64 protein-coding genes and 4 tRNA genes (1 of these 68 cut by a window edge) are annotated in these 53,557 nt (G+C 56.1%); 37 read left to right on the forward strand and 31 right to left on the reverse strand.

The features are described 5' to 3' along the window. A protein-coding gene (locus AC6I8B_RS06990) for a LysR family transcriptional regulator (RefSeq protein WP_497817651.1) crosses the window boundary here: on the reverse strand, positions 1-322 show its beginning. Its footprint begins 572 nt before the window's first position; only the first 322 of its 894 coding nucleotides appear in the window; the start codon lies at positions 320-322; the stop codon falls past the left edge of the window. A gap of 92 nt (positions 323-414) precedes the next feature. Here AC6I8B_RS06990 and AC6I8B_RS06995 point away from each other — a divergent pair, with 92 nt between their 5' ends. Then, positions 415-1,644, forward strand: a complete 1,230-nt coding sequence (locus AC6I8B_RS06995) for an MFS transporter (RefSeq protein ID WP_497817652.1) — start codon at positions 415-417, stop codon at positions 1,642-1,644. 64 nt (positions 1,645-1,708) lie between these two features. Here the strand turns inward: AC6I8B_RS06995 and AC6I8B_RS07000 are convergent, their stop codons facing one another. Continuing rightward, positions 1,709-2,575, reverse strand: coding sequence for a LysR family transcriptional regulator (locus AC6I8B_RS07000; RefSeq protein WP_497817653.1), 867 nt, complete (start codon positions 2,573-2,575; stop codon positions 1,709-1,711). A gap of 101 nt (positions 2,576-2,676) precedes the next feature. Here AC6I8B_RS07000 and gstA point away from each other — a divergent pair, with 101 nt between their 5' ends. Both gstA and AC6I8B_RS07010 read left to right on the forward strand, forming a co-directional pair. Continuing rightward, complete coding sequence (gstA, locus tag AC6I8B_RS07005; RefSeq protein ID WP_497817654.1) at positions 2,677-3,294, forward strand: glutathione transferase GstA; 618 nt, start codon at positions 2,677-2,679, stop codon at positions 3,292-3,294. Positions 3,295-3,330: 36 nt separating this feature from the next. Beyond that, on the forward strand, positions 3,331-4,293 hold the full coding sequence (locus tag AC6I8B_RS07010; protein ID WP_497817655.1) for a LysR family transcriptional regulator: 963 nt from the start codon (positions 3,331-3,333) through the stop codon (positions 4,291-4,293). Positions 4,294-4,370: 77 nt separating this feature from the next. Here the strand turns inward: AC6I8B_RS07010 and AC6I8B_RS07015 are convergent, their stop codons facing one another. Next, positions 4,371-4,685: a DUF736 domain-containing protein gene (locus AC6I8B_RS07015; protein ID WP_497817656.1), complete on the reverse strand. Its 315-nt coding sequence runs from the start codon at positions 4,683-4,685 to the stop codon at positions 4,371-4,373. A 792-nt stretch (positions 4,686-5,477) separates the two neighbouring features. Between AC6I8B_RS07015 and AC6I8B_RS07020 the strand changes: the two genes are divergently transcribed. Beyond that, complete coding sequence (locus tag AC6I8B_RS07020) at positions 5,478-5,906, forward strand: MerR family transcriptional regulator (protein ID WP_497817657.1); 429 nt, start codon at positions 5,478-5,480, stop codon at positions 5,904-5,906. After that, a complete protein-coding gene (locus AC6I8B_RS07025) occupies positions 5,842-6,240 on the forward strand; it encodes a carboxymuconolactone decarboxylase family protein (protein WP_497817658.1) in 399 nt (132 codons plus the stop codon). Before AC6I8B_RS07020 ends, AC6I8B_RS07025 begins: the two co-directional genes overlap by 65 nt. A gap of 19 nt (positions 6,241-6,259) precedes the next feature. Here AC6I8B_RS07025 and AC6I8B_RS07030 read toward each other — a convergent pair whose 3' ends face one another. Beyond that, the gene (locus AC6I8B_RS07030) at positions 6,260-6,676 is read right to left on the reverse strand and encodes a hypothetical protein (RefSeq protein ID WP_497817659.1); all 417 of its coding nucleotides are present in this window, start codon (positions 6,674-6,676) and stop codon (positions 6,260-6,262) included. A gap of 135 nt (positions 6,677-6,811) precedes the next feature. After that, positions 6,812-8,839 (reverse strand): ParB/RepB/Spo0J family partition protein, encoded by a 2,028-nt coding sequence (locus AC6I8B_RS07035; RefSeq protein ID WP_497817660.1) that lies wholly within the window; start codon positions 8,837-8,839, stop codon positions 6,812-6,814. 591 nt (positions 8,840-9,430) lie between these two features. On the opposite strand from AC6I8B_RS07035, the gene AC6I8B_RS07040 reads away from it, so the two are divergent. From AC6I8B_RS07040 to agp, 6 genes are all read left to right on the forward strand, one after another. Next, the gene (locus AC6I8B_RS07040; protein ID WP_497817661.1) at positions 9,431-10,702 is read left to right on the forward strand and encodes an ATP-binding protein; all 1,272 of its coding nucleotides are present in this window, start codon (positions 9,431-9,433) and stop codon (positions 10,700-10,702) included. After that, a complete protein-coding gene (locus tag AC6I8B_RS07045; RefSeq protein ID WP_497817662.1) occupies positions 10,689-11,471 on the forward strand; it encodes a HamA C-terminal domain-containing protein in 783 nt (260 codons plus the stop codon). The genes AC6I8B_RS07040 and AC6I8B_RS07045 overlap by 14 nt, the downstream gene beginning before the upstream one ends. Continuing rightward, positions 11,458-14,958 (forward strand): DEAD/DEAH box helicase, encoded by a 3,501-nt coding sequence (locus tag AC6I8B_RS07050; protein WP_497817663.1) that lies wholly within the window; start codon positions 11,458-11,460, stop codon positions 14,956-14,958. The genes AC6I8B_RS07045 and AC6I8B_RS07050 overlap by 14 nt, the downstream gene beginning before the upstream one ends. A gap of 38 nt (positions 14,959-14,996) precedes the next feature. After that, the gene (locus AC6I8B_RS07055) at positions 14,997-15,653 is read left to right on the forward strand and encodes a hypothetical protein (RefSeq protein ID WP_497817664.1); all 657 of its coding nucleotides are present in this window, start codon (positions 14,997-14,999) and stop codon (positions 15,651-15,653) included. A 5-nt stretch (positions 15,654-15,658) separates the two neighbouring features. After that, positions 15,659-16,342 (forward strand): PIN domain-containing protein, encoded by a 684-nt coding sequence (locus tag AC6I8B_RS07060; protein ID WP_497817665.1) that lies wholly within the window; start codon positions 15,659-15,661, stop codon positions 16,340-16,342. A gap of 475 nt (positions 16,343-16,817) precedes the next feature. Then, positions 16,818-18,476, forward strand: a complete 1,659-nt coding sequence (gene agp, locus AC6I8B_RS07065; RefSeq protein WP_497817666.1) for a bifunctional glucose-1-phosphatase/inositol phosphatase — start codon at positions 16,818-16,820, stop codon at positions 18,474-18,476. A gap of 65 nt (positions 18,477-18,541) precedes the next feature. On the opposite strand, the gene AC6I8B_RS07070 is transcribed toward agp, so the two are convergent. From AC6I8B_RS07070 to wrbA, 3 genes are read right to left on the reverse strand one after another with little or no spacing between them, the layout of a single operon-like run. After that, positions 18,542-19,915, reverse strand: coding sequence for an NAD-dependent succinate-semialdehyde dehydrogenase (locus AC6I8B_RS07070; protein ID WP_497817667.1), 1,374 nt, complete (start codon positions 19,913-19,915; stop codon positions 18,542-18,544). A 53-nt stretch (positions 19,916-19,968) separates the two neighbouring features. Then, positions 19,969-20,199: a YccJ family protein gene (locus AC6I8B_RS07075; protein WP_010669794.1), complete on the reverse strand. Its 231-nt coding sequence runs from the start codon at positions 20,197-20,199 to the stop codon at positions 19,969-19,971. A 20-nt stretch (positions 20,200-20,219) separates the two neighbouring features. Then, positions 20,220-20,819: an NAD(P)H:quinone oxidoreductase gene (gene wrbA / locus AC6I8B_RS07080; RefSeq protein WP_022625914.1), complete on the reverse strand. Its 600-nt coding sequence runs from the start codon at positions 20,817-20,819 to the stop codon at positions 20,220-20,222. 300 nt (positions 20,820-21,119) lie between these two features. Here wrbA and AC6I8B_RS07085 point away from each other — a divergent pair, with 300 nt between their 5' ends. After that, complete coding sequence (locus tag AC6I8B_RS07085; RefSeq protein ID WP_010246636.1) at positions 21,120-21,293, forward strand: con-10 family general stress protein; 174 nt, start codon at positions 21,120-21,122, stop codon at positions 21,291-21,293. 96 nt (positions 21,294-21,389) lie between these two features. Further along, the gene (locus AC6I8B_RS07090) at positions 21,390-22,304 is read left to right on the forward strand and encodes a DMT family transporter (RefSeq protein WP_010669796.1); all 915 of its coding nucleotides are present in this window, start codon (positions 21,390-21,392) and stop codon (positions 22,302-22,304) included. A 4-nt stretch (positions 22,305-22,308) separates the two neighbouring features. Here the strand turns inward: AC6I8B_RS07090 and rutG are convergent, their stop codons facing one another. The 6 genes from rutG to rutA are packed head-to-tail and all read right to left on the reverse strand — an operon-like array spanning position 22,309 to position 27,248. After that, complete coding sequence (gene rutG, locus AC6I8B_RS07095; RefSeq protein ID WP_010669797.1) at positions 22,309-23,637, reverse strand: pyrimidine utilization transport protein G; 1,329 nt, start codon at positions 23,635-23,637, stop codon at positions 22,309-22,311. A 46-nt stretch (positions 23,638-23,683) separates the two neighbouring features. Then, a complete protein-coding gene (rutF, locus tag AC6I8B_RS07100) occupies positions 23,684-24,199 on the reverse strand; it encodes an NADH-dependent FMN reductase RutF (RefSeq protein WP_029518970.1) in 516 nt (171 codons plus the stop codon). Between the two features lie 19 nt (positions 24,200-24,218). Then, positions 24,219-25,028 carry a pyrimidine utilization protein D gene (rutD, locus tag AC6I8B_RS07105; protein ID WP_157351827.1) on the reverse strand — a complete coding sequence of 270 codons (810 nt, stop codon included), beginning with the start codon at positions 25,026-25,028 and terminating at the stop codon, positions 24,219-24,221. Further along, on the reverse strand, positions 25,028-25,423 hold the full coding sequence (gene rutC, locus AC6I8B_RS07110) for a pyrimidine utilization protein C (RefSeq protein ID WP_010246626.1): 396 nt from the start codon (positions 25,421-25,423) through the stop codon (positions 25,028-25,030). Before rutC ends, rutD begins: the two co-directional genes overlap by 1 nt. Positions 25,424-25,443: 20 nt before the next feature. Next, entirely contained in the window at positions 25,444-26,157 is a 714-nt protein-coding gene (gene rutB / locus AC6I8B_RS07115; protein WP_010246624.1) for a pyrimidine utilization protein B, read from the reverse strand. After that, the gene (gene rutA / locus AC6I8B_RS07120; protein WP_122458926.1) at positions 26,157-27,248 is read right to left on the reverse strand and encodes a pyrimidine utilization protein A; all 1,092 of its coding nucleotides are present in this window, start codon (positions 27,246-27,248) and stop codon (positions 26,157-26,159) included. Before rutA ends, rutB begins: the two co-directional genes overlap by 1 nt. Positions 27,249-27,554: 306 nt before the next feature. On the opposite strand from rutA, the gene rutR reads away from it, so the two are divergent. Both rutR and AC6I8B_RS07130 read left to right on the forward strand, forming a co-directional pair. Further along, entirely contained in the window at positions 27,555-28,190 is a 636-nt protein-coding gene (gene rutR / locus AC6I8B_RS07125; RefSeq protein WP_003849991.1) for an HTH-type transcriptional regulator RutR, read from the forward strand. A 38-nt stretch (positions 28,191-28,228) separates the two neighbouring features. Further along, positions 28,229-29,203 (forward strand): metal-dependent hydrolase, encoded by a 975-nt coding sequence (locus AC6I8B_RS07130; RefSeq protein WP_157351829.1) that lies wholly within the window; start codon positions 28,229-28,231, stop codon positions 29,201-29,203. Positions 29,204-29,249: 46 nt separating this feature from the next. On the opposite strand, the gene cycA is transcribed toward AC6I8B_RS07130, so the two are convergent. After that, positions 29,250-30,644: a D-serine/D-alanine/glycine transporter gene (cycA, locus tag AC6I8B_RS07135; RefSeq protein ID WP_022625909.1), complete on the reverse strand. Its 1,395-nt coding sequence runs from the start codon at positions 30,642-30,644 to the stop codon at positions 29,250-29,252. Positions 30,645-30,930: 286 nt separating this feature from the next. On the opposite strand from cycA, the gene AC6I8B_RS07140 reads away from it, so the two are divergent. From AC6I8B_RS07140 to AC6I8B_RS07150, 3 genes are all read left to right on the forward strand, one after another. Next, complete coding sequence (locus AC6I8B_RS07140; protein WP_069026041.1) at positions 30,931-31,626, forward strand: extensin-like domain-containing protein; 696 nt, start codon at positions 30,931-30,933, stop codon at positions 31,624-31,626. A gap of 1,171 nt (positions 31,627-32,797) precedes the next feature. Further along, positions 32,798-33,520, forward strand: a complete 723-nt coding sequence (locus AC6I8B_RS07145; RefSeq protein WP_022625907.1) for an autoinducer binding domain-containing protein — start codon at positions 32,798-32,800, stop codon at positions 33,518-33,520. Between the two features lie 122 nt (positions 33,521-33,642). Beyond that, positions 33,643-34,254, forward strand: coding sequence for an acyl-homoserine-lactone synthase (locus AC6I8B_RS07150; RefSeq protein WP_029518973.1), 612 nt, complete (start codon positions 33,643-33,645; stop codon positions 34,252-34,254). A gap of 33 nt (positions 34,255-34,287) precedes the next feature. On the opposite strand, the gene AC6I8B_RS07155 is transcribed toward AC6I8B_RS07150, so the two are convergent. Continuing rightward, positions 34,288-34,512: a DUF2594 family protein gene (locus AC6I8B_RS07155; RefSeq protein ID WP_003849983.1), complete on the reverse strand. Its 225-nt coding sequence runs from the start codon at positions 34,510-34,512 to the stop codon at positions 34,288-34,290. Between the two features lie 432 nt (positions 34,513-34,944). Between AC6I8B_RS07155 and uvrY the strand changes: the two genes are divergently transcribed. From uvrY to AC6I8B_RS07185, 6 genes are all read left to right on the forward strand, one after another. Next, positions 34,945-35,604 carry a UvrY/SirA/GacA family response regulator transcription factor gene (gene uvrY / locus AC6I8B_RS07160; protein WP_010246608.1) on the forward strand — a complete coding sequence of 220 codons (660 nt, stop codon included), beginning with the start codon at positions 34,945-34,947 and terminating at the stop codon, positions 35,602-35,604. Further along, positions 35,597-37,429: an excinuclease ABC subunit UvrC gene (gene uvrC / locus AC6I8B_RS07165; RefSeq protein ID WP_022625905.1), complete on the forward strand. Its 1,833-nt coding sequence runs from the start codon at positions 35,597-35,599 to the stop codon at positions 37,427-37,429. Before uvrY ends, uvrC begins: the two co-directional genes overlap by 8 nt. A gap of 69 nt (positions 37,430-37,498) precedes the next feature. Beyond that, positions 37,499-38,047 carry a CDP-diacylglycerol--glycerol-3-phosphate 3-phosphatidyltransferase gene (pgsA, locus tag AC6I8B_RS07170; protein ID WP_010246604.1) on the forward strand — a complete coding sequence of 183 codons (549 nt, stop codon included), beginning with the start codon at positions 37,499-37,501 and terminating at the stop codon, positions 38,045-38,047. A 150-nt stretch (positions 38,048-38,197) separates the two neighbouring features. Beyond that, positions 38,198-38,273 (forward strand) — tRNA-Gly (locus tag AC6I8B_RS07175). A 40-nt stretch (positions 38,274-38,313) separates the two neighbouring features. Beyond that, positions 38,314-38,387, forward strand: a tRNA-Cys gene (locus AC6I8B_RS07180). A gap of 10 nt (positions 38,388-38,397) precedes the next feature. After that, a tRNA-Leu gene (locus AC6I8B_RS07185) sits at positions 38,398-38,484 on the forward strand. 105 nt (positions 38,485-38,589) lie between these two features. Here AC6I8B_RS07185 and AC6I8B_RS07190 read toward each other — a convergent pair. The 12 genes from AC6I8B_RS07190 to AC6I8B_RS07245 form a co-directional block, all read right to left on the reverse strand. Further along, the gene (locus AC6I8B_RS07190; protein ID WP_497817668.1) at positions 38,590-39,612 is read right to left on the reverse strand and encodes a tyrosine-type recombinase/integrase; all 1,023 of its coding nucleotides are present in this window, start codon (positions 39,610-39,612) and stop codon (positions 38,590-38,592) included. Next, on the reverse strand, positions 39,612-39,839 hold the full coding sequence (locus tag AC6I8B_RS07195; protein ID WP_497817669.1) for a DUF4224 domain-containing protein: 228 nt from the start codon (positions 39,837-39,839) through the stop codon (positions 39,612-39,614). Before AC6I8B_RS07195 ends, AC6I8B_RS07190 begins: the two co-directional genes overlap by 1 nt. Before the next feature lie 51 nt (positions 39,840-39,890). After that, positions 39,891-40,238: a hypothetical protein gene (locus tag AC6I8B_RS07200; protein WP_497817670.1), complete on the reverse strand. Its 348-nt coding sequence runs from the start codon at positions 40,236-40,238 to the stop codon at positions 39,891-39,893. Next, positions 40,238-40,528: an antitoxin PHD gene (locus tag AC6I8B_RS07205; protein ID WP_497817671.1), complete on the reverse strand. Its 291-nt coding sequence runs from the start codon at positions 40,526-40,528 to the stop codon at positions 40,238-40,240. Before AC6I8B_RS07205 ends, AC6I8B_RS07200 begins: the two co-directional genes overlap by 1 nt. Next, complete coding sequence (locus AC6I8B_RS07210) at positions 40,528-41,214, reverse strand: hypothetical protein (RefSeq protein WP_497817672.1); 687 nt, start codon at positions 41,212-41,214, stop codon at positions 40,528-40,530. The genes AC6I8B_RS07205 and AC6I8B_RS07210 overlap by 1 nt, the downstream gene beginning before the upstream one ends. Before the next feature lie 2 nt (positions 41,215-41,216). Next, on the reverse strand, positions 41,217-41,945 hold the full coding sequence (locus tag AC6I8B_RS07215) for a DUF2786 domain-containing protein (RefSeq protein WP_497817673.1): 729 nt from the start codon (positions 41,943-41,945) through the stop codon (positions 41,217-41,219). Beyond that, positions 41,942-42,358 (reverse strand): hypothetical protein, encoded by a 417-nt coding sequence (locus tag AC6I8B_RS07220; protein WP_497817674.1) that lies wholly within the window; start codon positions 42,356-42,358, stop codon positions 41,942-41,944. Before AC6I8B_RS07220 ends, AC6I8B_RS07215 begins: the two co-directional genes overlap by 4 nt. Beyond that, on the reverse strand, positions 42,355-42,798 hold the full coding sequence (locus tag AC6I8B_RS07225) for a hypothetical protein (RefSeq protein WP_497817675.1): 444 nt from the start codon (positions 42,796-42,798) through the stop codon (positions 42,355-42,357). The genes AC6I8B_RS07220 and AC6I8B_RS07225 overlap by 4 nt, the downstream gene beginning before the upstream one ends. An 11-nt stretch (positions 42,799-42,809) precedes the next feature. Then, positions 42,810-42,974, reverse strand: coding sequence for a DUF1317 family protein (locus AC6I8B_RS07230; RefSeq protein WP_033771331.1), 165 nt, complete (start codon positions 42,972-42,974; stop codon positions 42,810-42,812). Position 42,975: 1 nt separating this feature from the next. Then, on the reverse strand, positions 42,976-43,770 hold the full coding sequence (locus AC6I8B_RS07235) for a hypothetical protein (RefSeq protein WP_497817676.1): 795 nt from the start codon (positions 43,768-43,770) through the stop codon (positions 42,976-42,978). 418 nt (positions 43,771-44,188) lie between these two features. Further along, complete coding sequence (locus tag AC6I8B_RS07240; protein ID WP_176442671.1) at positions 44,189-44,344, reverse strand: hypothetical protein; 156 nt, start codon at positions 44,342-44,344, stop codon at positions 44,189-44,191. Positions 44,345-44,476: 132 nt separating this feature from the next. Then, positions 44,477-45,085 carry a LexA family protein gene (locus AC6I8B_RS07245; protein WP_497817677.1) on the reverse strand — a complete coding sequence of 203 codons (609 nt, stop codon included), beginning with the start codon at positions 45,083-45,085 and terminating at the stop codon, positions 44,477-44,479. 135 nt (positions 45,086-45,220) lie between these two features. On the opposite strand from AC6I8B_RS07245, the gene AC6I8B_RS07250 reads away from it, so the two are divergent. From AC6I8B_RS07250 to AC6I8B_RS07285, 8 genes are all read left to right on the forward strand, one after another. Further along, positions 45,221-45,430 (forward strand): Cro/CI family transcriptional regulator, encoded by a 210-nt coding sequence (locus AC6I8B_RS07250; RefSeq protein WP_089414382.1) that lies wholly within the window; start codon positions 45,221-45,223, stop codon positions 45,428-45,430. Positions 45,431-45,458: 28 nt separating this feature from the next. Continuing rightward, the gene (locus AC6I8B_RS07255; protein ID WP_497817678.1) at positions 45,459-46,007 is read left to right on the forward strand and encodes a YmfL family putative regulatory protein; all 549 of its coding nucleotides are present in this window, start codon (positions 45,459-45,461) and stop codon (positions 46,005-46,007) included. Between the two features lie 186 nt (positions 46,008-46,193). Then, on the forward strand, positions 46,194-46,388 hold the full coding sequence (locus tag AC6I8B_RS07260) for a DUF4222 domain-containing protein (RefSeq protein ID WP_497817679.1): 195 nt from the start codon (positions 46,194-46,196) through the stop codon (positions 46,386-46,388). After that, positions 46,366-47,259, forward strand: a complete 894-nt coding sequence (locus AC6I8B_RS07265) for a conserved phage C-terminal domain-containing protein (protein ID WP_497817680.1) — start codon at positions 46,366-46,368, stop codon at positions 47,257-47,259. The genes AC6I8B_RS07260 and AC6I8B_RS07265 overlap by 23 nt, the downstream gene beginning before the upstream one ends. 12 nt (positions 47,260-47,271) lie before the next feature. After that, entirely contained in the window at positions 47,272-47,706 is a 435-nt protein-coding gene (locus tag AC6I8B_RS07270; RefSeq protein ID WP_497817681.1) for a PerC family transcriptional regulator, read from the forward strand. Beyond that, positions 47,703-47,825 (forward strand): hypothetical protein, encoded by a 123-nt coding sequence (locus AC6I8B_RS07275; protein ID WP_254920038.1) that lies wholly within the window; start codon positions 47,703-47,705, stop codon positions 47,823-47,825. Before AC6I8B_RS07270 ends, AC6I8B_RS07275 begins: the two co-directional genes overlap by 4 nt. A 216-nt stretch (positions 47,826-48,041) precedes the next feature. Beyond that, the gene (locus AC6I8B_RS07280; RefSeq protein ID WP_497817682.1) at positions 48,042-48,383 is read left to right on the forward strand and encodes a hypothetical protein; all 342 of its coding nucleotides are present in this window, start codon (positions 48,042-48,044) and stop codon (positions 48,381-48,383) included. Then, positions 48,355-48,741: a tail fiber assembly protein gene (locus AC6I8B_RS07285; RefSeq protein ID WP_223563916.1), complete on the forward strand. Its 387-nt coding sequence runs from the start codon at positions 48,355-48,357 to the stop codon at positions 48,739-48,741. The genes AC6I8B_RS07280 and AC6I8B_RS07285 overlap by 29 nt, the downstream gene beginning before the upstream one ends. A gap of 25 nt (positions 48,742-48,766) precedes the next feature. On the opposite strand, the gene AC6I8B_RS07290 is transcribed toward AC6I8B_RS07285, so the two are convergent. Further along, complete coding sequence (locus AC6I8B_RS07290; RefSeq protein WP_497817683.1) at positions 48,767-49,891, reverse strand: acyltransferase family protein; 1,125 nt, start codon at positions 49,889-49,891, stop codon at positions 48,767-48,769. A 629-nt stretch (positions 49,892-50,520) separates the two neighbouring features. On the opposite strand from AC6I8B_RS07290, the gene AC6I8B_RS07295 reads away from it, so the two are divergent. From AC6I8B_RS07295 to AC6I8B_RS07305, 3 genes are all read left to right on the forward strand, one after another. Beyond that, a complete protein-coding gene (locus AC6I8B_RS07295) occupies positions 50,521-50,685 on the forward strand; it encodes a con-10 family general stress protein (RefSeq protein WP_497817684.1) in 165 nt (54 codons plus the stop codon). Positions 50,686-50,867: 182 nt separating this feature from the next. Beyond that, entirely contained in the window at positions 50,868-51,107 is a 240-nt protein-coding gene (locus AC6I8B_RS07300) for a hypothetical protein (RefSeq protein ID WP_497817685.1), read from the forward strand. A gap of 2 nt (positions 51,108-51,109) precedes the next feature. Next, the gene (locus AC6I8B_RS07305) at positions 51,110-51,433 is read left to right on the forward strand and encodes a S24/S26 family peptidase (protein WP_497817686.1); all 324 of its coding nucleotides are present in this window, start codon (positions 51,110-51,112) and stop codon (positions 51,431-51,433) included. Between the two features lie 313 nt (positions 51,434-51,746). On the opposite strand, the gene AC6I8B_RS07310 is transcribed toward AC6I8B_RS07305, so the two are convergent. Then, on the reverse strand, positions 51,747-51,983 hold the full coding sequence (locus AC6I8B_RS07310) for a hypothetical protein (RefSeq protein ID WP_223565690.1): 237 nt from the start codon (positions 51,981-51,983) through the stop codon (positions 51,747-51,749). A 235-nt stretch (positions 51,984-52,218) separates the two neighbouring features. On the opposite strand from AC6I8B_RS07310, the gene AC6I8B_RS07315 reads away from it, so the two are divergent. Together AC6I8B_RS07315 and AC6I8B_RS07320 are read left to right on the forward strand one after the other, a co-directional pair. Continuing rightward, positions 52,219-52,291 (forward strand) — tRNA-OTHER (locus tag AC6I8B_RS07315). Positions 52,292-52,470: 179 nt separating this feature from the next. After that, positions 52,471-53,322: a substrate-binding domain-containing protein gene (locus AC6I8B_RS07320; RefSeq protein WP_157352849.1), complete on the forward strand. Its 852-nt coding sequence runs from the start codon at positions 52,471-52,473 to the stop codon at positions 53,320-53,322. A gap of 31 nt (positions 53,323-53,353) precedes the next feature. On the opposite strand, the gene AC6I8B_RS07325 is transcribed toward AC6I8B_RS07320, so the two are convergent. Continuing rightward, positions 53,354-53,521 carry a hypothetical protein gene (locus AC6I8B_RS07325; protein ID WP_010246480.1) on the reverse strand — a complete coding sequence of 56 codons (168 nt, stop codon included), beginning with the start codon at positions 53,519-53,521 and terminating at the stop codon, positions 53,354-53,356. Between the last annotated feature and the right edge of the window lie 36 nt (positions 53,522-53,557).

Consider the following 53,557-nt stretch of genomic DNA (forward strand, 5'->3'; position numbering starts at 1 on the left):
CGACATAGCGCGGCGCGAACTGCACGGACGCCCCGACCCTGAACAGGCCGAAGATCTCCGACGTTCCGCGCAGCACGTCGCTTCTCGCGTCGTCGATCTCGCCCAATGCAACTTTGATCCGCTCGTAGAAACTGATCCCGACGGCGGTGGCCTGAAGACGGCGGGTAGTTCGACGCACCAGGTCCACCCCCAATTCCGCTTCAAGACTTATGAGTGATCGGCTCACCGTTTGAAGTGAGCAATCCAGCCTTTGCGCAGCAGCGGTCAGGCTACCCGCCTCGATCGTCGCTACGAAAGCTCGGTATTGTTCAATAGTCGCCATTCTACTAAAATTCGTGAGAGTGAATGATGTAAGGCGATCATTATCATCCATTTCGCGTAATATACAATGTCGTCATGCTGAATGGAGGGCGCATGACGATGGGACATGGCGGTACGGGCGAACATCCGGATGATAGGCGGGAGATCGGCACGCGGCTGACGGCGCTTTTTGCCGTTGCGGTCGGCGTTGTTGTCCTAGCCCTTTTTGCCTCGCAGCCACTCGTCGGGATTATCGGACGGCAGCTCGGTCTTTCGCCGGATCTGTCGGGGCTGGCGACCACGCTGACCCTGCTCGGCTATGCCTCGGGCCTGATCCTGCTGGTGCCGCTGACCGACATCATCGAGAACCGCCGACTGATCGTCGCGACCCTCATGGCCAATGTCTGCGCGCTGACAGCTCTGGCCTCCGCTTCGACCGCAACGACGTTCCTCATCGCTTCCTTTCTGGTCGGCGTGTCGATCAGCGCAATCCAGATGCTCGTTCCGGTGGCCGCATCGCTCAGTTCGGAAGCGCGCCGCGGACGGACGGTCGGCAATGTGATGAGCGGCCTGATGCTCGGCATTCTCTTCTCACGTCCGATCGCCAGCCTCGTCACCGAGTGGTTCGGGTGGCGTGCTCTCTACGGATTGCTGGGGTTTGCCGTTGCCGCGTTGGCTGTAGTCCTCGCTCTCTTCATTCCGACGTGCCAGCCATCGCGAAAGACCAGCTATTTGGAGCTGATCGGGTCGCTTGGAGCAATACTGCGGGACGAGCCGATCCTCCGGATTCGTGCGGCCAGTCAAGCCATGTGCATGGCAGCGTTCAGCGTTTTCTGGACCGCGGTCGCGCTGCGCCTTGCGCAAGCGCCTTTCGCGCTGGGGCAGACCGGCATCGCCCTCTTTGCCCTGGCGGGGGCTGCGGGTGCCGTTATCGCACCGGTTTCCGGTCGCGCCGGCGATCGTGGTCTTACCCGCCCCGTGACGACTTTGGCCCATGCGGCTGTGATCGTCGCGATGGTTCTCGCCTATGTCGGTGGCACCACGATGATGGGAAGCGGTCACGCGTCTCTAACGGTCCTCATGATCGCAGCCATCGTTCTCGATCTCGGCGTCATCGCGGATCAAACCTTGGGGCGACGCGCAATCAATCTCATCCGGCCCGAAGCGCGCGGCCGGATGAACGGGCTGTTCACGGGACTCTTTTTCTTGGGCGGTGCGGCGGGTTCGGCTCTCTCAGGTTTTGCGTGGAATAGCTGGGGATGGCAGGGCGTCTGCGCGATCGGGCTGGTCTTCGGCGTCGCGGCTCTCGGCGTCTCGCTGACCAATCGATCGATCCAGCGTTGATGGCCTCGATTGTATCGAGAGTCCTCACCGTGATCGAACAGAGCCGGTAAGGCGACATGCGTCATCAGCGCGCAGATTGCCTGACCGCGTCGAGAAACAGATCGGTAGCGCGAGAGGGTTTGCGCGCCGCTGTCGCTACCAGCCCGAAGCGACGGCAGAGCGGCGGATCGATCCGCGCGATGCGCAGACCTTTCCGTTTCTCGGGCAAGGTCGATTCCGGGACGATACCGACGCCGACGCCTTCGCGGACTAGCGCAATCGCGCTCGTCCAGTCACGCACCTGCATCCGAACATCGATCAATGATAGCTCCGCAGCCTGGGCCAGCGTACCGGCATGGGCATGGCAGCCGCCGGTCGCCAGAACGAACGGCTCGGCAGTGAGTTCTGCGAGCGAGAGCGTATTGCGGCGACTGAGGTGGTGGGCGGCGGGCAAAACTCCGACCCACGCATCTTGCCCGATCGAAACGGAATCGCTCTCCGGGGATGGGTTCAACACGACGCCGAGATCGATGGACCCGGCCTCCAGCCACCTCTCCACCTCTCGGTCATCCGTTTCCAGCAACACCACCTCGATACCGGGATGGAGAGACCGGAAACGCCTCAAAAGGGGCGGCAACACCGTGGAAAATACACTGGGAAAGGCCGCGATGCGCAGCGAGCCGGTTTCCTCGCCCCCTACCTCCATCGCCTCCTGTCGGATCGCCTCCAGATGGGCCAATGCGGCGCGGGCATGGACAAGCGCCCGCTCGCCGAAAGCCGTCAATTCAACCCCATGGCGTTGCCGCACCAACAGTTTGACGCCGAGCGCTTCTTCAAGTGCGGCAAGTGCCTGGCTCATGCCGGACTGGGTGACGCCGATTGCTTCGGCGGCGGCGGTAAAGCTGCCGGCTTCCGCAACGGCGATCAGGGAACGAAGCTGGGTGAGATTCATAGTAGCATATCTAATATCATGTTTCTTTGGCAGTAATTTTACTTCTTTCATGCGCCGGGTCAATCTCCACGGTGACGCCAACCGCCAGAGGAGATTTCCCAATGAAGCTCTATTTCGCCCCCGATACCTGCTCGCTTTCGCCACACATCGTCATGCAAGAGTTAGGACTGACCTACGATCTCGTGCGCGTGAACAACCGCACGAAACGCACCTCGGAGGGCGGGGATTTCCTCGCCGTCAATCCGAAGGGCTATGTGGCCGCACTCCGGCTCGACAGCGGCGAGGTGCTGACCGAGGGCCCTGCACTTGTCCAGTATCTGGCCGACCTGAAACCGGACGCAGGTCTTGCGCCCCCGAACGGCACGCTGGAGCGCACGCGCCTCCAGGAATGGTTGAACTTCATCACCAGCGAAATTCATACGGGGTCGAGTCCGCTGTTCAATGCGGACTTGCCAGTGGCGGTTCGCGATCTTTTCGCATCGCGGCTGTCGAAGCGCTTCGATCTGATCGATGCGACGCTGGCGCAACGCCCTTATTTGTTGGGTGGCAGTTTCAGCATCGCCGATGCTTATCTGTTCACAGTCTTGGGCTGGATGCCGACGCTGAGGATCGATCTCGACGCCTGGACGCACATCACCGCCTATCAGGCATCGATCGGGTCGAGGCCCTCCGTCATCGCCGCGCTGGCCCGCGAAGCGGAAATCCCGCCGGTCGCATGAGCATGTCCGCACGCCGATCAGCGAGGCGGGTGTGACATGCGTCGAACGCACCGCGCTTCGGAGATTTCGGGCGTTGCGAGCGGGCGGATACCGATGGTCTCGCTCATCCATGTCCTCGCCGTAGCCGAGCATCTGAACTTCCACCACGCCGCCAATATGTTGGGCACGACGCAATCGTGCGTCAGCGCCCGGATCAAGGCATTGGAAGAGACGCTGGGCATCCTTCTGTTCGAGCGGCGGCATCGGGGCGTCCGGCTCACCGAGGCCGGGCGCCATTTCGTTGCCGGGGTATCCGCTGGCATCGCGCAACTCGACCATGCCGTCCGCACCGCCGGAGCAACAAGCGAGGGCACGGAAGGACGCCTTGCGATCGGATTGAACAGCCCGATCACTGCCGGCTTCCTCACCGATCTACGCCGCCAATATCGCGTAAGCTATCCGATGATCGAACAATCGGTGCTGGAAGGCCGATCGTCGGAGACGATCGCGATGGTTCGTGAAGGAACGCTGGACGTGGCCTTCATCTTCGGTGCGGTCCAGGCGCCCGACTGCCATTCCCGCCTGCTATGGTGCGAACCCTTCGTCGTCGCGCTTCCCGCCGATCATCCGCTGGCCGAACAGAAGGCCGTGACCTGGCTCGATCTCGCCGACGAGATCTTCCTGATCCGCCACGGCGGCACCGGGCCGCAGGTCTTCGAGCATGTCGTGCGCCGGATCAGCGAACGCGAGCGCTCGCCGCGCATCCATCGCTGCGATGTCGCCCGCGACACGTTGATGGGGCTGGTCGCCGCCGGCGACGGCATCACCCTGACCAGCGGGGCGACGACGCATGTGCTGTTTCCCGGCATCGTGTTCCGACCGATCGCCGATGAGACCGAGCTGGCCCGGTTCAGCGCCGTATGGTCGCCGCACAACCGCAATCCGGCGCTGCTCAACCTGCTCGACCTTGCTTTCGAGATGAGCCGGTCGGCGTCAATTACGGACATCCGTACATCCTGAATGCCGTATTCCCTGAAAGGCGGCGCGCCGGCCTCCCGAAGCCCCGCGCGCGGCAGGGCTTCGGGAGGTGTCCAGCTTCAGTCGCCGTTGCGGCGGGACCAGATGAGATTGTGGGCCTCGCCGCCCTCGTCCTCGACCAGGCTGGCGTAGATCGGGGCCGGGAAGCTCGGATCGTCCAGCTTGACCGAGAGATATTCGCGGCCGGTTTCGCGGGCGGTCTTCTTCCAGGCCGCACCGAATTCCGTGGCGCCGGCGACGATCCGGTAGTCGGGGCCGCGCTCGCTGTCGCCCTCGGTGGGGACGAACTTGGCCTTGACGTTGAGGGTCAGGGTCTTGACCGTGCCGGTGATGTCGCCGTTCGCGGTCTTGGTGAAGGTGCCGATGGTCGCCATTGTCGCTTACTCCGTTTCTCGGGCCGCGCCCATCGCGACCTCGATGCGGGTCGTGCGACCGGGGACGATCAGCCCGCACCTGAAAGGCCGGAATGCAATGGAGGACGGGCGGCGGCGGCTTTTTTGTCTCGCGATGCAAAGCGCGCTCGCGCGCGGCGGAAAAAAGCCGGCGCCGGACGTTGCGGGAGGATGATCGAGGCGAAGCCGGTCTTCGGTCAGACCCATGGCATTCGAGGACGCCGTGGGCGTGGCCCTGCAGGACGGGAAAGATACGGACATGCGACTCCGACACCCTGTCACGGGATGGAACGGGCCACGGGATCACCAGTATTGATGGCCCTGTTACGGGAGGCGGCTGGCCTGTCCCGACCCTATGGAGAACGCTGCGCGGCGGCTCTGCTGGATCGTCCGCGCCACCAGACGGGCCGGCTGGATGGAATGCTCCCGCCCGGCTGCTGTCGAACGGGCTGGACGAACCGCCCCGGCCTGATCTGCGACGCGGTGCTGTCGGCGCACTGAGGTTGGTATAAACTCAACTGGTCCCGCCGCCAGCGCCGTTTCGGCCACGCACCGTCGCACCTGCCATCGGCGAGGCTTCATGCGGCCCGCTGCCGCCGCTGCGTTAGCGATCGAAGCCGAATGGCGGAAACGCGCCCGTGGGCGTGGTTCCGGCGCAGCCAAGAGCGCGGCCCGCAGGGCAACGACCTCATTCTCCGGTCATGAGGAAACATGCTTGACTTAGAGTGCGCTCGAACCCGTAGCTTCCTGTGCGTCGTGACGAAACAGGTGCTCATGAAGATCGGTGAACTGGCGAAGCGTTCGGGACTGTCGGCCTATACCATCCGCCATTACGAGCGGATCGGGCTGCTTCCCTATGCCGACCGGGATCGATCGCACCAACGGGACTATGACGCCTCTATCCTGATCTGGATCGCCTTTCTCGGCCGCTTGAAAACGACCGGGATGCCGATCCGGGACATGCTGCGCTATGCGGCCTTGCGGGAGCAAGGTGTCGGCACGGAAGCCGAACGCCGCGCGCTGCTGGAACAGCATCGGGCGCAGGTTCGTGCCCATGTAGCTGACCTCCAGGATTGCCTGCTCGTCCTCGACACCAAGATCGCCGGATATGCCGGCGAGGATCAGAGGATGAAAGACTATGACGCAACACCGCCAGAACGACGCCGAAAGCCGACTGCAACGCGGACAGCGCGCGCTCGCTGAGATCGACGGCGAAGCCGGAGCGAAGGTGATCGCCGCGCTAGCCGACATCGCACCGGATTTCGCGACCTATCTGTTCGAGTTTCCGTTCGGCGACATCTACAGCCGCCCCGGTCTCGATCTGCGGGCGCGGGAGATTGCAACCATCGCAGCGCTGACGGCGATCGGCAACGCCGCGCCGCAATTGAAGGTGCATATCGAGGCCGGGATGAACGTCGGCCTGTCCCGTGAAGAGATTACCGAGATCATCATGCAGATGGCGGTCTATGCGGGCTTCCCGGCGGCGTTGAACGGGCTGTTCGCCGCCAAGGAGGTCTTCGCTCAGCACGCGGCATAGGAGAAGCGGTCGAAGGGCATCATCCGTCTACGCGCGGCATGGCTGCGATCAGACGCGCCAAGGCGGACAGTCCAGTGATGCCACCGCCGATCGCACAGAAGATGACGCGCCAGACCTCGGACGGCACCGCCTCGCGCGTGATGCCGTGGACCAGCGCATAGCCGGCGATGGCGGCGGGCGCGGCGAAGGCGAGCGCCACGGCGAGGCGCAGGATCGGCGGGCGCACCACCATGAACAATACCAGTAGCAGACCGTAGGCGGCTGCACCCGCCACCAGCCCGACCAGTCCCGCGCCGATCAGGCCAGCGCCGGAGGCGTAGGCCCAACGCGCGACCTCGACGCCGAATATGAAGGGCAGCGCGTAAACAGCCAGCATATAGGCCAGGACACACAGACCGGCGACCAGCGCGACGGCCATCAATAGGAGCAGGATCATCGCACATTCCTCCTGAACCGATGACGGTCGCGTCATCGGCCGGTCGCGCGGGGTCGATCCCCGCGCGACCGCGATTTTTTCTGAATGGGAAAAGACAGGAAGGCCGGGACCGCTCGCGCGATCCCGGCCCGGTCCTCACTCGGCGGCTTCGAGATAGGCGTCCGCTTCCGGCTCGGCTTCGATTCGCGCGGTGCGCAGCACGGCGGGCAGCCAGCCCGTTCCGGCCAGAAGCTGTTCGGCGGCTTGCACCATCTCCGGCTTCTTCAAGCCCGCGATCCGCTCGGCGGCGTCATCGCTGACGCCTTCGCGCACGGCGGCTAGGATATGCGCCTTGGTCACGCGGCCGAGATAGGTCGGGCCGGTCGCGGTCCAGTGCGCCGCCATGTCCAGCGCCACCGCGCTCGCCAGCGTCTCGGTGGTCGCGCGGGCGTTCGGCTTCTGCTCCCACGGTATCCTGACCGCATTGACGGTCAGGGATGCGCAATGCGCGAGCAAGGCCATCAGGCTCGCAGGATCCAGCCCGGCGACGAAGCCCCACAGGTCCGCCACATCACGGGGCATGTCCGACGCCCATCCGGCATGACGATCCGCCAGCACCTTCGCGGCGGGCGTGTCCTCGATCCCGTCCGCGTGAGGGGCGAGATACGCGCTGGTCAGCCGGATTTCGAGGCAAGAGGCTTCGCCGCCGCGATAGAAGGTCTGCGCCGCCAGCACATGGACCACGGCGACTAGCGCCATGTCCGGCTGTTCGCCAAGGGCGAGGCGCAGGCCGAGTGTGCGATGGGCGGTCAGGTCGCGAATGAGTAAGTCCGACAGCGGCTTGCCCGCATCCCCGGCGTCTTCTTCCTCCGTCTGCGTTTCGGCGTCGTCGTCCGTGCCGGTTGCCTCGCCTCCGACGATCTCCCCGTCTTCGGTGACGGCCACACCCTCCACGATGGCGGTTTCGTCCTCTGCCTCCGGGGCCTCGTCCTCGGCGCGGATGAAGCCGCGTTCGATGCGCGCCGTGCCGTCCGACCCGAGGATAACGAACACACCGCCGCGCGCGATCTCGTCGCCGTCATAGGCATGGCGCTTGGCGTCGATCCGCTCGATCTTCGCTTCCAACTCGCCGAACCGCTGATCCGCTTCCTCGGGTAATTCGTCATAGCCGTCATATTCGGCGGTCAGACGGTCGTATTCCTCCTGCGCGGCGTCATAGGCGGCGGCATCGTCCGCCGACAGGTCTACCGGATGCGGATAGGTCCGGCGCATCCCGTGCGCATGGGGAAAGTCGATGTGAACGGCGGTCCACTTCCACCCCTCCGATGCTTGCACCTCGACGGCGATCCCTTCCAGCTTGTCGATCACCAGCCGGTCCAGCAGCGCGGCGTCCTCGAAATAGCCGCCCCGATCCTCGGTGAAGAGGTCGCGGAGGATGGTGCCACCGGCCTCCGCATAAGCCTCCGTTCCGACGAAGATCGCGCGCCGGTCGGAAGCCGCAACGTTCATCTTGGTCAGGTCGCGCCGGATGATCCACGGCTCGCGGTTATAGGACAGGGTGTCGAACACCTGCTCCTGCCGGTCGTGATCCTCGGTGATGGTGAAAGCCATCAACTGGTCCAGCGACAAGCCGCCGTCGCGATAGACCTGCATCAACTTCGGGCTGACCGCGCCGAGGCGCAGCCGCTGCTTCACGACATGGACCGACACCCCGAACCGGGCGGCGATCTCTTCCGCCCCCCATCCACGATTGTCCGCCAGCTCGCGGAACCGCTCGAACTGGTCGGCCGGGTGCATCGCCTCGCGGGTGATGTTCTCGTCGAGCGAGATTTCCGCCGCGTCGTTCTCGGTATCCAGAACGCAACGGACGGCTTCCGTCTTCCTGATCTGCTTGCGCTTTACGCGCAGCATCTGCGCCAGCCTCCGGCCTTCGCCGATGGTCACGAAATAGCTGCCGGTCGGCTCGCCCGCCGCATTCGTCTCCGGCTCCACCACCAGATTTTGCAGCATCCCCTTGGCGGCGATGCTGGCCGCCAGCGCCTCGATATGGGCGTCACTGTGCGGGGTCTTGCGGGCATTGCGGGGCGACTTCTTGAGCTTGTTCAGCGGCACGAACAGCACCGCGCCGTTCTCGGCGGCGGGGGTTTCGGAAACCGTGGCGATCGTATCAACAGTGTCGGTCATGGTCTTGATCCTCATGGGCTTGGGTTGGAGCGCAGCGCTGCGCTGCAACCCTGCCCGTCGGCGAGACCGGGGGGTGCAAGGGGCAAGGGCGACCGGCGGAGGGGGATCACCCGGCCTGCACGGAACGGCGGAGCCGTGGAGGAAGGCTGGGGAGACCGCCCCGGACGAGCGTCAGCGATCCCTTGCGCCGCGCCAGGGGGCAGAGCCCCCAAGCAACCCGCCCGGCATGAGCGTCAGCGGGCGCCGGGCACGAAACTGGATCAGGATGTGCAAAGCCGCAGAGCCTGAAAGCCGTGCAGCCTGATCGCCGTATTGTACCGCGAGTATCTGTCTATAGGGACACCTTCATGACGGGCGCCGTAAGCCTCTCTCTATACTCAGGCCGTCGTGCAATCTCCGCCGGATTATTCTTTCTTGGGGTGTTGCGGGGTGTCCCCGCAGAAGGGGTCGGCTGAGACCCAAGGCTCGGTCGCAGGGGAAGGCTTTCCCCAACCTCTCCCGGATCGCGACCCTTTCATTACCAATATGCGGGCCATTGACTCCCAATTTGCCGGGGCAGATAGTCTCAATCTGCTGAGTCTCGGAGTTGGCATGTACGGACGGTTTGTAGAACGACGGGCGGAAGAAGCCCTTTCGGATACGCCCGTGGTCCTGATCGTGGGGCCGCGCCGGGCCGGTAAGACCACGCTCGTCCGCAAGATGGGCGAGGCTGGCCGAACCTATATCACGCTGGACGATCAAACGGTTCTTGCGGCCGCTCAATCCGATCCGGCCGGTTTCATCCGGGGGCTGGATCAAGCCATCATCGACGAGATCCAGCGCGCCCCTGACCTGCTGTTAGCGATCAAAAAGACAGTCGATGAGGACTATCGGCCGGGACGATTCCTGCTGACGGGGTCGGCGAACGTGCTGACCTTGCCGCGCATCGCCGACAGCCTGGCGGGGCGAATGGAAACCATCCAGATGCTGCCGCTGGCCAAGGCCGAGGTCGAAGGCCGGACACCGAGCTTTTTGGAGCGACTGTTCGAGGGAAAGCTCCAGAGTCAGCGGAATGCGATCGTCGGTGACGATCTGGTCCAACTCGTCCTGCTCGGTGGTTTTCCCGAAGCCATCAGCCGTGACACCGAGCGGCGGCGGCAGGATTGGTTGCGATCCTATCTCACCTCGATCCTGACGCGCGACCTGCGCGACATCGCCGACGTCGAGAAACTGACGGAGCTACCGAAATTCGTGAGGCTGCTGGCCGAACACTCGGGGCAGTTGGTCAACTATTCCCAGTTTGCCGCGGGCATTGGCGTCACCCACAAGACGGGGCAGCGCTATGTCGGGCTGCTCGAACAGGTGTTTCTGGTCGCAACCGTGCAGCCCTGGTTCACCAATGCCCTGAAGCGCATCGCCAAGACGCCCAAGCTGCACTTCCTCGATTCCGGCTTGCTGGCGACCGTGCGCGGTCTGACTTTCGACAGAGTGAAGGCCGATCGCGGCACATTCGGCGCGCTTCTCGAAAGTTTCGTTTTTTCGGAAACTCTGAAGCTGATGAGCGCTTCGGACCTGCGGCTGACTCCGCATCATTTCCGGGATCGCGACATGCGCGAGGTAGACATCGTGCTGGAGCGCGACGACGGCATGATCGTCGGGATCGAGGTGAAGGCCAGCGCTACGGTGAAGGCTGGTGATTTCGGGGGGCTGCGCGCTTTGGCCGAAGCGTGCGGAGATCGCTTCGCTTTCGGCGTCGTCCTCTATGACAGCGTGGATGTCGTGCCGTTCGGCGACAGGCTAGCAGCGGCGCCATTGTCGAGCCTTTGGGATGGAGAAGCGCCGACGAACAAAACAGCCAAAGGAGGATCGCATGGGCCTGTATGAAAGCTGGTGCGAGGCCACCAAGAACAAAGACAAGCGAAAGCACTATTGGACTTATGTCGAGAAGGACGGCGGGCGCGATGAAATTCGCGATGCCCTCGCCGAGACGATCCGCTCACATTACGACAGACTGGAACGCATTGCCGAAGACGTGGGACGGCTCGGCTACAAGGTCGCGGCAAAAATTCTCAGCGAGGCAATGCCACAGACACCCAAGGGACGCTCCGGCGATCTTGGTGAGATTCTCGCGACCGAACTGGTCGAGGAAGAAATTGGCCTGCGCGTTCCCGTTCGCCGCCTCCGCTACAAGGACGGTCGCAACATGGCGATGCGCGGCGACGATTTTATCGGCGCGGGATACGATGCGACTGGCGAAAAGCTATGGCTCCTGAAAGGCGAAGCCAAAAGCAACAAGGTGCTCGGCAAGGCCACGGTCACGAGCGCCCGCAAGGTGCTCGACCGCGACAACGGCCGCTGCACGCCCGATTCCCTGCTCTTTGTCGCCAACCGCCTGTTGGAGAGCAATGACCCGGACGACAACGCATTGGGGCGCAGCCTGCGTGACGAGGTGGGCCTGAAGTCCCTTCGCGCCGATCGCATCGACCACATGCTCTTCACTGTGTCTGGCAACGGCCCGCACGCTTCGCTGAAAGACGACCTCGATGCCACGGGGACCAATCGCGACCACTATGTCTTGAACATTCACGTCGAGGATCATCAGGACTTCATCGCAGCGATGTACCAGGAGGCGGAAGACCTTGGAGACGATTGACGAACTGACCGCATTCTTGGCGACAGCGACGGTTGACGGCATTCTCGGCCGTCTCCTCTATCGCGGCGCGGCCTGGTCGTTGATGCGCGAAGAAGGCGTGCTGCCGGCGAATGCGCCGCCCCTTGGCGCGACGATCGAGACGGATCTCGCCGAACACGGCTTTGCCCTGCTCCGGGGCGCAATGGCCTTGCGGACGCAGGCCGGTGCTTCGCCCTTGACCAGCAAGGCATTCGAGCGGGCCGCCAACGCTTTTGAGGCGCTGGTGCGCAACGGCGATCCGGAATCACCCGATCGCGGTTTTCGCCGCACCATCGCTGCCGCGGCCTATCACTTGGCCGGCTTCTCGGCCGTCGCCTATTCTCTGTTCAACGAGATAACGGGCGACCTCAATGCGTCTCCGGGCGAGACGGCGATCCAACACCTGATCCTGCGCGATCTCGGCCAGTTGCGCGGATATGTTCGCGACTGGCTGGCCGACGAGGCTCATGGCGATGAGCAAATCGCTGCCGCCCTGACGGGGGAAGAACCCGATATCGATGAAGCTATATCGACGATCCTCAACACGACGATTTGCCGGGCGCTGGCCCATTTTGATTTTGCACTGGAGACCGGCGAACCCGAGCCAATCGAGATCGCGCGCGCGCTTCTTGGCACCGCGGTCAGTTTGGCTGACAACGCGGAGAATGTGCCGCTGTGGTGGATTTCGAACCTCTGCCGCCATCTGATCGACGACCTTTGGCAGCATTCGCTCCACCAGACACTGCCGACCGAGCCACCGGAGGGGACGGAGGAAAAATATCCGGGCCTGCGACGGCTGTTCATCTCGTCACTCTATGCGCGCCGGACCTCCGAGGTGGAACTGTGGCCATCGCAGCGCGAGGCGGCGCAGCGCTCCACGGATGTCACGGATGACTTGGTCGTCGCCTTGCCGACCAGCGCCGGCAAGACGCGCGTGGCCGAGATCGCCGCGCTGATGACGCTGTCGTCGGCGCGCCGGGTGTTGATCGTTACGCCATTGCGCGCTTTGTCCGCTCAAACCGAGCGCTCTTTCAGAAAGACCTTCGCGCCACTCGGCTTCAGCGTCTCTTCGCTCTATGGCGCCAGCGGTCTTTCGGCTGGAGATGAAGACGCCTTGCGCTCCCGCGAGATCATCATCGCGACACCCGAAAAGCTCGACTTCGCACTGAGAAGCGACCCCTCGCTGATCGATGATGTCGGCCTGATCGTCCTCGACGAAGGCCATATGATCGGCCCGAGCGAGCGCGAAATCCGTTATGAGACGCTCGTGCAGCGCCTGCTCCGGCGCGCGGACGCGGACGAACGCCGAATGGTGTGCCTCTCCGCCATTCTGCCCAGCGGCGACGAACTTGACGATCTCACCGCATGGATTCGCGCCGATGAACCGGGCGAGCCGGTGCGTTCCGATTGGCGGCCGACGCGGCAACGGTTCGGCGCGCTCACTTGGCGGGGCAAGGATGCGCTGCTCCGACTGGATCTCGATGACGATGGCCCGTTCCTCGACAAATTTGTCTTGGAGAAGCCCGCGCTCGGAAAGGAGAAGAAGCCTTATCCGCGCAAGAACTCGCATCTCGCCTTGTTCGCGGCATGGGAGTTTGCGAGCCAAGGCAAGCGGACCCTGATCTTCTCCACCCAGGCAAATTGGGTCGAAAGTTATGGCAAACAGGTCGTGGACCTCTGCAAGCGCGGTTATCTGGATTCGCTGCTGGAGGATGAGGCGTCGATCGCCCGCGCTCTGGAGGTCGGCAAGGAATGGTTGGGCGAAGACCATCCCGCCGTCGCTTGTTTGAAGGCGGGCGTTGCCGTCCACCATGGCCGGCTGCCGAGTCCGTTCCTTCGTGAGCTGGAAGCCCTTTTGTCCGAGGGTGTGCTGAAGGTCATCGTCGCGTCGCCGACGCTATCGCAAGGCCTCAACCTCAACGCCGCCGTCCTGTTAGTGCCAGCGCTGTATCGGGCGTCCGAGAAGATCAAGGGCGAGGAGTTCGCGAATGTCGCGGGTCGCGCCGGCCGCGCCTTCGTCGATGTCGAAGGGCTCATCGTTCACGTCATGTTCGATAAGATCGATTGGCGAAAGAAGGAATGGCGGAAGCTGGTCGCCTCCGCAAAGGCCCGCACGCTGAAGAGCGGCCTCATCCAGATCGTCGCCGAGATTCTTGACCGCTTGTCACGAGAGGGTGTGCTGGATCGTCATGACGCCTGGGAATATCTCGCCAATGCCCGCGAAGCCTGGAGATCGCCAGCGGAGGAAGCTGCCGTCGCTGAGCGTCTGGCTGCCGGCGCGGAATACGACGATGGCGACGACGATGATGAAGACGGCGGCGATGAGGAAGAGATCATTGATGAGGAGCCGCTTTCGCAGATCGTCGAACGCCTCGACGCGACCGTGTTCGGTCTGATCGAGGCGCTGGACGCTGATCGGGCCGACCTGCCCAAGCTTCTGGACGAGGCGCTCAAGGGATCGCTTTGGGCACGCCAGATTGCCCGCGAGAACGAGGATATCGCACCGCTGCACAGAAAGATATTCGAAGCACGCGCCGACCTCATCTGGAAGACCACCACGGCGCAGGCGCGGCGCGGACATTTCGCGATGGGCGTAGGACTTGAGGCGGGTCTCACCATCGACGCCATGGCCGACGAGTTGGCCGAACTCCTCGACCGCGCAGACCAAGCGGCGCTGAGCGGCGACATCGGCGAACTTGTCGATGCCCTCGGTGGTCTTGGCGACCGCCTGCTGTTCATGCGTCCTTTCATTCCTGACAAGGCGAACGCGCTACCAGCCAATTGGAAGGCGATCCTACGCAGTTGGGTGTCTGGCGAGGACGTGGCCAAGATCGGGCCGCAGAACATGCGGGCCGTCGAAGATGCCTTCACCTATCGTTTGGTTTGGGCCTTGGAAGCTGTCCGTACTCGCCGCATGTCCCTCGGCTGGTCGCCGGATACGGTGGCGGGTGGAGCCGCTGCTGCGGTCGAGACCGGCGTTCCGCAGTTCATGATGTCGATGTTAATCCGGGCCGGTCTTCCGTCGAGGCGCGCCGCCATGGCGGCGGTCGAGGACGCCAAGCCAGTCTTCGTTACGCCTGCTGAGATGCGGGCCTGGCTCGAATCTGATGAGATCACGGCCTACACCGACGCTGGCGATTGGCCAACGCCCGATACGGCTGCGCTATGGGCGCGGTTCCGAACCGAGGCCCTTAGCGGCGGCATTCAGAAGTGGTCGGTCGAACACTATAAGCGACTGCTCGACATCGCCGTCGCTCCGCCTGCCGGCCTGTATAGGATCGTCACCGACGAGGGTGATGGGCGGACTTGGCTGACAACGCCCGACTACCAGCGTGTCGCCGCCTTCAAGAAGGCTGCGGTCGATCCCAAGCCCAGCCTGTTTTCGGGTCGGTTGCCCGGCAACACAAGACTAGTGGAGGCGCTTCGTGTCGGCCGCGGAAAACTGCGTTGGCCGCAGGCCGATGCGTAGGAGGCGACAGTAGCCAAAGATAATCCGAGAGAAATTATATGACAGACAAACTCGAAGTTTTCCAAGATATGGCCATCCGTGGCCCCATCGCGAAACGGCCCGACTTGCGCGAAGCGCTCATCGCGGCGGCGATTGAACCTTGGCGCGTGGATTTGGAAAGGTCGGCGGAGGTAGCGCGGAACGCTGTGACCTCGGAGGATGTCGTTCTTTTCCGTCGAGATGCTGGCCAAGACTATCCGGAGGCCGGGCTTACCCTATGGGGAACCGAGGACGGCTACTATGTCCCGAACATCGTTCCTTTGGAGATGGGAAGCCTCACTTTCGCCCAATACAATGCCGTGCTCACAGATTTTATTGCGCGCATAGCTGCGCCGGTCACAGCCCAATACGGTTTCACAATCTCGACGACGGAACCTCGGCAAACACTCGATGACTGGTTGTCTCCGGACGCTGCGCTAAAACTCAAGCGTTTCTCCGGCGCGGCCAATAAGTCGACGGGAGCGAGCCATCCTTCGGATGAACGTCGCTGGTTCGATTTTATTGTCGCTGTGCATCGCAGCGGCGACAAGCCCGGCGCTGATCGATTGGCGCGTTGGCTACATGAAGTGGACGGTTGGGACGAGAACTCCGCTCACAATCTTGCAGGCGATTTTGAGACCGCCATCGCTCTTCTTGCCTATTACGACGAGCATTGAGCCGGATGGACGCACACGCGATTGCATCAGCGGGCGTTCCGGTGCTGTGCATCGACACATGTTTCATTCTGGACGTCATGCGTGATCCGACACGCGAGACGGCGAAACCGCACGACCGGCAGGCAGCCATCGATCTCGTGGCGGCGGCGGAATCGGGTCGTCTCATATGCCTTATGGCGGAACAGGTAGCGATCGAGTTTTCCGATCACGACCAGCCTGTCCAGGATGAGGCTGAGCGCAATCTCAGGAGGGTTCGGGAGCAAGTCGAGCGCATCAACAAGCTATCCGCCGTCTTCGGTGCTCCAGGCAACGTCAACCTTACGCATCTCGACGATCATGTCGGGCGTGCAAGGGCGGTTGTCGGGCGTTGGCTCGCCAAGCTCGGCAATGTCACGCCCAGCCCTGTTGTCCCCGCCAAAGCATTTGCTCGGGTCAACGCTGGCATCGCTCCCGCGAGACGTGGCAAGGAATCCTCCAAAGATTGCCTGGTCTATGAAACTTATCTTGAGGCCGTTTCGGCCTTGCGTGCTGCCGGGGTGACGACGCCGATCGTTTTCCTGTCGTCGAATACCAATGAGTATTTGACCGAAAGCAAGGTTTTGAAGCCCGACATCGCGGCGGAATTTGGCACGATCAACCTTGGCTATGCGCCCAATATGAGTGCGGCCAAGTACGCGCTCTGCCTTTAGGGAAAGCATCATGCGAGTCTCGGCATCGAACGCAATCTTGTTCTCCGAAGGCTCAGGGAACCGCCGAAAGCCCGATATTCCCGCTGATGAGCACTCAAATGTAGCCGATCACCGCCGAATACCGAGTCCGCTGAAAACTATCTATTCGTTTCAAATGGATATGACGATCTCGTAGTTCTCATCCCCATCTCGGGCGGCCCGCCACATTTTACAGGCCAGCACGCAGTGCTGGCCTGTTTCGTTTCTGCTCTCTCTGTAACTTCTTCCTGTCTGAAAAAAGCGTGCCACTCTCTGTGACGCGTGGCTGCGCATTCATCTCTCCGGTGCATCTCTGCTATAGTCCACTCACCGTTTTTGCAAACATCTGGCGCTTTTCTGAGGCGAGCTGAGTTACACTGTTGATTACATCGCTCTGAGGCGAGCTAATGGGTTGATAGCCAGAGTGTTTCTTTACTGAATGAATGGAATAGGCACAATGATCAAGAAACTGAGTCTTTGCGCATTGTCAGTGCTCGCTGCATTGCCGGTCGGAACGGTAGCATTTGCTGCTGAGGGTGATATGCAGCTGCAACAGGTGCTGATGTTAAGTCGTCACAATCTGCGTGCACCGCTGGCTGATAATGGCAGCGTGCTGGCGCAGTCGACCAAAAAGAGCTGGCCGCAGTGGGATGTTCCCGGCGGACAGCTGACCACGAAAGGTGGTGTGCTGGAAGTCTACATGGGTAACTACACCCGTCAGTGGCTGGCACAGCAGGGCCTGGTAAAGAACGGCAGCTGTCCTGACAGCAATAACGTCTTTGTTTACGCCAACAGCCTGCAGCGCACTGTGGCCACCGCCCAGTTCTTTGTTAATGGCGCCTTCCCGGGCTGTGACGTCGCTGTTTCTCATCAGGATGAAATGGGTTCCATGGATCCTATCTTCAATCCGGTTATCACAGATGGCAGTGAAGCATTCAATAAGAAAGCGCTGGCTGAGATGGCCGCTGCAAATGAAAAACTGTCGCTGAAGCCTGCCTTCCAGCGCCTGGAAAAGATTGTCGATTACAAAGCATCGCCTGCCTGCAACAATAAAAAGCAGTGCGACCTCAGCAGTGGTCAGAACACCTTCAGCGCTGAAAATGGTAAAGAACCGAATGTCAGTGGCCCGCTGAAAACGGGGAATTCCCTGATGGATGCGTTCACGCTGCAATATTACGAAGGTTTCCCGCTGGATCAGGTTGCATGGGGCCAGATCAAAACGCCTGAGCAGTGGAAAGAGCTGTCAGCGATTAAAAATGGTTACCAGGACGCACTGTTTACCAGCCCGGACATTTCCCGTGAAGTGGCGGCACCGCTGGTGGACTACATCCGCAGTCAGTTAGTGGATCAGGACAAAGCCAACGCGCCAAAATTTACGCTGATGGTAGGCCATGACTCAAACATCGCCTCGCTGCTGAGCGCGTTGCAGGTCAAGCCTTATGAACTGACTGATACCTTCGAAAAAACGCCGATTGGCGGTCAGGTTGTTTTCGAACGCTGGCATGATGCGAAAAATGATAAAGACCTGCTCAAAGTTGAGTATGTCTATCAGAGCGCCGATCAGCTGCGCAACGCAGACGTGCTGAGCCTGAAGAACCCACCGAAGCGCGTTACGCTGCAGCTGGCGGGTTGTGAGACCGATGCAAACGGCTATTGCAGCTGGGATCAGTTCTCTCAGGTGCTGAATGCTGCGTTGCAGGGCACGCCAATGCAGCCAGTGGCGGCACCACAACCGGCAGCCCAGTCTGACGACGACAGTGCGAAAGCCGCAGCGACCAATGACGCTGCTGCTGATAAGGCTGAAGCGGATAAAGCGACCGCGGCGAAAGAGAAGGCTGACGCCGATAAAGCTGCCGCTGAGAAGTCTGAAGCGGATAAAGCCGCCGCTGAAAAAGCAAAAGCGGACAAGGCAGCAGCCGATAAAGCCGCCGCTGAGAAGGCAAAAGCGGACAAGGCAGCAGCCGATAAAGCCGCCGCTGAGAAAGCGAAAGCGGACAACGCGGCAGCGAAATCAGCCAGTGCCGATAAAGGTGCGGCTGACCAGGCTAACGCCTCGAACACGCCTGCAACAGCGCACAACGACGAATCAAAGTCAGCGGCTGTGGCAACACAGTAATCGTGCTTTCCGGCTGATAATAAAAAACCCCGTCGAGACGGGGTTTTTTTATGGCTGCAAGGCGATTAACCCGCCACGACCACCAGTTTCTGGTTAGCAAACTCTTTGATGCCCAGATCAGACAGCTCACGGCCATAACCTGAACGTTTCACGCCACCAAAGGGCAGCTCCGCTGAGGTGTCGCTCTGGGAGTTGATAAACACCATGCCGGTTTCAATGGCGGAGGCCAGTTTACGACCGCGTGCAATATCGCGTGTCCAGACCGAGCCGCCCAGACCATAGTGAGAGTCGTTCGCCAGCGCCACAGCCGCCTGATCGTCACCTATGACATAAATCTGCGCGACCGGACCGAAGAACTCCTGATAATAGGCGGGATTATCCGGGGTAATGCCAGTGAGAATGGTTGGCTGATAGTAGCAACCTGCACCTTCAACGGCTTTGCCGCCCGTAACCAGTTTTGCGCCATTGGCGACGGCTTCGTCTACCTGTTTCACCAGGCGATCACGCGCGTCAGCGGAGGAGAGCGGGCCAAGCGTGGTCTTTTCATCCAGCGGATCGCCCAGCGTGGCAGAACTCAGCGCGGCGCTGAACTGGCTGATAAAGCGATCGGCAATCTTCTCATGCAGAATAAAACGTTTTGCGGCGGTACAGACCTGGCCGCAGTTGCTGAGGCGAGCCTGCACACCCTGACGTACCGCTTCGTCGAGATCGGCATCATCCAGCACCACAAACACGTCGTTGCCACCCAGCTCCAGCGTCGATTTCTTAAGATGCTTACCGGCCTGCTCAGCCACGGCGCTGCCAGCGCGCTCGGATCCGGTCAGGGCGACACCCTGCACCCGGTCGTCAGCAATCAGAGCGGCGACCTGATCGGTGGAGATGAACAGGTTAGTCCAGGCCCCTTCAGGCGCACCCGCTTCACGAACCAGCTTCTCAAAGACATCGGCACAGTGCGGCACGATATTGGCATGTTTTGCCAGCACCGGGTTACCCAGCGCCAGATTAGGTGCCAGCACGCGCATCAGCTGATAGTAAGGGAAATTCCACGGCTCGACGGCAACTAAAACGCCAATCGGGTGATACTCAACCCAGGCTTCGCCCAGATCGCTGGGATAGGACTGCGGCTGCAGAATACGTTCCGCATTCTCTGCGTAGTAGCGGGCAATCTGCGAGCAGATTTTCACTTCTCCGCGGCTCTGACCAATCAGTTTACCCATCTCTTTACTGGCGATGGTGGCCAGTTCTTCCGCGCGGCTATCAATCAGGTCAGCCAGTTTTTTCAGTACCTGCAGACGCGGCTGAATATCACCTTTGCTCCATGAAGAATGGAAAAGGCGATCGGCCACTTCGAGGGCATGGCTGGCGGCAGCTTCATCGTGTGACGGCCAGCTTTTCAGCAACTGGTTGTTTGCGGGATTAATGCTTTGATAGGAAGACATAGCGTACTCCTTGGTGAGCTAAAAATTGAGGGCGGGAAAGTCCCGCCCCTGAATCAGACGTTCTTACGTTCTACGGGCTTGTCATCCCAGGTCAGGAGATCTTTATCGGTTTTTTCAAAGGCGCGAATCAGCACGTCATCACTGCCTTGCTGACGCCAGATCTCTTCTGCCAGTTTTTCATCGTAATTGGCCACTTCGAAAATGGCCTCGGCAATTTCAGGGGAGGTATGACGCAGACTTGCCCATTCGCCAACGTGATGTGCTTTTGATTGTTCAGTAGACATACTTTTCTCCTTTGATTAAATCAGTCCTGCAGTTTGACGGTCAGTCCGGCAACATGTTCGCCCTGAAAACGGGCGATATTCAGTTCCGCTTCGGTAGGCTGACGCGAACCATCGCCGCCCGCCAGGGTGGTGGCTCCATAAGGCGTTCCACCGCGAACCTGTGAAATATCGAACAACTCTTTGGTTCCGTAGCCGATTGGCACAATCACCATGCCGTGATGCGCCAGGGTGGTCCAGACAGACGTGATGGTCTGTTCCTGTCCGCCGCCGGTGCCGGTTGAGGTAAAGACGCTGGCAACCTTGCCAAACAGCGCGCCTGACGCCCAGAGTCCGCCGGTGCGATCCCAGAATGTCCGCATCTGTCCGGCCATGTTGCCGAAGCGGGTCGGGGTACCGACGATAATCGCGTCATAGTGCGGCAGCACCTCAGGCGTGGCTTCTGCTGCCTGCTGATCGGTTTTGCCGCCCACCTGGGCAAAGCGATCGGCCTCCATCGTTTCTGGTACCCGCAGGATATCCACTTCCGCGCCGGGAACCCGACGAGCGCCTTCTGCAACCGCGTTCGCCATTGTTTCAATATGTCCGTACATCGAGTAGTAGAGCACCAGAATCTTAGCCATTGATCTCTCCAGATGGTTTTGACGTCCAGAAAAAGTATAGAAGAGCTTTCATTTTACGCAGGCGATGCCGAAGCCGGAACGGAGGAGTCGGGCAATAAATCAGCAGCTAATCGGTTGTAAGTCGGCAGAGTGTTCGTTGTTTAGCCAAATTTCTGGTGATTACTCTGTTGCTAAATGTGACTGGCGGACGAGTGAAAGGATAATCTGGCTATTATTTAAACATGGGCTGAGCTCGCGTTTCGGGCCGTCAGCCCTCTGTTTTTAATTCTTAATTATCGCACTACGCGACAGGAGCAAATCATGACAACACATCGTGGGGGTTCTGGAAATTTTGCTGAAAACCGTGAACGTGCCGCAGAAGCGGGACGTAAAGGGGGAAAAAACAGCGGCGGTAATTTTAAAAACGATCCGCAGCGCGCCGCGCGTGCCGGTGAGAAAGGGGGACGCAGCAGTCCTAAAAAACCGGACGCATAGCCCCACACTGCCGCCGGTTGAGACCGGCGGTTAACGTCGTTGCTTTTCCCCCTCGCTCTCCCCACAATATTGTCCGGACACATCATCAGGTGAATTATGTCGGACACACTCCGCGGTTTAACCCTGCGCCTGACGCGGCAGGAGCTGGTATTACTTTTCATCACCATGATCTGGGGCGGCACCTTTCTGGTGGTGCATCGTGCGATGCAGCACTCCGGCCCGTTCTTCTTTGTCGGCCTGCGTTTTGCCACCGCCGCGCTGCTGCTGGCGCTCTTTTTCCGCCGTTATCTGGCAGGCATGACCTGGCTGGAGGTGAAAGCGGGTGCGCTGATAGGCCTGTCGATCGCCGGGGGCTATGGTCTTCAGACGTGGGGAATGCAGACCATCTCCAGTAGTCAGTCCGCCTTTCTCACCGCGCTCTATGTCCCTGTCGTGCCGTTGCTGCAATGGCTGTTTCTGCGCCGTCCGCCGGGATTGATGTCGTGGCTGGGGATTGTACTGGCGTTTACCGGCCTGTTGCTGGTGGCCGGGCCGCAGGATGGTCGCATCACTCTGAATGCGGGTGAAATAGCGACGCTGATCAGTACCCTGGCGATCGCCGCCGAGATCATCTTAATCAGCCGCTATGCCGGTAAGGTCGATGTGCGCCGTGTGACCCTGATCCAGCTGGCGGTGGCGTCGCTGTGCGCCTTTGGTCTGATGATCCCCAATGGGGAAACGGTGCCTGCCATCTCAACGCCGCTGCTGCTCAGCGCGCTGGGGCTGGGTGCAGCCAGCGCGCTGATTCAGGTCACCATGAACTGGGCGCAACGCAGCGTTTCGCCAACCCGCGCTACGGTGATTTATGCCGGGGAACCAGTCTGGGCCGGCGTCGTGGGGCGTATTGCGGGTGAGCGCCTGCCTGCGCTGGCGTTGCTGGGCGGCGCGCTGATCGTCTGCGGGGTGATCGTCAGTGAGCTGCGGCTGAAACGAAAAAAAGCGGTGCAGCCTGCTGCCACACCGCTGGAGTAGGTCGTTAACCCTGCTGTCGCGCCAGTGGCTTGTCCTGCTTTGCCGCACTGCGTCGGCGCAGAATCGCATTGAGGATAATCGCGCCAAAGGTGGCGGTACCGATACCCCCCAGCGTGAAAGAACCGATTTTCAGCGCGAAATCCCCGGCTCCGAGCACCAGTGTGGTCGCCACCATGATCAGGTTACTGTTCTGGCCTAAATCAACATGGTTCTGTACCCAGATGCGTGCACCTGCTACCGCAATCAGCCCGAACACCACAATGGATGCGCCGCCAATCACCGGGGCCGGAATGGTGTGGATCAGCGCACCAAACTTCGGCGAGAAACCGGCGAGGATGGCGATGACCGCCGCGGCGACAAATGCCAGCGTAGAATAGACTTTGGTCACCGCCATCACCCCGATATTTTCGGCATAGGTGGTGACGCCACTGCCGCCGATCGAGCCGGAGAGCATGGTGGCCAGGCCATCGCCAACAAAAGCGCGTCCCATGTAAGGATCGAGATTGCGTCCGGTCATACCCGCCACCGCTTTCAGATGCCCGAGGTTTTCAGCCACCAGAATGATCGCCACCGGGGCGATAAGCACCATCGCCTGCAGATCAAAGGTGGGTGCAGTGGTGTGCGGCAGACCAAACCAGGCAGCCTGTGACAGCAGCGTAAAATCGACCGGCTTACCCAGCCCCAGACCGTTGGTCAGCAGTGCATAGATCGCCCAGGCCAGAATCAGGCCGACCAGAATCAGCAGTCGCTGAATCATCCCGTGGGTAAATACCGCTACCAGACCAATGCAGAGTACGGTCATCACCGCAACCCAGCTGTCGAATGACGAGGCGGAGACGCTGTGAACCGCAATCGGGGCCAGATTCAGCCCGATAGCCATCACCACCGCACCGGTCACGACCGGCGGCATCAGATTTTCAATCCAGCGCGTGCCGGACTTCATCACCACCAGACCAATCAGCGTGTAGAGCAGGCCGCAGGCGATCACGCCGCCCAGCGCCACGCTGAGATTGGGATTCAGCCCCTGACCACTGAAGCCGGTTACCGCAATGACCACGCCGACAAAGGCAGCGCTCGACCCGAGATAACTGGGCACCCGACCGCCGGTGATAAAGAAGAACAGCAGCGTGCCTATACCCGAGACCAGAATGGCCAGATTGGGATCCAGCCCCATCAGCAGGGGCATCAGCACCGTTGCGCCAAACATCGCTACCGCATGCTGTAAACCCAGCACCAGCGTCTGCCCCAGAGGCAGGGTCTCATCCGGGGCGATAATACCGTTTTCTGTTAATGCCGACTTCTTTTGCCATTGCGGAAACCAGGATCGTGCCATCGTCTACTCCAGAGCGTTATGAATGCCGGTGGGATTCAGGGAAGCGTTAACAGGCATCCTGCCGCAACAGGGGATGGTATCCCCGGTCAAACCACGCCAGACCGTGGGTGTCATCATTGCGCACTAACCCCACGACTTCGCAGAACAGCGTGTCATGCGTACCGACGCTGACAATCTGAGTGATGCGGCAGTCAAAGGACGCGACGGCGCCGCTCAGCACCGGCGAGCCGGTCACGGCCGTTGACCACTCAGCGGCAATAAAACGATCAGCCATTGGCGTTTTGCCGCCGAACAGATTGGAGAGCGTTTCATGGCCCGCCGCCAGCGTATTGACGCAGAGCTGCATGTTTTCGCGGAACACCGGGTAAACCGAGGCAGAGCGGTTAAGGCAGACCAGCAGCGTCGGCGGCGAATCCGTGACGCTGCACACCGCCGAGGCCGTAAAGCCTGCGCGTCCGGCCGGGCCTTCAGTGGTGATGATGTTGACCGCAGCACCCAGCCGCGACATCGCATTACGAAACTCAGTTTTCTCAACGGCAGGGGTAAGGGTATCCAGGCTCATCGTGTTCTCCGCGAAAAGGTTATCCGACGACGCGCTGCAGCGGCTGCACGTCATCAGTCTGATCCAGCCACTGCAGCAGCAGGGCATTAAAGTTTTCGGGGGCGGTGACGCTCATGGCGTGGCCGCCCCAGGCCATCATCTGTTCAGTCGCATTGGGCAGGGCCGCGGCCAGCTCAGTTGAGCAGCTCCACGGCACCAGCAGATCGTCCTGGCTGGCAATCACCAGCACCGGTTGTGGAATGGCAGCAGCCCGCGCGCTGAAGTCGGCGCTCATCAGGGCGTGCAGCCGGCGCATCAGATTTTCCATTCCCTGAAAATGTGCGACGTGATGGCTATCTTCCTGATCCAGCCGCGTCTGATGCTGCGCCATCCACTCCGCAGGATAGAGAAACAGCGGCTGAGCGCGGACAAATGCCTCGACGCCGACGTTGAGCAGCAGGTCCTGGCGTACCTGAAAGCAGCGACGGGTATGGGGATGCAGCGCCAGCCAGCCATTGATCACCGCGATCCGTTCGATCCGATCCGGATAATCCAGCGCCAGCTGCATCCCCATCAGACCGCCAAGCGCGTGACCGATCAGGCTGAAGCGCAGGATGCCGTGCTGCGCCAGCGCGGCGGCCAGTTCTGACGCCATCATCGCCATGCTGTAGCCTTCCGGCAGGCTGTCAGCGCTGCGACCGGTGCCGCGCTGGTCATAGGTCACCACCCGATAGCGTGCCGTTAGCGCGGCCAGCTGCGGCTGCCAGAAACCCGCCACGCCGCCCAGACCGGATGAGAGCACCAGTGTCGGTGCATCGGGATTTTGCAGACCCAGAATATCCAGCTGCATCAGACCTCCGCTTTGCCGATGTGCGCCACGCTGGCGATCTCAATCAGCGCGTCAGGCTTGACCAGCCCACACTGAATACAGAAGCGCGCCGGTTTTTCGCCGGGAAAGTACTCGGCATAAACCTGATTCACCGCGGCGTAGTTCGACCAGTCGGTGATAAAAATCGAATTAAACGTCACATCGGCCATGCTGCCACCGGCGGTCTCAATCACCTTTTTAATGGTTTCCAGCACGTGGCGGGTCTGCGCTGCGGCATCACCCACATGCACCACGTTGTTGTCAGCATCAAACGGCAGCGTACCCGAGACATAGACCACGCCATCCGCCAGCGTGCCGGGAACGAACGGGGCGATGGGGGTGGTGGTGCCTGGCGGAACAATAATACTTTTCGGCATAGCGTCGTCCTTATCGTGGATTAGCGGGCATTCAGGCTTTCGCAGAAGGTATCGACATCCGATACCCAGCCAAAAAAGGTTTCGATATTGAACAGGGCAGCCTGCTGAGCAAAGGGCGGGCCGGCCTGATAAGTGGCGTCTTCCAGCACCACGCCGAAGTACTCCAGAAAGAAGCCGTCGCGCAGCGTCGATTCAACGCAGACGTTGGTGGCGATGCCGGTAAACATCAGATGACGGATCCCGCGGCTGCGCAGCATGCTGTCGAGCGGGGTGTTATAGAAGCCGCTGTAACGCGATTTCGGCAGCACGATGTCACCGGGTTGTGGCACCAGTTCATCGACCAGCGCGTAATCCCAGCCGCCTTTTGACAGCAGCGACCCCTGCAGTTCAGGCCGTTTACGCATGGTTTTCAGGGCATTCGATTTGTGGAAATTGGGGGAACCGGCGTCGCCCGCTTCTACATAGTCACTGTCCCAGCCGTTCTGGAACCAGATGATCTGGACACCTGCCGCACGGGCTGCCGTCACCGCCTGATGGATTTTCGCAATCACCGGCTTGGTGGCGGAAACATCGAAGCCCGCCAGATCGAGATAGCCGCCTTCAGTGGCGTAGGCGTTCTGCATATCCACGACAATCAGCGCGGTCTGGCCAGGCGGAAAGGCGATCGGCTCTGGCCGCGCCGGCAGTTCAACCTGGGGAACATCCGGCGTGTGAGCACAATAAACAGTAGCCATCATGCCACCTCCTGCTGTGCGTCGAGCAGGGCGCTGCGACAGGCCATCAGCGGCTGAATGTGCTGCCCGAAGTTCTCGATACCCTGCAGGAAGTCATCAAACGTCAGCAGCACGCCGTGGGTGCCTTCGACCTGCGCAACCTCATCCAGCATCCGCGCCACGCTGGCATACGACCCCACCAGGGTGCCCATATTGATATTGACTGCCGAGGTCGGATCCGCCATCTGGCGCACGTTGGTGTCGTTGCCCGATTTGGTGTCCTGCTGACTCTGAGTGGTGAGCCAGGAGAGCGCCTCTTCATCCGCACCGGCTTTGTAGTGTTCCCACTTCGCCCGCGCTTCTTCGTCCGTTTCAGCAGCGATGATCATAAACAGCACATAGGAGCCGACATCGCGGCCCGCTTTTTCAGCGGCCTGCTTCATGCGAATCGAGGTAGAGCTGAACGCGGCAGGCGTGTTAACACCTTTACCAAAGCAGAAGTTGTAATCGGCGTGCTGAGCAGAGAAGGCCATACCGGCATCGCTCTGTCCGGCGCAGATCACCTTCATCGGGCGCTGCGGCTGCGGACTCACCCGGCAGTCGTTCATGGTGAAGAACTCACCTTTAAAGTCCGATTTTCCGGTGCCCCACAGGTCGCGCAGCACGGTAACGTATTCGGTCAGATAAGCGTAGCGGCTGCTGAAGTACTCATCGCCAGGCCACATTCCCATCTGTTCATATTCCGGTTTCTGCCAGCCGGTCACCAGGTTGACGCCAAAGCGACCGCCTGAAATGGAATCGATGGTGGACGCCATGCGCGCCACAATCGCCGGAGGCAGCGTCAGGGTGGCGGCGGTGGCGTAGATCTCAATGCGTGATGTCACGGCGGCCAGGCCTGCCATCAGGGTGAACGATTCGAGATTATGATCCCAGAACTCGGTTTTTCCGCCGAAGCCGCGCAGTTTGATCATCGAGAGCGCAAAATCGAAATGGTAATGCTCTGCTTTCAGCACGATCGCTTTGTTCAGTTCAAAGGTCGGCATGTACTGCGGCGCATTGGACGAAATCAGCCAGCCATTGTTACCAATCGGAATAAAGACGCCTATCTTCATGTGAAACCTCGTTGCGATGGGGGAAAGGTGTTTCACGCGCTGCACTGCATCCTGCATCGTCCGTGTGGGCCGCGCTCAGTCACAATTCTGCAAACTGTGTGCCACTTTTTTTATTGTTTTAAATAACAGTGAGTTAAAATTAACCCGAAAGAGGTAAGTGGAGTAACTGGTCCATTTCAGACCATCTGGTCAAAATTCGCTGCACGTTTTCCATGCAGGCTGAGCAAAAAAGGTGCAGGGCGCGGATTGGGCAGCGATGAATCCCTTTGCTATGATGCGCTGACACCAGAAGGATGAGGTAAACGTGTGAATACCGATGAAAAAAAGCCAACGCGACGTTCGCGTGCGGTCGCAGCGAAGCGGGCCGCCATACTGGAAGCGGCATTAACCTTCTTCTCACAGTTTGGCATTCACGGCACCAGCCTCGATAAGGTGGCCGAGCTGGCCGATGTCTCTAAAACCAATCTGCTCTACTATTTTCCCTCTAAAGAAGTGCTCTATGTGGCAGTGCTTAAGCAGATTCTGGATGTCTGGCTGGCACCGTTGCGCGCGCTGGCGCACGATCAGGATCCACTGGTCGCGATTCGGCGCTACATCCGGCTGAAGCTGGAAGTGTCGCGCGATCATCCTCAGGCTTCCCGGCTCTTCTGTCTGGAGATGTTGCAGGGTGCTCCGCTTCTGAAAGGGGAGCTGGCAGGCGATCTTAAGCAGCTGGTGGATGACAAAGCGGCAATTATTGAACGCTGGATTGATGAAGGACGTCTGGCGGGCGTACAGCCGCAGCATCTGATCTTTATGCTGTGGGCCACCACGCAGCATTACGCCGATTTTGCCACTCAGGTTGAGGCCGTTACCGGCCAGACGCTCAGCGATCCGGCGTTTTTCGATCAGGCTGTTGATAATGTGCAGCGCATGATCATCGAAGGGATTCGCGTACGCTAATTCAGGATACATCCACGGTTCAGGTACGGAGTTAATCAATGGATTCTGTTTCGCAACTGGTGCTGGGTGCCTCAGTCAGTGTCGCAGTGATGGGACGTCGGGTACCGGTCTGGCAGGCCGCGCTGGTGGGCGGCGTCTGCGGCACCTTACCCGATCTTGATGTCTTTCTTGATCATGGCGATGCGATACGCAACATGACCCTGCATCGCACGGAAACGCATGCACTGCTCTGGCTCACGCTGCTCTCGCCACTGGTTGCATGGCTGGTGGCGGGTCTGTTTCGCCAGCGGGTGAAGTGGGCAGCATGGTGGCCTGCCATCTGGCTGGCGCTGATTACCCATCCGCTGCTCGATTTGATGACGGTGTATGGCACCCAGCTTGGCCTGCCGATTACCGATTATCCTTATGCCATCGGCAGTATCTACATCGTCGATCCACTCTATACCCTGCCGCTGCTGGCAGGCCTGGGCGTCGCGCTCTGGCGGCGCAGTGATAAAGGGCTGCGCGGAAACCGGCTCGGGCTGATGCTGAGTACCCTTTATCTGGTCTGGAGTGTGGTGATTCAGGGCGTCGCAGGCTGGCAGATCAGAGCGTCGCTGGCGGAGCAGGGTATTCCGGACAATAAAGTGCTGGTGACGCCCACGGCCTTTAATACGCTGGTATGGCGCAGCGTGATTATGACGCCGGATCGCTATGGCGAAGTTTACTGGTCGCTGTTGTCGCCCTCACGGCCACTGCAGGTGGCGTGGTATCCGCGTCATCCTGAACTGTTCGACGCCTTTCGGGGCAGCTGGTATGCAGAACGTGTCGCCTGGTTCAGCCACGGCTTCTACGCACTGCGTGAGCAGGACGGGCAGACGACGATTGCCGACCTGCGCATGGGCGAAGGCGATAAGTATACCTTCACCTTTGGTCTGGGCACGCCTCAGCAGCCCGATCCCCGGCCGCAGCGCTTACCTTATGAACGCCCCTCTTTATCCGCCATTTTCTCTGCGCTGGGCGATCGCCTGTAAAAAAAAGCCCGGTCATCTGACCGGGCTTTTTTCATGATATTACCGATTAGCGGCTACGACGATTACGCAGCATCCAGCCGACACCCAGCAGGGCAAACCAGAGTGGCGTAACCATCAGCGCCTGGCGCGTATCTTCCTGCAGCGTCAGCAGCACCAGCACAAATGCGAAGAATGCCATGCAGACCCAGCACATGAATTTGCCCAGCGGCATCTTAAATGCCGACTCCGCATGGCGCTGCGGATGCTTTTTACGGTAGGCCAGATAGCTGCACAGAATGATGGTCCAGACGAACATAAACAGAATGGCCGAGACGGTGGTCACCAGCGTGAAGACCTTCATTACATCCGGGATCAGGTAGATCAACGCCACACCAATCAGCAGGCACAGGCAGGAGAAAAACAGGCCGGTAGTCGGCACCGCACGGGCAGAGAGTCGGCCAAAGGCGCGGCTGGCCACACCCTGCTGCGACAGGCCATAGAGCATACGGCTGGTGGAGAAGATGCCGCTGTTGGCTGAGGAGGCGGCAGAAGTCAGCACCACAAAGTTAACGATACTCGCAGCCGCAGGCAGACCAATCAGAACGAACATCTCAACAAACGGACTGCGATCGGCCATCACCTGGGTCCAGGGCGTTACCGCCATAATCACCATCAGCGCCAGCACGTAAAACATAATGACCCGCAACGGAATCGCATTAATCGCGCGCGGTAACACTTTATGCGGATTGTGGGTTTCAGCCGCTGCCGTGCCCACCAGTTCAATGCCGACAAAGGCAAACACCGCAATCTGGAAGCCGGCAAAGAAGCCGCTGAGGCCTTTCGGGAACATGCCGCCGTGATCCCAGATGTTGCTGAGTGACGCTGTGCCGCCGCCCGGTGAGGGGTAGTGAATCGATACCAGCACAATCCCGGTTACGATCAGTGCCACAATGGCGACGATTTTAATGATCGCAAACCAGAACTCCATCTCGCCAAACAGCTTGACGGTGGCAATATTGAGCGCCAGAAAAACCACCACGCAGAGCAGGGCGCTCATCCAGATCGAGAAGCCCGGAAACCAGAGCTGGAAATAGGCGCTGATTGCCACCACGTCGGCAATGCCGGTTACCACCCAACAGAACCAGTAGGTCCAGCCGGTAAAGTAGCCCGCCCACGGGCCAAGCAGATCAGCGGCAAAATCGCTAAAGGATTTGTACTCAAGGTTGGAGAGCAGCAGCTCCCCCATGGCGCGCATCACAAAGAACAGCATAAAACCGATGATCATATAGACAAAAATGATCGAGGGGCCAGCCAGGCTGATGGTTTTACCTGAGCCCATAAACAGGCCGGTACCGATAGCGCCACCAATGGCGATCAGCTGGATGTGACGATTGTGCAGATTGCGCTGGAGTTTATCGGGCGTCTCGTGGGTGCTTGCGGTTTCTTTAGATTGATCAACCATAGAATTGTCTTTCCTGTCGTGATGTTGTGTTCAGCTCTGCTGGCTGTTAGTCAAGGCGTCTGCCTGAGGGCAAGTCGGCATAAGATAGAGGAAGAGAGCCGGAATCGGGTAACGCTTTTTTACCAATTGTGATGCCTGCCGTCCCGGAAGCGGCAATAAAGCGCGATTTTGTTCAAACCTTCGTCAGCCTGGGTAATTATTCATCACGTTATGTCAGTCAGGCGGCGTGAAGGGCGATGCGCTTCTACACTTTTTGTTTGCTAATCATCATGCTGCGAGAGGGACTATGCGCACGCTTATCCTGTTTTTGCTATTGCTTGCGCTGGGATGGGTCAGCTTACCCTGGCTTAAGCAGCATCTGCCGCCGCAGTTTAATCCCTTTACGCCACTCTCTGTTACCGATCCGCCGGGCTGGATGACGCAGATTAAGATGAAAAGGCTGGCCAGCGATCCTGACGCATGTCTGGCGGTGATGCGCCGCGCTCAACAGGCGGGCTGGGTCAGCTTCAGCGAGCGTCCGGACGTCACGGGTCACTGTCCGCTCAGTCATCCGCTGCGGGTTCAGAAATTTGGCCCGGTCAGCCTCAGCAGCAGCTTTCTGGCCAGTTGCCCTATGGCCGTCGCCAGCACCATGTATGCTCTGCGCAGTCGTGAACAGATCGCCAGAGAGTTGCACAGTCCACTGGTACGAATTACCCATGTCGGCAGTTACGCCTGCCGTAATATTTATCATCGCGCTCAGGGGCGGCTCAGTGAACATGCCACCGCCGATGCCTGGGATGTGACAGGCTTTCAGCTGGCTGATGGCCAGCGGCTTGAGGTCAGTCGTCACTGGCAACAGCCGGAAGAAAAAGCGGCAATGCTTCATACGCTGTGGCGTGGCGGCTGTGAGGTATTCGGCAATGCGCTGGGGCCGGACTATAACGCCGCTCACGCCTCACATTTTCATCTGGGTATGCGAGGTGCAGGCTACTGCCGATAAATCATCAGACAGGATTAATACCGTGTTTGATTAAGAAATGTTCTTATGGTGCCAGTAAAACCCATCCAGTTATCATTGCTGAACCTGATCCCTTACTGAAATAGTCTGACAACAGGTCTGGATGCTCCTAAAAAAACCGATTTCAGGGCCATTTGTAAGAATAAAACGATGCCTGCGGGATAAAACCCTTGTGCAGATTCTCAGCGTCATTTGCTCAGCGCCTGCTGGCGGCATGATGAAATTATTTCATGATTGCGCTGGCAGAAATAAGGGAAAGGTATCGCATAAATAAAAAAGTGCGTGATTAAGAAAAGAACGGATTTTACCTGCAAATTTATTTTCAGATGATTTAGTTGCGTGACTATCGGGAAAGTGATTTAACTGATTAAAATAGAGTCAGTGCTGAGCATTACGCCGTAAATAGTGATCTCCGCCACGTATTGCGGTCAGACAGCAGAGTAAGTAAAGGCGACTTTTACGGACGCGCTGTCCTGGATCAGGTATTTGCAGTCAGATAAGTCGATAAACCACAGCAGGATGTGAATCGACGGGCACAGAGCATGGTCGGGTAGAGGAGACCAGAAAAGGTTTATTAAACAGCACATCGTTACGCTTACAGGGCTGCCACTGAAAACCGGGACAGGTCTGTAACCTGCAAGCGCGTGGCGCGGTCAGCAAGCCGGTTAGCTGCCTCAGCAGACGCCACAGGGGCTGCGGGGACGTCTGACGAAGCCTGTCCTGATGGCTGCAATGACAGAGCCGGTCTTATTTCCTGATAAAAAATATGTCAGAAATTTGCCACTGCCGCTTCGCTTATAATGGAGTAATTAACGCCTTGTTTACTCGTTATTTACCCAACAATCAGCATCGCGATTCAATATTTTCAGCAGACTTTTCAAGTCTGAGAAAAAATTGCATTGGAGGTCAGGGATTGAAATCCCATCAGAAAAATCTTATTCTTGTGGGGTGATTGAAATTGCTGTGATCGGCCTCACCTTGTAAAGGCAGGAACACTTTTTCACTCCGCTCCAACGGTGAAAGGTTAAATGCGCTGTAGATCGGGACAGGTTCGTCCTGCACGATAAATTAGTTTTCTTCTGCAAATTTATTTTATCCGATGAATCTGAATGAATATTACCGGAAGGGCGAGTGAAATTAACGCTGAGGCAATATGAGTACTGAAAATTATTTCGCCTGGCGAGCTGAGGCGAAAGAACAATTTCAGGCATTAACGGTTTCTTCTGAATTGAAGCCGTTATTGCAACAATTTATTGAATCATTAGGCTTCGATTATTTTGCCTTTTTGATTCAGCACCCGGTGCCTTTTACCCGACCGCGTATTCATTTACATAGCACCTATCCCAAACTATGGGTTAAACGCTATGAGAAGCAGAATTATTACGCTGTCGATCCGGTGCTCAGGTTGTGTCAGCGACCGGGCAGAGGCATGGCGTGGACGGAGGAACTGTTCGCTGACGCCGGCAATTTGTGGCGTGAGGCGAGAGAATATGGGCTGCAGAGCGGATTTTCTTGCTCTGCAATGGCACCAAATCGCGTCATTGGTATATTATCTATATCGTCGCAACAGCCCATTTCTGTCCAGCTCTGCCATGCTGAGCTGGAGGTGAAACTACACCTTTTAGCGGAACTAAGTCTGGATACGCTGGAACGCTTTAGCGATGATGCAATGATGGTACTAAAAAAAGAGTTTAGTCAGCGCGAGCTGGAAATTTTGAAATGGACAGCCGAAGGAAAAACGGCGGTCGAAATTTCACTTATTTTATCCATCTCTGAACATACCGTTAACTTTCACCAAAAAAATATGCAAAAGCGTTTCAATGTTTCCAATAAAACGCAGATTGCCTGCTATGCAGCGGCAATCGGACTGATCTGAACATAAAGCAACGGCTACATTTCGCCGTTCCTTTGCACAGGTCTGTTGTCTATTCTGCGCCGGGACTTTGCCAGGCTGGCGCAAAGAAATCATTGCAAACATGGGGATGTCAGAGGCGCATGATGAAAATAGTGCAAACGCAATTAAAGGATATGCCATCCTCTTTGCTTGCCGAACTCGGCAGCTACCGATACAGCGTCTTTGCGCGCGGCGAAGGGTGGTCAATTCCGCCACGTCTGAGCACGCCAGGACAGGAATATGATCGCTACGATCGTTCAGATGTCACCTGGCTGATCGCATGGAATGCGCGGGAGGGCATCAGCGGCTGTGCGCGTCTGATGCCCTGGTTCGAACCTGAACTGAGTGAAGGCATCGTACTGCCTTTCAGCCATGAGAAAGTGTGGGAAATGTCGCGCTTCTCGGCACGGCTGGATGTGGACGCTGAACTGCCACTGAATATTCTCTGGCACGCCGTGCAGCTGGCAGAATTGAACGGTATGGAATACATCATCAGTTCGGCAACGCCGATGCTGGAGAAGATGTTTGAAGAGCATCAGGTGGTGTATGAGCCGCTGACGCCGGGACTTATTCTGTCAGAAGATAATCTGTTTGCGATCCGTATTCCGGTGGTTCAGCCAGCGCTGGCTGAAAAGTATCGGGGAACGCGGCGCTTTAGTCCGGAAGAGGTTCTGCCTACGCTGGGCGTTTCGGTTAACTGGCAGGCGCACAGTTAATTAATTTGCCCCCGCGGCTGGGGGCAAGCAAGCTTACTGACGGTAGGCTGTTTTGATCTGCTTAATGGTATTGCTGAATACTTCCGCCTGAGGCTTGTCGCCCAGCGTCTGTACATAGCGTTCCATGTTGATAATCACTTTGCCGGCATCAGCCTGGCCCATACCTTTCAGGATCAGGGTGATCATCATCTTCAGACCCGCGATTTCATCCGCTAATTTCCGGGCTTCCTGCGAAGTTGCAAAATCTTCATCGCTCATGCGTTTCTCCTTGGTGAATGACAATGTGTCGGCAATCTGTCCGAACAGCAGTGCGTGAGTATATCACAGGGTCAGTAAGTTGCTGGAGCAGCCGGTTCGCTTCGCTATAAAGAGCTGGTTTGTCCAGTACAACTAATCAATCGCTGAAAGTAATTACAGGTGTTGCCGGGCCAGATATCACAAGGGCCTGCAGCGATAAGGCACAGCAAAGTCTGGTGTTAATACCATGAAATAGTAAGAGTTTAAGGATTATTCAGTACGCCTGTCGGTTGTAAGAAATCTCTGTTATTGCTGGCTGCACGGGGCTGGAAATCGTTATGCGAAGCGTCGACTGTTTTGCTTTGTTGATGTGCTTTTGAGGTAAAAGCGGGTATGATTATCGCCTGTATTCGTTAATTGATTCCTCTTTTTTTAGCCTCTGGAGTTTCCCCGTTGATCAGTGTGCTTCTTGTTGATGACCATGAACTTGTCCGTGCCGGAATCCGTCGCATCCTGGAGGATGTCAAAGGTCTGGCCGTGGTCGGAGAGGTCAACTGTGGCGAGGATGCCGCTAAGTGGTGCCGTGCCAATCAGGTTGATGTGATCCTCATGGATATGAACATGCCGGGCATCGGTGGACTGGAGGCAACGCGCAAAATCGTGCGTTACAATCCCGATATCAAAATCATCATGCTGACCATTCACACGGAAAATCCGCTACCTGCGAAAGTGATGCAGGCGGGGGCTGCAGGCTACCTCAGTAAAGGGGCTGCGCCGCAGGAGGTGATCAATGCGATTCGCTCGGTCAATGCCGGACAGCGCTACATCGCTTCAGATATCGCTCAGCAGATGGCGCTGAGTCAGATTGAGCCACAAAAAGCGGAATCCCCCTTCAGCTGTTTGTCGGAAAGGGAATTGCAGATTATGCTGATGATCACCCGTGGACAAAAGGTGACGGAAATTTCCGAGCAGTTAAATCTCAGTCCTAAAACCGTTAACAGTTACCGCTACCGGATGTTCAGCAAGCTGAATATCAGTGGCGATGTAGAGTTAACGCATCTGGCCATTCGACATGGCCTCTATAATGCGGAGCCGTTAATCAGTAGTGAATGACGTTTTTGATTCCAAAGCCTTTCTGAGTACGGTAACCAGCAAGCCCGGTGTTTACCGCATGTATGACGCCTCAGGCACCGTCATCTATGTGGGCAAAGCCAAAGACCTGAAGAAGCGTCTGACCAGCTACTTCCGCACTCAGGTCGGCAGCCGCAAAACCGAAGCGTTGGTTAGTAATATCCAGCACATCGATGTCACCGTAACCCACACCGAAACCGAAGCGCTGCTGCTTGAGCATAACTACATCAAGCTCTACCAGCCGCGCTACAACGTGCTGCTGCGCGACGATAAATCTTACCCCTACATCTTTCTTAGCAGCGATACCCATCCGCGGCTGGCGATGCACCGTGGTGCAAAGCATGCCAAAGGCGAATACTTTGGCCCGTTCCCCAACGGCTATGCGGTTCGTGAAACGCTGGGACTGCTGCAAAAAGTTTTCCCTATCCGCCAGTGCGAAAACAGTGTCTACCGCAATCGCTCCCGGCCCTGTCTGCAATATCAGATTGGCCGCTGTCTGGGTCCCTGTGTCGCGGGACTGGTCAGTGAGGAGGAGTATGCACAGCAGACCGATTACGTGCGCCTGTTCCTGGCGGGTAAAGACGATCAGGTTCTTAACCAGCTGGTCAAACGGATGGAAGAGGCGAGCATGGGCCTGCGCTTTGAAGAGGCGGCACGCCTGCGCGATCAGATTCAGGCTGTGCGACGTATCACCGAAAAGCAGTTTGTCTCGAATCAGGGCGATGACCTTGATGTGATGGGTGTGGCTTATGAAGCGGGCATGGCCTGTCTCCACGTGCTGTTTATCCGTCAGGGCAAAGTGTTAGGCAGCCGCAGCTACTTCCCGAAAGTGCCCGTCGATACCGATCTGGCTGAGGTCGTTCAGACCTTTGTCGGGCAGTTCTACCTGCAGGGTAGCGAGGCACGTACGCTGCCTGGCGATATTCTGCTGGACTTTACCTTGCCAGAGCGTGAACTGCTGGCAGAGTCGCTCAGTGAGCTGGCCGGGCGTCGGGTGAGTATTCAGAGCAAGCCGCGCGGGGATCGCGCCCGTTATCTCAAACTGGCACGCACCAACGCCGCGACGGCGTTAACCACGCGTCTGTCACAGCACTCCACAATTCATCAGCGGCTGATGGCGCTGGCGGAGTTTCTTGAGCTGGACAAAATTAAACGCATGGAGTGTTTCGATATCAGTCATACCATGGGTGAGCAGACCATCGCCTCCTGCGTGGTGTTCGACCAGAATGGTCCGCTGCGTGCCGATTATCGTCGCTACAACATCAGCGGCATTACGCCGGGTGATGACTACGCCGCCATGAATCAGGTGCTACGCCGCCGTTATGGTAAAGCGATTGAAGAAGATAAGATCCCGGATGTAATTCTGATCGATGGCGGTAAGGGCCAGCTGTCTCAGGCGAAGCAGGTCTTCGCGGAACTGGATGTGCCCTGGGACAAAAGCCGGCCGATTTTACTCGGCGTAGCGAAAGGCAGCGATCGTAAAGCCGGACTGGAAACGCTGTTTTTTGAAGCGGAAGGTGAGGGCGTTTCGCTGCCACCCGATGCACCAGCGCTGCATGTGATCCAGCATATTCGTGATGACGCTCACAATCATGCCATTTCAGGCCACCGTAAAAAACGGGCCAAAGTAAAGAACACCAGCGCACTGGAAAGCATCGAAGGGGTGGGGCCGAAACGGCGTCAGCAACTGCTTAAGTACATGGGGGGCCTGCAACCGCTGATGAACGCGTCGGTGGAGGAGATCGCCAATGTACCCGGTATCTCACATGCTCTGGCAGAAAAAATATACTACTCGTTGAAACACTAGCATTGAAACGGGGGGGGCAATGTAGGAACATAGGCTAAATTCTACCTATATCCAGACAGTTACCGGCATATGCAATTAAACATTCCGACGTGTCTCACCCTGTTTCGAGTCGTGCTCATCCCGTTCTTTGTGCTGGCTTTCTATCTGCCGTTCACCTGGGCGCCGCTGGCGACTGCACTGATTTTTGTTTTTGCTGCCATCACCGACTGGTTTGATGGCTTTCTGGCGCGCCGCTGGAAGCAGACGACACGCTTTGGTGCGTTTCTCGATCCGGTAGCGGATAAAGTGATGGTGGCCATTGCGCTGGTGCTGGTGGCGGAATATTTCCACGCCTGGTGGATTACGCTGCCCGCCGCCACCATGATTGCACGCGAGATCATTATCTCTGCGCTGCGTGAATGGATGGCGGAGATTGGTAAACGCAGCAGCGTGTCGGTTTCCTGGATTGGTAAAGTGAAAACCACTGCCCAGATGTTCTCACTGTTTGCCTTGCTGTGGCGTCCTGATGCCACCGTCGTGGCGATTGGTGTGGTGGCGTTATACATTGCTGCCGTGCTGACTTTCTGGTCTATGTTCCAGTATTTAAGCGCCGCGCGCGGCGATCTGCTCGAACCGTGATCGATACGATTTAAAAAGCAGCAAACGGACGCGCTGTGAGGATAATTTTATTGACTCATTGCGTCATCTAAGTAGAATGCATCGCATCGAACGGCAGCCAGGCTGCCAGAAGATAAATAAAATCAGCAGGTTCGACGAAATTGCTGAATTGCGGGAATAGCTCAGTTGGTAGAGCACGACCTTGCCAAGGTCGGGGTCGCGAGTTCGAGTCTCGTTTCCCGCTCCAGATTCGCAGGTCAGGTTAACCTGACGGCACATCAGTTTAAGGCGCGTTGGCAGAGTGGCTATGCAGCGGATTGCAAATCCGTGTACCTCGGTTCGACTCCGGGACGCGCCTCCAGTTACACCCTGCCCGGGTGGTGAAATCGGTAGACACAAGGGATTTAAAATCCCTCGGCTGTAAGGCTGTGCGGGTTCAAGTCCCGCCCCGGGCACCATATCGAATTACCAATAAAATCAATGATAAGCAGTGTCGTATGACCGCCCCACAGAGGCGGTTTTTTTTGTATCTGAATTACTATTCCTAATACCTCTTCCTAATATTATTTCCCCTTTGCCTGCCCTCCAACTACAGGGACAATAACTATTTTCCTGTCATATGCGGCAGTCTGCTCAACGTTCTTATGCCCTGTTATGGCTCTTTTCTCGTACAAATCTCCCTCCAGATCAGACACACCCTTGGCCTTCAAATCATGGAATGTGAAATCAAAAAGAAGCTCCGGAAATTTAAGCTTTGCCGCCTCACGTGCAGCACTCCAGCGGCTGTTAAACCCATCGCGAGTGTAGCCCGAGCCATTAGGCTGGTGGAGTATAAAGATACTGCTCATTCCTGGCTTTAGCGGTAGTCCAGATGCCATTTTTATTGCTGCAGCAAATCGTGGTGACCACGCCTTAATCTGAGCAACACTGGTCTTGCTCTGCTTGATCAGTACACCCTCATCCATGATCTGGCTCTTTTTCATTGCGAGAACATCACCTTGTCGGGAGCAAGTGAGGTAGGCCAGTTCCATTGCTATCTTCACAATATCCGGCGCACATGAATACAGAGCCTGATACTCTGCATCGGTCACATATCGATCTCTCGAGGTCTCCTTAAACTTTTTAACTCCCTTGGTCGGATTACCTTTTACCATGCCACGCTCATAGCCCCAGCGGTACATGCGGGACATAAACGCCTTTTCCCGGTTGGCCTGAACTCGACTTTTCAATCCGCGCCTGTCCATGTACTTTCTGACGTGTTCAGGACGAATTGCATCTGAGGGCATGGCACCAAAGACAGCTAAAACATTTTTTGAATACTTCAGGTAATCCCGCTGCGTTTCACGAGCAAGTTCAAAAAAATCAGCCGATTTGAAGAAACGTTCAGCCAGTGACGCCAGCAGCTTGTCATCAGGTATTTCATTGATCAGCGCCTCATATGCCGACCATACTGAGGACTGAGCTGCATCCAGTGCACAGAGGCGTATAGCGCCTCCGTTTTTGGGATGAAACTCATAGGCCGATTTGCCACGATAAACGCGCGGCGGCATCCAGGCATCAGCACTATTTTTGCGAACACGAGCCATTAATCCAATGCTCCGAAGTTGGGTTCAGGTTGAATCATTTCTGTGGCTTTGCGCGACGATATTGGGTCATTGAAATGCTGCCAAGTTGTCCGTGGGCGACCATCACGGCGAACGACGAAAAATATACCTGCCTGTTTCAGGCACTGGCATTGCTTAGACGGGATTTTATAGCCGGTTATTTTTTCGATATCGGCATCAGAAATAATTGCGTTGTTTATATCAGACATATAGTTTCTCCACACATTCCTGCTGCATCAGGTTTGTTTAGCTGTGACAGGTCACGGCGTATTGATATTCAATTTAAGTTTGTGCCATCCGCTGGTGGCCCAGCACGCCGCCTCACCCTGGCAAGGGCATGACTGCACCGGCAACTGCTCTTTGCATTTCCCGCACTGCTGGTGGGCCAGAGCCTCAAGTTGCTGCGCCAGCTCAGCGGAGTCTTTCCGGATTAACAGCGCGATATACTCGTTCAGCTCATACGGTTCGCGACCGGGGCGGCGTGCGGCGCAGTTCTGCGCCAGCATCTCCAGTTCCTGACTATCCAGCGCCAGCTCCAGCTTTTTACCACCGGCAGCGGCCTGGCGGGCACGCTGCGCTGCTTTGCGTTCGGCGGGTGACTTTGCCATTATTCAGCACCTCTACAAACAGGGCATGAGTTGTCAGCCATTGAATATGGAAAGCTGCTATCCAACTCATCGCACCATTGAAGATGTTCGTAACACCAGAATGGCTCCCACGGCATCCGGTAATACTTCATCTGACAAGTAATGAGGTAGGGGATTGGCAAGGGCGGCAGTTCTTCGGGATAAAGCTTGTCATTCAACTCGCGTTCTGCCCGCGCCAAAAGTTTTTTTAGAGCCTGATTATCCTTTTCCAGCTCATCAACCCTGGCTTGCAAATCTGCCTTGGTGGACATCACTCCACCTCCACGCGCTTAAACTCAACTACCCACACCCACGGATTAGCCTGCCAGCTGTCAGCGCCGTAGATGGATTGCCAGAGTTCTTCCCATACCTTGAAGCCATAAGTGGCAGGTCGGAAGTCATACAGGCCACAACCAAGCTCTTTGCAGATATCCCCAAGCGTTATGGCGTGCAACCGCTCCACACGAACGCCGGTAATCTCCAGCGTTATGCGGGAAGCCCAGCGCGGCATGTGGATGGAGGGCGTCCAGCCGACCATTTCGCTCCCATCCCATGAAGCCCGGTGAATACAATGCTCAGGCTTGCGATAGCGCTCAGGTATCATGCTTAGCGGAGAACCTTTGCAGCCGTAAAACTCAACATCTCCCCACGAGCCATCACGCGGCGCGTCAGGCATCCAAGTCTCACGGACCCACAGGCGATCACCAACAACACCGAAAGGGCATTTAGCCAAAAACTGGTCGTTGGTGAAGTCCTGCCATACGCCGCTGCGATCACGCATGGAATAGACGTAGTCTCCATACCATTTGTCGCCTGCTGCACGGTGGGAAATCACCTCATGGCCGCGAGCCTGCATATTTTTTGCCGCTGACTGGATGATCCGGCGCGTCTGCGTCTTTCTGCCGTCGAGAACTGCACCAACCATGTCGGCGTTAAAGAGGATTGGGCGTTCACGCATAGTCATTCCCCCATACCGATTAACGCAGGGCCATTAGAGCTACCATCCACCCCATGGAAAACTTTTGCGTGCATGCCCTCTTGATAGCCCAGATATTTGGCATGAGAGGGTTTATCAGCATTTTTGCTGTTGCGGGCCTTGGCTTTACCCATGCCCTCATCTTTCAGTTTCTGAGCGTAGGCACTCATTTTGGCCTCCTGCTCTTCATCGATGACAAGCTCTTTCACTGCGTGATAGGCACCAGAGGCCCAGCCCTCACAAAATTGGTCAGCCAGTGCCGCCTTTCGCTTCGAAGCAAGCCAACTTTCGCAGTGCTCGTTAATGAAGTTTTTTCGCGCCTGCTTAATCTGGCGTGTCAGAACGTCGAAAATGTACGCAGCTGCAACATCACGGTTATCCAACCCGTAAAAACTAACGACGCGTTTGTAGCGGTAGCCAGAGGTTGCTCTCCAACCCACAAGGCATTTCACAGCGAAGGCTTTTTCGATGGTTTGAGTTAGGAAGATCATGTAACGGGGCAGCTTTTCAGCATCACTCGGAGAGCTTTTGCTATCGCTGGTGCTGATTTCAGAGAACACGACCTCTGATTCACTCAGGCCATGCTCCCGCATGAATGCCTGCGCTTTTGACATGGCACTGGCGGCTTCTGCAGGGCTGCTGGTGTTCTCAGCCAGGCGCATCAATTTTTGGATTTTGGAGAGGTATTTCTTTTTGGCGGTTGCGTCCATCATTCAGCACTCCCAACAATACATTCCAGATACAGCCCGCTGGCAATCAGACGAGCACGGCGTACAGCTGCTTCACGATGGCGCTTAATAGCCTCTTCAGAACGGTCGTTGCTGTAGTTGATAACCATTGGCTTACATGGCGAGGGCGCAACCCGGCGCGGATTTCTGACCAGGGTGTAAGTGCGGTCAATTGATCCGCCACCGAGACAGACCTGATTGGATGCCTCAACCTGAAGTGTTTCACCACCGCGGCGCATGATGTGAAGAACCAAACGGTTGAACTCACTGAGGGTCATACCGAGTTGCTGCGCCAGCTCCCGACCCGTTGCCGGGCCTTTGGATAACTGCCAGGCGAGCTTTTCACTGAAACCAGCATTTGGGCCATTACTGCGGCGAAATTGGGCGACCTTTTTCATGACACCACCTTTAGCGTTACCGTACGTGAGCGCAGCAAATCCATTTCCATTTGGGAAATGATGTTGATCGCTTGTAAGGTGCCTGGCAGCTGTTGATTACCCATAGTTGCTACAGCCCGACGTGCCTCACCGAGTGCTTCACCACGCAGTGTTCGAATCCACTGGTCGCAGGCTGGCGTAGCAAGTGCTGCATTCAGGTCATCAATCAGCGTCAGGTCTGCGCCTGCAGCCTGTAGGGCTGAAATGGTGTCAGGTAGCACGCTGTTGATGCGCAGAACCTCTGAAGCCATCAGGCTGGCGCGGACGGTGGCAACATCAAGACGCGTAGCCAATTCACTAACCATCTTTGCCATTTCCAGCAGAGAGGTTTCTTTACCGATACTCCTGGCGAACTGGTGGCCAGCAGCGACGACTTCTTTATTCGATTTAGAAGAAAGCATGTTGCTGGCCCTCAGTGGATGGTGATGTTGATGGTTTTATTAAGCCGCTCAGCTTCACGCTGCGCCTTAATGGGATTACTGATTACCGAGCCATCAGGCATAATCCAGCCGTTCAGGATATGGCTGTAGGGCAGGGTAATGATGCCAACGGTGATATGATCATCTGGCTTTTGCATCTCAGTAGACTCCTGGATAACAAATTTCGTCTGCATCATCAGCGTCGAGAACGAGCAGGCTGTTTCCGTAGTAAAGCGCTCCTACCAGCCGTTCGAAATCTGAACGGAACTGAACCGGCCTTTTGCCGAGAGTGTCACCATGCTCCAGCTGACCATTAAACAGCTCATAGACCGGGTGGCCGTCGTGCATCATGGGCGTCTTATCGTTACCTTCACGATTGAACTGCTCATGGAAACCGAGATAAACTTCGCACTCGTGCGCTTTGTCTTTTCGGTTTCTGCGGTACGAACTTTCGGACGCGGGTTCCTTCTCAAAGCCTATGTAGAAGAAGCCATCACGCTCATCATCAATGACTACCTGCGGAGCCTCCCAGCCCTCAGAAGCGGCTTCTTCCTCGTGCTGCTCGCAGTATGCCGTCCACAGGTCAGATGCCTTGATATATTTCGGGACCTCGTGCGACTTTACGAACTCCAGCACATGTTCGCGCATCGAGGTGACCAAGCGTTCAGACACGGCGTTACCTTCCCATGTCGCGGCCAGCTCTTTCGCCATCAGCAGGTTGTAACGCGGCAGATCGACCAACTCGCTGATATTCGCGGGCAGCGCACCTTCCAGCGCCTTCTTCACCGCCTTCGGGAATTCCCCCCAACGGAACGTGTCTTTGATGGCCTCTTCATAAAGGCTGGTGACGTGCTTGCGCACCATGTCAGCAAATTCAGGTGACTTTTCAAACTCTGAGCAGTGCGCTGCAATTGCTGTTGCCAGGCTGTTAGCTATATTGTTTTCGTTACTCATTTCTGTCTCCACACACGATTTTTGGTTGCATGAATCCCTTGCCAGTGATGGCAATAAAAAACTTTTGGGATTCGTTTAAGTTGGCTGGTGGGTTACTGCAATAACCCACAGCCCGATTACTCCACACACTTGAAAGGTTGCTGCGGTGCCGGGTGCCTCCCGGTGCTCTGGTCAGACTGACAAACACCAGAGCGGAAACTCTTAGACTGTGTGCAATCTTTGTCAGTCTTCCGCGCGCGCTGGCCGCATTCACCACAACGGGGAGAGCACTGCTTAATTCCAGCTATCAGGTAGAAAGGTTCTCAGGCCCGCCTGATAGCTGCCCATGCTCCAGCTCTTGCAATGCTCTCACCGTTATGAAAAAAGGGCGGTTAAACAAACCTTCATGAGTAACCGCCAACACAGCAATTCCGTACTCTTAAAACGCTGGTCCGCGAACCACGTTTTCAACATCACACTGCACACTCACCACACCGGCATCACCACAACAGACAACATCAGCATCTGGAAAGAGCCTCAAAAAGGTAATCAGGTCCCTGACCGTTGTGTTCGACATGTTCTTGATCATTTTCATTGCCTCTCCACACACTTTTAAAAACGGCGCCTGCAAGCGCGGCTAAGTAATCTGCAATTAATCTAAGATAACTTAGATTTGAGGTCAAGAAAAAAGCCTAAATAAATTTAGGCTCCAAATTTTTTTATATGTTTAACGCCTCATAAGGCGACGATGTTCGACGAGAACGCCAATGATATTAAATTTTTCTTTGGCTGAACTGCGTACAGCAAAGTCTTCATTCAGAGGAACAAGCTCATAAATTTCCTTGCCGTCTTCAGTTACACCTCTGGCTCGGTACTTTTTAAAGGTCGCTTCGTCTTCGCCATTTTTAGCCACAACATAATCGCCAGGTTGAGGGCTAAGCTCTGGATCGATAAGGATAAGGTCACCTTCAACAAAATCTGGCTCCATCGACTTGCCCTTGATCTTTAAGGCAAACGTTCCCTGTGAGAAGTTACCAGTGCTAAACACGTAATCAATATTCCCTTCTAAATTGCGCGCATCACATTCAGGGCTCCAGACTCCAGCTTGCACATAGCTTATTACTGGAACCTTCATGCTGCCGATAGGCGCTGGCGCAATGTTTGATTCATCTTCCTTACCGTACAATAAATACGTTTCGCTTACACCTAACGCAGAAGCTAACTTAGAAAGCTTCAAACCTCCGGGTGTGTTCTGATCGCGCTCCCAATAGCCTACGGTCACGTCCGAAACGCCTACTGCCTTACCGAGCTGACCCTGCGTCAGCCTTTTTTCCATGCGTAGCGCCCTAACGCGCCCCCCAAGAGAGCTCACAGTAAATCCCCTAAATGAAAAGTAACTAAGTTATCTTAGTTTTTATTGACCAAAGTTAATTTAGAAAATACTATCTAAGAATTCTTAGGGGAGGCCATTATGACTACCAGTGATTTAGAGAAGTTTTTCGGTACGCCAAACAAGGCGGCAGCCTTTTTCAATGTTTCACCAGAAGCCTTTTATCAGTGGCGAAAGCGTCCGGGCGGTTTAATTCCAAAAGGCCGTGCCGCCGAAGCTGCCTTCCGCACTAAAGGCAAGCTCAAATTCCAACCGTCCCTTTACGACAAGCCTACTTCAAACGCTTCGTAAAGATAACCACAGAAAGCAGAGGACTACCGTGGATCAAAAGCATTGGCAAGTAGATAAACAACCGGCATGGCTGGTGGCAGCAATCAAGAAGACTATTTCAAGTCTACCGGGCGGGTATGCAGAAGCAGCTGAATGGTTGGGCGTGACTGAAGATGCATTGTTCAACCGTCTTCGTACCAATGGCGATCAGATTTTCCCAATGGGCTGGGCGATGGTCCTGCAACAGGCAAGCGGCACCAAGTACATCGCTAACGCCGTATCCCGCCAGTCAAACAGCGTCAACGTTCCGCTGGTGGACATTGAGGATGTTGATAACGCGGATATCAATCAGCGACTGATGGAGTCAGTTGAGTGGATTGGCAAGCACTCTGCCTACATTCGTAAAGCAACCGCCGATGGCGTGATTGATGCGTCGGAGCGCGAGCAGATTGAAGAGAACAGCTATCAGGTTATGGCTAAGTGGCAGGAGCATCTGACGCTGCTGTATCGCGTGTTTTGCCCGCCAGAAAAGGTGAACGCCGCAGGATTGCAGCCCGCGGCGTTCGATGCGACTAAATCAACGTGTGTGGAGAACTAATCGCGTGATCAATTTAATCAGATTATCAGGGTTACCGCAATTCCGTTGCCTTCCTTCAGCTGGTGGACGTCTCAGCAGTGAGCCGCTGCGGTATGTGCTCAATGTACCAGGCGTCAGCGAAGAAGTTAACCACAGCTTTGTTGACTGGGCTGTGGGCAATGCTAACCAGCGAATGAAGGCGACCAAATGCGAGAGCTCGACCGAATCTTCCGCGACAAGCGCGGCATCCCTGTGCGGGTCATTCGCTGGGAGCCAGAGAGCGACAGGGTTATCTACCTGCGCGACAACTACGAACATGGCGAGTGCTTCAGTTCTCTCGAACGGTTCAAGCAGTATTTCAGGGAGGTCGAAGTAATTCATGAGCCTACTTCTGAAAGTTAAACCGTTGGTGATAAGCCCTGAGCTTGCGCAGCGCATTGGTCTGAATGAGGCAATTGTGCTGCAGCAGATTTGTTATTGGCTGGAAGACACTACATCCGGCGTCGAATATGACGGCAAACGCTGGGTTTATAACACTATCGAAGAGTGGACTAATCAGTTCCCGTTCTGGTCGTCTGACACGGTTAAACGCGCTCTGACCTCTCTCAAAAAGCACAATTTGATTTTTGTCGAGCAGCTGAAAAAATCTCAGCATGATCGGACTAATTATTACGCAATTAACCACGCAAACCCACTGTTGACCGATGAGGGCAATTTGCCCTCATCGAAGGGTGCAAGTTGCACCAATCGATTAGAGCAGCCTGCACCAATCGATAAGGGCAACATGCCCTCATCCATCGGGGCAAATTGCCCTCATCTTACAGAGAATACAACAGAGAATACTACAGAGATTACAACAACCCCTTCTTGTCAGGTTGCGACGCAACCAGACGATGAGTGGTCAACCCTTCATCGTTCTCGGGAAGTATTACGCCACCTGAACAAAGTTACTGGCGCTAAGCACACAGAGGCGCAGTCGTCGATGGGTCACATCAAATCCCGGCTGAAAGATGCATTTACGGTCGAAGAGCTTTGTCTGGTGGTGGATTACAAACATGCCCACTGGGAAGGCACTGAGGAATACCAGTACATGCGGCCCAAAACTCTGTTCATCCCCGGCAACCTGCCTGGCTATCTCCAGTCAGCGGCCAAGTGGGATAAGGCCGGTCGCCCGCCACGCTCTGAGTGGAATGCCCTGAAGCGCAACATGCAGCGGGATATCACTGTCATTCCACAGCCTGACAGCTCAGTGCCTCACGGCTTTCGCGGTTAACGGGAGAAAATCATGATCAACCACGAATCAAAAATTCTTGAACTGATTACCCGCAATGGCCCGCTGAAGGTGCGCGATCTCTGCAAGCTCACTGGCCTGCATGAGACTTCAGTGAAGCGCTTTATCAAACCGTTGTTCACCAGAGGGACTCTCAAGCGTGCCAGCGACTGGAGTTATTCGATCAACACCGCCCCGTTACCGGTTGAGAGCGAGAAATACACCCACCTGGCGAAGCAGGCTACAGAACTGGAGAGCAAAGGGTTCTGGCTGCGTGCAGCACGGGTATGGCGTGAAGCAATGCTGGTGGCCAATTTCGATGCATCACGTAACGAAGCCAAAGAGAACTGCGACCGCTGTGCAGCAGAGGGTTCCCTGAACTGTGGCAGCTATGGCGGGCTTGATACAGGCCGTATTGGCGAAAGCTTCCTGAGTGAGGATCGCCAATGAAAGCGCACCTGAAGAGCCACTACCAACGCAATGAGATTTTCTACCAGGCCATCCGCACCGCAGCGGTGATGATTGCCGCACTGATTATTGTCCTGACATGGGAGCTGACCACAGCATGAGCACATTAGCGCGCATTTACGACGACAAGAAAAATAGCGATACCGATACCGGTGCAGGCGGTTCTGGAGCCCGAGGCTCGTCTGCCACGGCACCTCCAGGAGGAGGTGGTGGTGCTGGCGGAACTGCTATTAAATTAGTGACGCTCACTCAGGATGCGTACACCTTAGTCGTAGGTGCAAGGGCTGTGGGTGGATCACCAGGCGGCAGCAGTTCCTTTGGCACAGAATGCGCTGCCACAGGTGGTGGTTACGCAACTGGCGGTGGCGGTGGCGCGCCAGGCGTTGGGTCTGGCGGCGACATTAACTTGTCTGGTGGTTACGGCAGTGACGCGACAGACTCATCACTGGGAGGCTATGGAAGTGGTGATGGTGGCGCTTCTTACTGGGGAGGAGGCAGGAAAGCAGGAACAGGAACAGGTCAATCTGATTATGGTGCTCCGGGCTCAGGTGGTGGCGGCAACCAGGCTGCAAACACAGCAGGTCAGAACATGGGTGCACCAGGAATCATCTATCTTGAGGAATACTCATAATGGCTTTGTATGCGCGTATAGAAAATGATTTAGTCGCTGAGATATTTGAAACCGATGGCGACATGAAGGAAATGTTTCCTGAATCATTTACCTGGGTAAATGTGACAGAAGAAAAAAATCAGCCCGAATATGGGTGGAGTTATCTCAAAGGTAAGTTTACTGCGCCAGTTATCGATTATGCCTCTATAGCAGATCAGGAAAGGCAATATCGGTTGAATGTCGCCACTGATGCGATCAGTATCTGGCAGACAAAACTGTTGTTAGGAAGACTGAGCGATAGTGATAAGGTAAAGCTGAATTCATGGCTGGATTATATTGACTCATTAAATGAACTTGATATGAAAACTGCTCCAGAAGTATCTTGGCCTGATACTCCTGCCATCTGAGCTTAGACGGCAGGAGTTTCTTTCATCAAGGAGCTTTTGCCGTCACCTTTGGAATTTTCTTCCATGCATATCTAAACTTGCTCTCTACAAATCTAAAGCTAAACTCAGACATCGCGATAGTTAGAATTATAAAGAAAGGGAATTTTAAAAAGCTAAGATCTTTGATAATGACACTATCATCCAAAATAAAAACGTACTTCGTTATCGAAAGGGCGATGAAGTGAGTGAGATAAATAGAGTAAGATCTCGACCCAACATATAGACACACTTTCTCAAACTTTTCACTGAACAAAAAGTAGCTCCGGTTATAGCTTGCAATGAATACCATCACTCCTGAAAGCAGTGCAACCACTCCCACCTGAAAACTAACGATAGGATTGGGGTCCGTAAAAATGCAAAGCAAGAAGGTCAGAGCAAGCAGCACTGCCAAAGCCAGTACTTTGTGGGACATAAATTTAGGATTAAACCTCTGGTAGGTTTCTTTTGTGCTTAACACGGCAATGATTACCCCTAACGCAATAGCATCTGTTCGAAGCGGCCAGCCCATAGGAGTATTCGAATTCAATGTCCTCGGGATAAAGAATTGAGCCACAATAATTATTGCCATCACAATGCACAAGTTTCTGTTCTTGAACATAAACAGAAAAATTGGCAGCAAGAGATAAAACTGATTTTCTAAAGAAAGGCTCCAATAAACCCCAAGATTTCCGCAGTTTCCTGCTGGTCTGCAAGAAATAAAATAAAAATTACTTGTTTGTGTTATCGCGAAAAATGCCGACTTTAACATTTCTGGTAAAGGCAGGAATGCTTGATAGTTGTTAACCGCTATAGTCAAAGCTATTGATATGGCTATCCAAAAAAACGCGGCAGGCAAGAGCCTGAATGCTCTTTTAATATAAAACATTTTTGACTGTAACAAGAAATCAGAACGATTCATTTTGTGGAAGTCTTTGTTGATTAGACTTCTCGTTACTATGAATCCTGATACGCAGAAAAATAAATCAACACCACTTCCAAACTTACTAATATTTAGTATTTTAAAATAAAATGAATCTGGAAGAAGTATTAACGGAATGTGAGCTAGCATCACTGTAACAATCGCAATTGCCCTTAAAACCTCAATGTCTTTGTTAATCTCTTTATCAAGCATCGCTTATTCACTATTAGTTTAAGTATATTTAATAGGGCTCATGAGTGTGAGGCTATTAAGTTTAAGTGGATAATAATTTAATAAAATATATTAATCAATTGGTCGTTGATCTTTTGGTCACCAAACCATAAAAAAGCCCCGGCGACGGGGCAGACATGTACCGCGCCAGTCTCAGCAGGTTACAAGGTGACTAGGGGTAGGGTAGGTGAGCATCTTAGATAGAGCGTGGCAGGGAGCGCAAAAAAATACCTGCCCCCAGAGGCTGGTAGCAGGCATGAATCGCGGTGTAGATAATGAAACTCTTATGTGGCTTCTAAATGTTGTGAGTCAGATGACGCTCATCCTTACAGCATCATCTCAGCCAGCGGCATGAGCGCTTAGCCGTTTCACAACAAGTAACAGGTTAGAAAATGAAGTTTGAAAGACAAGCGTAAGCGGTAAAAATCCAGTTTTAGGAATAACTATAACTAACCGCTCGGATGAGTGAGACAAGGCTGCTCGTTAGTTAATTTAGTTCCACCAATAACGCGATGAGAAACATCTTATATCGCAAGGAATATCTTGTACTGCGAGAAAGATTTTTAAAAGCATTCTAAACTTGAAAAGTCCTTAACTTATTAGAGATTATCATGACTAGTCACAGAGGCGGAGCAGGCAATTTCGCAGCCAATCCAGAGAGAGCGGCTGAAGCTGGGCGCAAAGGTGGAACTGTAAGCGGAGGAAACTTTAAGAATGATCCTGAGCGAGCAGTTACTGCAGGTCGAAAAGGTGGCATTAAAAGCCGCAGAAAGTAATTGTCTGTAAGTTAGGGTGCTGTGAGGTTATGCTTCACAGCATCTGAAGAATAACTCTGCATTATCTTAAATTTTCAGCAACTACCCCTCCTTTACAAATCTCATAACTGGTCCGCCTTGATCAAATCAACCGATCGATATTACTGTTTATCCATACAGTATCTATCAGAGGGGAATTTATCATGGCGAGAGAGAGTGACATACACGCGGCATTCACTGGAGCGATAACGAAGGACGGCCGGGGGCGGCAGATTGTCACCACTGCGGCGTTCCAGAAGCGGCTGGATGACCTGAATCACGTGTGGACGCTGGCAGAGTGCAACCGGTGGATTAGGCGTTACCAGAATTTCTTCTTCGAGCTGGTTACCGAGGAGACCGAGAATAAGACCTGGTCGTTACGCAACATGGGATACGTGAGGTAACTATGGGATTTCCATCACCAGCGTCCGATTATATAGAGCGGCGCATCGACCTGAACGATGTCCTGATGCCTCACCGCAACAACATGCTGCTGGTTGAGACGTCTGACGGGTTCGTGCTGGCAGACAAATCTCTGAAGCCTGCCCCGGGAGACAAGATTGCATTCCAGATGGGTGAGTTCCCACAACTGGGCAGATTGTTCAGTACAGGGATTATCACCTCAGACGGTGAGACGATCGACGGAGAGGGCATGGAAGGCATCATTGTGCTGGGGAAAGTGACGGCCGAGGTAGTGTCAGTTTATGAGCCTTGCAGGCCAATAATTTAAGTAAAAACTTCATAATATGGCCTCATGTTCGCATCTAAGTTATTGAATAAATTAGGGCTGACCTTGAGGCTAAATTATGAAAACCTAGCATATTGTATTGATTTAACTTCTAAAAGCGCCTGATTTAAAATCCCTCGGCTGTAAGGCTGTGCGGGTTCAAGTCCCGCCCCGGGCACCATATTTCTGCCGAAGAAAATCTAATAAAATAAAAGCAATATGCAGTAATGTCGTAACCGCCCAAGGGCGGTTTTTTTGTGCCTGCTATCTGGCGGATATGGCGACTGCAACCTCCGTTTAGCGGTATAACCCGGCATCAGCCCCGGGAGCTGAATACCAGCTCATCATCAGTGTCACTCACCAGCACCATCCGTTGCGCCTCACCACTGGAAGAGACAAAGGTCACTTCATGGCCGATGCTGATATCATCAAAGGCGTCGGTTGGCTGTGACTGCTTCCGGATCTCCAGTACCATGCGCGAGGGGTAGGGTTTATCATTAACCGTATCAATATGATAATTGGCGGTAAAATTCAGTTCGGGTTGATCAACCACGTAAAATTGTCCTGACGGCATAGTCTTGACCTCTGCAAAATGTTGGCCATAAGTCCCGGTCGGAACAGGCTGCCTGAAACTTAAGGTTAGCTGAATAATCAATGCCTACAGGCAGCAGCACCTCTTTTTTGATTTCATACGACGGTTGCAAAAATACCTGCCGCTTGCGCTTGCCTGGTCAGAAAGTCGTACTACGATTCTTGTTCACATAGCGCGGCTTTTCCAGGCACGCCATTCGGGCATGGTATAAAGGTATTACTGCAACTCTTAACGGGTTGACGATGCGGGTTCAACTCCTGCTGCCCGGTCCCTCTCCTGCATCTACGTTAACGCCAGCCTTATCCCTTTTGGGTTTCTGCCGATCTATTCCAATTACATCCGATTTCACTCATTTTTGCGGCCTGTGTCGAACTCTGTAACCTGTTGAAACGTTGTGGTTTACCGTATTGTGGTGGCTATTGTTTGCCGTCGCAGAGAATTAATGCCAATGATTACACCTTCCACACCTGATTTAACTGAACCGGCGGTCCCTCCGGTTATCGGTGTTGTCGCCAGCCAGTTGCTCAATCCGTATCAACAAAAAATGCTGGACGAAGTGATGCGCCAGCTTAACGCGCGCGGTGTTATCTCGGTGCTACTGAGTGCCGAAACCGACGTCACACTGACCGCACTCATCCGGCAGGCTACACCACTCGGGCTGCGTGGTTTGCTGTTACTCCCCGGTAACCGCGTTACTGATGCCTGCAATTTGCCAGTGCTTCAGATTGACGCTGAGCCTGAACTGCAGGCGGATGCACTGCGGGCGGGTGAGGTGACAGCGGAATTATTGCTTAAACAAGGGCATCAGCGGTTTGGCTTTATGCAGGCTCAGCCAGGCGAACTGGCGCAAAAACAGGGCTATCGCGCCTCTCTGCTGGCGGCGGGCATGGCGCTGAACGCCGAACTGACTGTGGGTAGTGATGATCGTGACTGCGCTTATCAGGCGATGATGTCTTACCTGAAAAAGACACGTGCTGCTGAGCGTATCCAGGCACTCTTCTGTAAAAGCGATCTGATGGCCTTTGGTGCAATGCAGGCGATTCGGGATTTTGGTCAGGGTATCCATCTGGCAGTGGCAGGTTTTGGCGATAGTGAAGAAGCCCGCAGCTCAACCTGGCATCTCACCAGCTGGTCACCTGACATCCGGCAGATCGCTGGTCGCGCGCTGGATCGCTGGCTGGGACAGCAGGCAGGCAACAGCATTGCTGAAGAGCAGGAGCAATTACAGCGGCGTCACTCTCACGCAGGCAAAGTGCTGCCGGGTGAGATGTCAGCCTGCGGCTGCGCCTTCCGGCATTAACCAGCCCGCAACGCAGGCTGGCAGAATAATGTCAGGCCTGCGGTTGTCCTGCCGGGCCGCTGCCGCCGGGTGCGCCTACCGGCTGCTGCCCGCCAGGTGGAGGCGGTGGCGGGGCATCTCTGCCCGGTGGCGGCGGTGCACAGGCCGTAAGCGTGGCGAGGATAGCCAGTGTGGATAACAGATAAGCAGTACGTTTCATCGTAATTCCCCGATCAGGTAAGCGGAACGTTGAGTA

This window comes from Pantoea sp. X-Soil-ISGK-285 (assembly GCF_059730815.1).

Coding starts and splice junctions, on each gene's coding strand:
- AC6I8B_RS06995 (WP_497817652.1), top strand. CDS start 415: ATGACGATGGGACATGGCGGTACGGGCGAACATCCGGATGATAGGCGG.
- AC6I8B_RS07000 (WP_497817653.1), bottom strand. CDS start 2,575: ATGAATCTCACCCAGCTTCGTTCCCTGATCGCCGTTGCGGAAGCCGGC.
- gstA (WP_497817654.1), top strand. CDS start 2,677: ATGAAGCTCTATTTCGCCCCCGATACCTGCTCGCTTTCGCCACACATC.
- AC6I8B_RS07010 (WP_497817655.1), top strand. CDS start 3,331: ATGCGTCGAACGCACCGCGCTTCGGAGATTTCGGGCGTTGCGAGCGGG.
- AC6I8B_RS07015 (WP_497817656.1), bottom strand. CDS start 4,685: ATGGCGACCATCGGCACCTTCACCAAGACCGCGAACGGCGACATCACC.
- AC6I8B_RS07020 (WP_497817657.1), top strand. CDS start 5,478: ATGAAGATCGGTGAACTGGCGAAGCGTTCGGGACTGTCGGCCTATACC.
- AC6I8B_RS07025 (WP_497817658.1), top strand. CDS start 5,842: ATGACGCAACACCGCCAGAACGACGCCGAAAGCCGACTGCAACGCGGA.
- AC6I8B_RS07030 (WP_497817659.1), bottom strand. CDS start 6,676: ATGATCCTGCTCCTATTGATGGCCGTCGCGCTGGTCGCCGGTCTGTGT.
- AC6I8B_RS07035 (WP_497817660.1), bottom strand. CDS start 8,839: ATGACCGACACTGTTGATACGATCGCCACGGTTTCCGAAACCCCCGCC.
- AC6I8B_RS07040 (WP_497817661.1), top strand. CDS start 9,431: ATGTACGGACGGTTTGTAGAACGACGGGCGGAAGAAGCCCTTTCGGAT.
- AC6I8B_RS07045 (WP_497817662.1), top strand. CDS start 10,689: ATGGGCCTGTATGAAAGCTGGTGCGAGGCCACCAAGAACAAAGACAAG.
- AC6I8B_RS07055 (WP_497817664.1), top strand. CDS start 14,997: ATGACAGACAAACTCGAAGTTTTCCAAGATATGGCCATCCGTGGCCCC.
- AC6I8B_RS07060 (WP_497817665.1), top strand. CDS start 15,659: ATGGACGCACACGCGATTGCATCAGCGGGCGTTCCGGTGCTGTGCATC.
- agp (WP_497817666.1), top strand. CDS start 16,818: ATGATCAAGAAACTGAGTCTTTGCGCATTGTCAGTGCTCGCTGCATTG.
- AC6I8B_RS07070 (WP_497817667.1), bottom strand. CDS start 19,915: ATGTCTTCCTATCAAAGCATTAATCCCGCAAACAACCAGTTGCTGAAA.
- AC6I8B_RS07075 (WP_010669794.1), bottom strand. CDS start 20,199: ATGTCTACTGAACAATCAAAAGCACATCACGTTGGCGAATGGGCAAGT.
- wrbA (WP_022625914.1), bottom strand. CDS start 20,819: ATGGCTAAGATTCTGGTGCTCTACTACTCGATGTACGGACATATTGAA.
- AC6I8B_RS07085 (WP_010246636.1), top strand. CDS start 21,120: ATGACAACACATCGTGGGGGTTCTGGAAATTTTGCTGAAAACCGTGAA.
- AC6I8B_RS07090 (WP_010669796.1), top strand. CDS start 21,390: ATGTCGGACACACTCCGCGGTTTAACCCTGCGCCTGACGCGGCAGGAG.
- rutG (WP_010669797.1), bottom strand. CDS start 23,637: ATGGCACGATCCTGGTTTCCGCAATGGCAAAAGAAGTCGGCATTAACA.
- rutF (WP_029518970.1), bottom strand. CDS start 24,199: ATGAGCCTGGATACCCTTACCCCTGCCGTTGAGAAAACTGAGTTTCGT.
- rutD (WP_157351827.1), bottom strand. CDS start 25,028: ATGCAGCTGGATATTCTGGGTCTGCAAAATCCCGATGCACCGACACTG.
- rutC (WP_010246626.1), bottom strand. CDS start 25,423: ATGCCGAAAAGTATTATTGTTCCGCCAGGCACCACCACCCCCATCGCC.
- rutB (WP_010246624.1), bottom strand. CDS start 26,157: ATGGCTACTGTTTATTGTGCTCACACGCCGGATGTTCCCCAGGTTGAA.
- rutA (WP_122458926.1), bottom strand. CDS start 27,248: ATGAAGATAGGCGTCTTTATTCCGATTGGTAACAATGGCTGGCTGATT.
- AC6I8B_RS07130 (WP_157351829.1), top strand. CDS start 28,229: ATGGATTCTGTTTCGCAACTGGTGCTGGGTGCCTCAGTCAGTGTCGCA.
- cycA (WP_022625909.1), bottom strand. CDS start 30,644: ATGGTTGATCAATCTAAAGAAACCGCAAGCACCCACGAGACGCCCGAT.
- AC6I8B_RS07140 (WP_069026041.1), top strand. CDS start 30,931: ATGCGCACGCTTATCCTGTTTTTGCTATTGCTTGCGCTGGGATGGGTC.
- AC6I8B_RS07145 (WP_022625907.1), top strand. CDS start 32,798: ATGAGTACTGAAAATTATTTCGCCTGGCGAGCTGAGGCGAAAGAACAA.
- AC6I8B_RS07150 (WP_029518973.1), top strand. CDS start 33,643: ATGAAAATAGTGCAAACGCAATTAAAGGATATGCCATCCTCTTTGCTT.
- AC6I8B_RS07155 (WP_003849983.1), bottom strand. CDS start 34,512: ATGAGCGATGAAGATTTTGCAACTTCGCAGGAAGCCCGGAAATTAGCG.
- pgsA (WP_010246604.1), top strand. CDS start 37,499: ATGCAATTAAACATTCCGACGTGTCTCACCCTGTTTCGAGTCGTGCTC.
- AC6I8B_RS07190 (WP_497817668.1), bottom strand. CDS start 39,612: ATGGCTCGTGTTCGCAAAAATAGTGCTGATGCCTGGATGCCGCCGCGC.
- AC6I8B_RS07195 (WP_497817669.1), bottom strand. CDS start 39,839: ATGTCTGATATAAACAACGCAATTATTTCTGATGCCGATATCGAAAAA.
- AC6I8B_RS07200 (WP_497817670.1), bottom strand. CDS start 40,238: ATGGCAAAGTCACCCGCCGAACGCAAAGCAGCGCAGCGTGCCCGCCAG.
- AC6I8B_RS07205 (WP_497817671.1), bottom strand. CDS start 40,528: ATGTCCACCAAGGCAGATTTGCAAGCCAGGGTTGATGAGCTGGAAAAG.
- AC6I8B_RS07210 (WP_497817672.1), bottom strand. CDS start 41,214: ATGCGTGAACGCCCAATCCTCTTTAACGCCGACATGGTTGGTGCAGTT.
- AC6I8B_RS07215 (WP_497817673.1), bottom strand. CDS start 41,945: ATGATGGACGCAACCGCCAAAAAGAAATACCTCTCCAAAATCCAAAAA.
- AC6I8B_RS07220 (WP_497817674.1), bottom strand. CDS start 42,358: ATGAAAAAGGTCGCCCAATTTCGCCGCAGTAATGGCCCAAATGCTGGT.
- AC6I8B_RS07225 (WP_497817675.1), bottom strand. CDS start 42,798: ATGCTTTCTTCTAAATCGAATAAAGAAGTCGTCGCTGCTGGCCACCAG.
- AC6I8B_RS07230 (WP_033771331.1), bottom strand. CDS start 42,974: ATGCAAAAGCCAGATGATCATATCACCGTTGGCATCATTACCCTGCCC.
- AC6I8B_RS07235 (WP_497817676.1), bottom strand. CDS start 43,770: ATGAGTAACGAAAACAATATAGCTAACAGCCTGGCAACAGCAATTGCA.
- AC6I8B_RS07240 (WP_176442671.1), bottom strand. CDS start 44,344: ATGAAAATGATCAAGAACATGTCGAACACAACGGTCAGGGACCTGATT.
- AC6I8B_RS07245 (WP_497817677.1), bottom strand. CDS start 45,085: ATGGAAAAAAGGCTGACGCAGGGTCAGCTCGGTAAGGCAGTAGGCGTT.
- AC6I8B_RS07250 (WP_089414382.1), top strand. CDS start 45,221: ATGACTACCAGTGATTTAGAGAAGTTTTTCGGTACGCCAAACAAGGCG.
- AC6I8B_RS07260 (WP_497817679.1), top strand. CDS start 46,194: ATGCGAGAGCTCGACCGAATCTTCCGCGACAAGCGCGGCATCCCTGTG.
- AC6I8B_RS07265 (WP_497817680.1), top strand. CDS start 46,366: ATGAGCCTACTTCTGAAAGTTAAACCGTTGGTGATAAGCCCTGAGCTT.
- AC6I8B_RS07270 (WP_497817681.1), top strand. CDS start 47,272: ATGATCAACCACGAATCAAAAATTCTTGAACTGATTACCCGCAATGGC.
- AC6I8B_RS07275 (WP_254920038.1), top strand. CDS start 47,703: ATGAAAGCGCACCTGAAGAGCCACTACCAACGCAATGAGATTTTCTAC.
- AC6I8B_RS07285 (WP_223563916.1), top strand. CDS start 48,355: ATGGCTTTGTATGCGCGTATAGAAAATGATTTAGTCGCTGAGATATTT.
- AC6I8B_RS07290 (WP_497817683.1), bottom strand. CDS start 49,891: ATGCTTGATAAAGAGATTAACAAAGACATTGAGGTTTTAAGGGCAATT.
- AC6I8B_RS07295 (WP_497817684.1), top strand. CDS start 50,521: ATGACTAGTCACAGAGGCGGAGCAGGCAATTTCGCAGCCAATCCAGAG.
- AC6I8B_RS07300 (WP_497817685.1), top strand. CDS start 50,868: ATGGCGAGAGAGAGTGACATACACGCGGCATTCACTGGAGCGATAACG.
- AC6I8B_RS07305 (WP_497817686.1), top strand. CDS start 51,110: ATGGGATTTCCATCACCAGCGTCCGATTATATAGAGCGGCGCATCGAC.
- AC6I8B_RS07320 (WP_157352849.1), top strand. CDS start 52,471: ATGATTACACCTTCCACACCTGATTTAACTGAACCGGCGGTCCCTCCG.
- AC6I8B_RS07325 (WP_010246480.1), bottom strand. CDS start 53,521: ATGAAACGTACTGCTTATCTGTTATCCACACTGGCTATCCTCGCCACG.